The organism is Mycobacterium lehmannii (assembly GCF_002245535.1).
GTDB classification, from domain to species: domain Bacteria; phylum Actinomycetota; class Actinomycetes; order Mycobacteriales; family Mycobacteriaceae; genus Mycobacterium; species Mycobacterium lehmannii.
In genome coordinates this window covers 1-57,671 of sequence record NZ_NKCN01000027.1, presented here as the reverse complement: position 1 = coordinate 57,671, position 57,671 = coordinate 1, and the positions used below count along the sequence as shown (strand labels likewise).

The following is a 57,671-nucleotide window of genomic DNA, read 5'->3' as shown; positions in this document are numbered from 1 at the left end:
CACACCGAGTCCTGGCTCGGTGGCGAATACGAAGGGCCGCAGATACAGCGACTCTTCACCACCGGCGGGTGGGACCCATTGCTCGTCGACCGCGATGAGCTGGCGCAGCGACTCGATGAAGACGTCGTCGGGCAGTTCGGGAATGGCGAGCCGACGCGCCGACGTCCGCAGCCTGCGCGCGTTGGCCTCGGGCCGGAACGACACGACCGAGCCGTCCGCCCAGCGGTAGGCCTTGAGCCCCTCGAAGATCTCCTGCGCGTAGTGCAGCACGATCGCCGACGGGTCGAGTTCGATCGGGCCGTAGGGGATCACGCGTGCGTTGTGCCAGCCTTCCCCCTCGGTCCCGTCCTTTTTCCAGTCGATCGAGACCATGTGATCGGTGTGGTAGCGGCCGAATCCTGGATCGGCCAGGATCGACGCCCGTACCTCGTCGCTCGCCCGGTTCGCATTGCGCTCAACCGTGAACTCGAGGGGGCCGTCAGTCATGCGCCGATTGTATATCCGGGCGCTACCGGGTTTTTGCCGCGACGAACGGGGGCTTGACCACCTCGCACTCGACCGCGCGGCCGCGGACGTCGACCGCGACGCGGGCTCCGTCGGCGATATCGGCCGCGGTGTCGAGCAACGCCAGCCCGATGCCGACTTTCAATGTGGGAGAGAAGGTTCCCGATGTCGTCACTCCGACGGGCCGATCACCGTCGAGCACGGTGAGATCGGCACGCAACACTCCCCGCCCGACGGCCTTCACACCGCGCAGCAGCCGGGGCGGGCCGGCTTCCTTCTCGGCAAGCAGCGCGTCGCGCCCCCAGAACGCCTCCTTGCGCCAGCCGATGGCCCACCCGCAGCGGGCCTGCAGCGGCGAGAAGTCCGGCGACAGTTCGTGGCCGTGCAGCGGATAACCCATCTCGGTGCGCAGGGTGTCGCGCGCCCCCAGCCCCGCGAGCTCGCCACCGGCGGCGGTGACGGCCTCGAGCAGTGCGTCGAAGACCACGCCCGCGCTGTCCCACGGCGGCAGCAGCTCGTAACCGTGTTCGCCGGTGTAGCCGGTGCGGCAGACCCGCAGGGGTACGCCGGCGAACTCCGCGTCGGCGTAGCCCATGTAGTCCATGTCGGTGGGTAAGCCCAACGCGCCGACCGTCTCGGCCGATTTTGGTCCCTGAACCGCAAGCACCGCGTATGACCGGTGTTCGTCGGTGATAGTCAGGCCTGCAGGCGCCCGCTCCCGCAGCGCGTCGACGACCGCGGCGGTGTTGGCGGCGTTGGGCACCAGGAAGATTTCGTCGTCGGAGACGTAGTAGGCGATCAGGTCGTCGATCACCCCGCCGGAGTCGTTGCAGCACAACGTGTATTGCGCCTTGCCGGGGCCGATCCGGCGCAGGTCGTTCGTGAACGCGGAGTTGATGTAATCGGCGGCGCCCGGACCGCGCACCAGCGCCTTGCCCAGATGGCTGACGTCGAACAGCCCGACGGAGGTGCGCGTCGAGTTGTGCTCGCTGACCGTTCCCGCGTACGAAACGGGCATCAGCCAGCCGCCGAACTCGGCGAAGTTCGCTCCGAGTTCGCGGTGGCGGTCTTCCAGCGGGCCCTTGGACACCTCGTTCATCTCACCGTGCGTCACGCCGATCCACCCTAATGGGGCCGCGAAGTTGGCACACTTGTGCAGGTGGTCGACCTCGACGCGCTGCAAGCCGCCGGGATCGCCGACGCCCATGCGCGGGCCGGGCTGATCGCCTACCTCGACTCGCTGGGCTTTTCCGCCGAGGAGATGGTCGAGGCCGAACGCCGCGGCCGGCTCTTCGGTCTGGCCGGCGACGTCCTGCAGTGGTCGGGGCCTCCCACCTACACCCTGCGGGCGGCCGCCGAACAACTCGGCGTCGACCTCGCCGACCTCGCCCACGCCTGGCAGGCGCTCGGTCTGCGCGTCGCCGGCCCCGACGTGCCCGCGCTGAGCCGCGCCGACGTCGACGCGCTGGCGTCGTGGCGGACGATCAGCGCGGTGACCGGCTCCGACGCCGCGCTCAACTTCCTCCGGATCATCGGTGCGACGATGGCGCGCCTCGCCGAGGCCAGCGGAACGATGATCCGGCTCGCGCAGCCCGATCTGTTGATGACGCACACCCACGACGAGCTGACCACCGCGCGCGCCTACCGTTCGGTCGCCGCGCTGGTGCCCGGAATCTCGGCGCTGATGGATGCGGTGTGGCGCCACCACATCACCAGCGCCAGGGCCTACTTCGAGGACGTCATTCACGACGCGTCGGCGATGGTGACCTGCGGCGTCGGGTTCGCCGACCTGTCGGGGTTCACGGTGCTGACCCAGCGGCTGAGCCCGACGGAGCTGTCGGATCTGCTGGTCGAGTTCAGCGGCGCGGTCAGCGACGTGGTGCACGGCGACGGCGGCCGGGTGGTCAAGTTCATCGGCGACGAGGTGATGTGGGTGAACTCCAGCCCGGAGCAGCTGGTCAAGGCCGCGACCGACCTGGTCGAGTATTCCGGGGCGCGCGAGAGCGGCCTGGGGGTTCGTGCCGGCCTGGGGTATGGGCTGGTGCTCTCGATCGGAGGCGACTACTTCGGCACCCCCGTCAACCTGGCAGCCCGACTGGTCAGCGCGGCGGCGCCCGGCCAGATACTCGCCGGGCACGATGTGCGCGATGCGCTGCCCGATCACCCTGCGGTCCAGCTGGAACCCTTGACGCTCAAGGGGTTCGAGGGCCCGGTCACGGCCTACGACCTTCACACCGGCTCCTGAAGCTAGGGTTGGGTTTCGTGAGCCCTGCAACCCCCGGATATCAGACCCCGACCGTCACCGTCAGCACGTCGCTGCCCAAACGCAAAGCCGATGGCTCGGTGCTGGTCGTTCCCGTGGTGAACGGGGACGACGACTCAGAGGTGAAGGTGGTGCCCAACCCGTCCCTCCACGCCGCGGCGGTCGCCGAGATCGAGTCCGCGCTGGCGGCGCTGAACGCCAAGGGCGGCTGCGAGCAGGTCACGCGCGTCGTCGCACCGTCGCTTCCGGTGGGCAGCGTGCTGGCCGTCGGGCTCGGTAAGCGACGGGACGGGTATCCGGCCGATGTCATCCGCCGCGCGGCCGGGGTGGCGGCGCGCTCGCTCAACGGCACCGAGTCAGTGCTGACCACGCTGTCGGGCGTGGGCCTCGCGGCGGCGGTCGAGGGCCTGATTCTGGGGGCATACCGGTTCAGCGACTTCCGCAGCGACAAGACCGCACCCAAAGACGCCGGCCTCCGCGAGATCACCGCCCTGACCTCGGACACGAAGTCGACCACCAAAGCGGCCGCACAACGTGCAGCGGACATCGCCACCGCGGTGGCCACCGCCCGCGATTTCGTCAACACTCCCCCCAGCCACCTGTTTCCCGACGAGTTCGCCCGGCGCGCAAAGGCGTTGGGCGAGGCGGTGGGACTATCGGTCGAGGTCCTCGACGAGAAGGCGCTGGAGAAGGCCGGTTACGGCGGCATCATCGGCGTCGGCAAGGGTTCGTCGCGGCCACCGAGGCTGGTGCGGCTGTCCCACAAGGGCGCCAAGCGTAAAGGCAAACGTGTCGCGTTGGTCGGCAAGGGAATCACGTTCGATACCGGCGGCATCTCGATCAAGCCCGCGGCGAACATGCACCACATGACCTCCGACATGGGCGGTGCGGCGGCCGTCATCGCCACGGTGGTGCTGGCGGCCAAGCAGAAGCTGCCGATCGACGTGATCGCCACGGTGCCGATGGCCGAGAACATGCCGTCGGCAACCGCGCAGCGTCCCGGTGACGTGTTGACGCAGTACGGCGGCATCACGGTCGAGGTGCTCAACACCGACGCCGAAGGCAGGCTGATCCTGGCCGACGCGATCGTGCGCGCGGGTGAGGACAAGCCGGACTATCTGATCGAGACTTCGACGCTGACCGGCGCCCAGACCGTCGCCCTCGGCGCCCGGACGCCGGGCGTCATGGGCAGCGACGAGTTTCGCGACCGGGTGGCCACTATTTCGCAGTCGGTCGGCGAGAACGCCTGGGCGATGCCATTGCCCGAGGAACTCAAGGACGATCTGAAGTCCACGGTCGCCGACCTCGCCAACGTCAGCGGTTCGCGCTATGCCGGCATGCTCGTGGCGGGCACTTATCTGCGCGAGTTCGTGCCGGACGGTGTGCAGTGGGCCCACATCGACATCGCGGGCCCGGCGTACAACACCGGAGGGCCGTGGGGCTACACGGGTAAGGGCGGCACGGGTGTGCCGACGCGGACGATGTTCGCGGTCCTCGAGGACATAGCCGCGAGCGGCTGATCAACTCCCGTGAGGCCGACGAAATGGCGGCTTTTCGGCGCAAAAATCCGCCAGAACGTCGGTCTCGGCGCTCGTCGGTCTCGGGGCCGATCGGTCTCGGCGCTCGTCGGTCTCGGGACCGCTAGACGACCTTGCCGCGCGCGGCGCTGCGCATCACCTGCGGAAGCAGGTGTGCGACGCCGTAGACGATGTGGGCCTCCGGGGCGACGGGGCGGATGGGCTTGTTCTTCTTGACCGCCGACACGATCGCGTTGGCGACCTTGTCCGGACCGTACCGCCGCCGGGAGAACGCCTTCTCGAGCTGCGCGCGACGGGCTTCGGCCTGCTCCCGCTTGGCGGCGGGTATGTCGAACCGGGTGGTGTGCACGATGTTGGTGTCGATGACGCCGGGGCACACCGTGGTCAGCCCGACTCCCGCCTGGTCCAGTTCGGCGCGCAGGCAGTCGCCGAACATGAAGACCGCCGCCTTACTCGTGGCATAGGCGTTCATCGACTGTTGCGGTGAGTACGCGGCCATCGAGGAGATGTTGACGACGTGCCCGCCAAGTCCGCGGTCAACCATCCTGCGCCCAAAGGCCCTGCAGCAGTTGACGACTCCGCCGAAGTTGATGGCCAGCACGCGGTCGTACTCCTCGCGCGGGGTGTCGAAGAACATGCCCGCGTGCCCGACGCCTGCGTTGTTGACCACGACTCGTCGGGCACCCCGTGTTCTGCGCACACCTTTTCGGCGAACCGCTCGACGGACTCTGCGTCCGACACGTCCACGGTGTAGGCGTGCGCGACTCCGCCGCGCGCGGCGACGTGGGCCGCGGTCTCCTTCGCGGTGCCCTCGTCGATATCGCTGACCACGATTTCAGCGCCCTCGCGGGCGAATGCCAGCGCCGTCGCACGGCCGATGCCGCTACCAGCGCCTGTGACGGAAACCAGTGTGTGGCTGAAGTATTCGCGCGGGTTGCTGACCTGCGCGCGCAGGAGTTCACGCGCGGGTGGCTTGCCGCCGAGGAAGTCGACGAGCTGTTCGACGGACAGGGCGATGGCTCGCGGATGCGACATCGGCGACCAGTGCCCGGCGGCAAGGTCGCGCCGCCACAGCCGAGCCACCCATTTCTTCGTGTCGTCGTAGACGTGCGGCCGCACGAACGGGTCTTTGGTGTTGACGATGATCTGCACCGGGACGTCGACGTAGTGATCGCGGCGCCCGGGCTTCATCGACCGCAGATAGTTGGCGCCGTAAACCTTGACGCTCTTCGCGGCGTCGGCCTTGTAGGTCGCGGAATGGTGCAACTGCTCACGCGGGATGCCGTCGCGCACCAACAGGATCTGGCGCACCAGGTTCGCGACGAAGCCACGCACCGCCAGCGGTGCGAGCACCGGGATCGAGAAGAGGCCCATGTAGGCGAAGGACAGGAACTGGGTCAGGGCACGGACGAATCGGCGCGGACGCCACGGGCGCAACAGGCTGCTGGTGACGAAGGCGTTGAGATGGTCGATGCTGGGACCGGAGATCGAGGTGAACGACGCGACCCGGTCGCCGGCACCGGGGCGGGCCAGGTACTCCCACATGGCCGCCGAGCCCCAGTCGTGGGCAAGCACGTGCACCGGCTCGCCGGGGCTCACCGCGGCGACGACCGCGTCGAAGTCATCCGCGTACGCAGACATGCGGTAGGCCGAAACCCGTTTGGGCCCAATCGAGTTCCCGACACCGCGATTGTCATACCGCACGATGCGGAACCGGTCGGACAGCAAGGGCACAACGCCGTCCCACAGCACATGCGAGTCGGGCCACCCGTGCACGAGGACCAGGGGCGGCCCCTGCGGATCGCCTTCTTCGTAGACGGCGATTCGCACGTCGTCGGTGCTGTCGACGAACCGCGTAGCGATGTCCCCCATCGCACCTCCCGTGACTTGGCGGAACCGCCGGTACCGTATCAGTGCCTTCCGTTCTCCCCCTACCCTCCGGGTGGAGGCACCCCCACACGCAAGCGTTCGTCAGCGCTCGTCGAGTTCCCGTCGAGCAGCGCGCCGACGCTCGATGCGGCGCTTCTCGTCGTAGTCCCGCATCCGCTGCGGATAGCCGACTTTCTGCACGTCGTACACCGGGATCTTCAGTCGGTCGGACAGCCGCCGCGCGCCGGCGTCTCCCCCGGCGCGTCGCCGCGTCCATTCCCCGTCGGCGGCGACCAGTACCACGGTGACGTCGGTGACGGTGGTCTTCGGTTCGACGAACGCTTCGACGCCGGTGTGCGTGGCGACCCACTGCCGGAGATAGTTCAGATCGGCGGCGGGGTCGGCACCCGAACCCCTGCCTTTACGCTTTCCGCGCCGAAACCTGTCGAGGACTCCCACTCGCGTCCGCGCTCCCTCCGATCATCTCTTTTCGATAGTGCCAGAACAGTGGGTCGGACGGTCTGCGGCGAACTGCGCGTCCGGACGTGACAGGATGGGTATGCAGACAATCACCCAGCACGACTGACGACCGTTCAAGGGAGCGAGGTAGTCAATCACATGGCCATCACCGTTGAGATGCCCGCACTCGGTGAGAGCGTTACCGAGGGGACTGTCACCCGATGGCTCAAGCAAGAGGGTGACACGGTCGAACAAGATGAGCCATTGCTCGAAGTCTCCACCGACAAGGTCGACACCGAGATCCCCGCGCCCGCTTCCGGTGTGCTGAAGAAGATCATCGCCCAGGAGGACGACACGGTCGAGGTGGGCGGCGAGTTGGCGGTCATCGGTGATGCCGACGACGGCGACTCCGGAGGATCCGACGACTCCGAGGAAGCGTCGGACGACGAGGATCAAGGGTCCGACGGCGAGCAGCCCGCCGAGGAGGAGAAGCCCGCCGAGGAACCGGCCGCGCAGCCCGAGCCCGCAGCCGAAGAGACCGAAGACGAGCCCGAGCCCGACGACAAGGACGAGGAAAAGCCCGCCGCGAAGTCCTCGGGTGAGTCTTCGGGTAAGTCGACGCCGGTCCTGATGCCCGAACTCGGCGAGTCGGTGACCGAAGGCACCGTGACCCGCTGGCTGAAGAAGGTCGGCGACAGCGTCGAGGTCGACGAACCGCTGCTCGAGGTGTCGACCGACAAAGTTGATACCGAGATTCCGTCGCCCGTGGCGGGCACCTTGATCTCGATCACCGCCGAAGAGGACGACACCGTCGAGGTGGGCGGCGAGCTGGCCAAGATCGGTGATGCCGACGCAGAAGCCGAGCCCGAACCGGAGCCAGAGCCAGAGCCGGAGCCGGAGCCGGAGCAGGAACCGGAACCGGAACCTGAGCCCGAACCCAAGGAAGAGAAGAAGCCGGAACCGAAGGAAGACAAGAAGCCGGAACCGGCGCAGGAGTCCAAGCCGGAACCGAAGCCGGAACCGAAGCCCGAACCCAAATCCGAGTCCAAGTCCGAACCGCAGCCGGCAAGCGAGTCCGGGCCCTACGTCACCCCGTTGGTGCGAAAGTTGGCCGCGGAGAACAACGTTGACCTCGCCAGCGTGAAGGGCACCGGGGTCGGCGGCCGCATCCGCAAGCAGGACGTGCTCGCGGCCGCGGAGGCCGGCAAGAAACCGGCGGCGTCGACCGAACAGGCGGCCGAGACCCCGGGCAGGTCGCCCGCGGCGGCGAAAGCGCCCGCGGATGCCGACGCGTCGGCGGCGTCGCTCGCACACCTGCGCGGCACCACCCAGAAGGCCACCCGGATCCGGCAGCTGACTGCGAAGAAGACGCGCGAATCCCTGCAGGCGACAGCGCAATTGACGCAGACCCACGAGGTCGACATGACCAGGATCGTGTCGCTGCGGGCGCGGGCGAAGGCGGGGTTCGCCGAACGCGAGGGCGTCAACCTGACGTACCTGCCGTTCATCGCCGTCGCCGTCATCGACGCGCTCAAGGCGCATCCCAATGTCAACGCCAGCTACAACGAGGAAACCAAGGAGATCACCTACTACGACGCCGAGCATCTCGGTATTGCGGTCGACACGGAGCAGGGTCTGCTCTCGCCGGTGATCAAGAACGCCGGTGACCTGTCGCTGGCCGGGCTGGCCCGCGCGATCTCCGACATCGCCGCGCGCGCCAGGTCAAGTGACCTCAAGCCCGACGAGCTGTCCGGCGGCACGTTCACCATCACCAACATCGGCAGTCAGGGCGCGCTGTTCGACACGCCGATCCTGGTGCCGCCGCAGGCGGCGATGCTGGGAACCGGCGCGATCGTCAAGCGGCCGAGGGTGATCGCCGACGAGTTCGGCAACGAGTCGATCGGTGTGCGTTCGGTGTGCTACCTGCCGCTGACATACGACCACCGGCTGATCGACGGTGCCGATGCGGGGCGCTTCCTGACCACCATCAAGCGTCGCCTAGAAGAGGGCGCATTCGAGGCCGATCTGGGCCTCTAGAACGCCTCTAGAGAATCTCGTGTCCGAACCCGTCATCGCGATCGCGGGATCGTCCGGTCTGATCGGCACGGCTCTGGTCTACGCGTTGCGCGCCACCGACCACCGTGTGCTGCGCATCGTCCGGCGCGCACCGTCGAACGCCGACGAGGTGTTCTGGAACCCCGACACCGGCGAATTCGACCCGGCGATGCTGGCCGGGGTGGACGCCGTGGTCAACATGTGCGGGGTCAACGTCGGGGAGAAGCGATGGTCGGGCGCCTTCAAGCAGAGCCTGCGTGACAGCCGCATCGGCCCGACCGAGGTGTTGGCCACCGCAGTCGCCGAGGCCGGGGTTCCGGTGCTGGTCAACGCCAGCGCGGTCGGCTACTACGGCGACACCGGGTCCCAGATCGCCGACGAGACCGCCCCTGCAGGTGACGGGTTCCTCGCCCACTTGTGCGTGGACTGGGAAGCCGCCACCTGGCCCGCTCGCCAGGACGGCGCCCGGGTGGTGCTCGTGCGCTCGGGGCTGGTGCTGGCACAGGCCGGAGGCATGCTCGGCAGGCTCAAGCCGCTGTTCTCCCTGGGGCTTGGCGCTCGGCTGGGCAACGGGCGCCAGTACATGCCGTGGATCAGCCTCGAGGACGAGATCCGCGCGCTGCTGTTCGCGATATCGCACGACGAGCTGTCGGGTCCGGTGAACCTCACCGGCCCGGCGCCGGTCACCAACGCCGAGTTCACCACGGCGTTGGGCCGCGCGGTCAACCGCCCGACACCGCTGATGGTGCCCGGGTTCGCGTTGCGCGCGGCAATGGGCGAGTTCGCCGACGAGGGTTTGCTCGGCGGTCAACGCGCCATCCCCGCCGCGCTCGAGCGGGCCGGATTCGTTTTCCACCACAACACCATTGGTGAAGCGTTGGCGTTCGCCACCGCGCGCCCGGAGTAGCGTCGAGGTCATGACGCATTCGATCCGGTCGGCGACAGTGCCGGTCGAGGTGCGCCGACTCGGTTCGGTCGACTACGAGAACGCCTGGCAGCTGCAACGAGCGATCGCCGACCAGCGCGTGGCGGGCGGCCCGGACACCCTGCTGCTGCTCGAGCACCCGCCGGTGTACACCGCCGGGCGGCGCACGCTCGCCGAGGAGCGGCCGAACGCCGGGACCGGCGGCACTCCCGTCATCGACACCGACCGCGGCGGAAAGATCACCTGGCACGGCCCCGGCCAACTCGTCGGCTATCCGATCATCGGCCTTGCCGAACCGCTCGACGTCGTCAACTTCGTGCGACGGCTCGAGGAGTCGTTGATCAAGGTCTGCACCGACCTCGGTGTGCCGACCGGCCGGGTGGAGGGCCGCTCCGGAGTGTGGGTCGCTGCCGATGAGAACGGCCCGGCCCGCAAGATCGGCGCCATCGGCATCCGGGTGTCGCGGGCGACCACCCTGCACGGATTCGCGCTCAACTGCGACTGTGACCTGTTGGCGTTCAACGCGATCGTGCCGTGCGGCATCGCCGACGCCGGGGTGACTTCGCTGGCAGCCGAACTGGGGCGCCGCGTCGCGGTCTCCGACGTCATCGACCGGGTGGCCGACGCCGTGTGCGATGCGCTCGACGGTCGGCTAGAGGTAGCGTTGACGTAGTGACTGTCGTTCCTTCATCCAATGTCGCCGGCCATGCGGCTCCGGAAGGCCGGCGGCTGCTGCGTCTCGAGGTCCGCAACGCCGAGACGCCGATCGAGCGCAAGCCGCCGTGGATCAAGACCCGCGCCAAGATGGGCCCGGAGTACCAGGAACTCAAGGCGCTGGTGAAGCGCGAGGGTCTGCACACGGTCTGCGAAGAGGCCGGCTGCCCCAACATCTTCGAATGCTGGGAGGACCGCGAGGCCACGTTCCTGATCGGCGGTGAGCAGTGCACCCGTCGCTGCGATTTCTGCCAGATCGACACCGGCAAGCCGGCCGAACTCGACCGCGACGAGCCCCGCCGCGTCGCCGAGAGCGTGCAGGCGATGGGATTGCGCTACTCGACCGTGACCGGTGTGGCCCGCGACGACCTGCCCGACGGTGGGGCGTGGCTGTACGCCGAGACGGTGCGTGCGATCAAGGCGCTCAACCCGAACACCGGTGTCGAGTTGCTGATCCCCGACTTCAACGGTGAGCCGAACCTGCTGCAGCAGGTGTTCGAGTCCCGTCCAGAAGTGTTGGCGCACAACGTCGAAACGGTCCCGCGGATCTTCAAGCGCATCCGGCCCGCGTTTCGCTACGAACGCAGCCTCGACGTGCTGACCGCGGCGCGCGACTTCGGGCTGGTGACGAAGTCGAACCTGATCCTCGGGATGGGCGAGACGCCCGAGGAGGTGCGGGCCGCGCTGACCGATCTGTACGACGCGGGCTGCCACATCGTCACGATCACCCAGTACCTGCGGCCCTCGGTGCGCCACCACCCGGTGGAGCGTTGGGTGCACCCCGACGAGTTCGTCGAGCATGAGCAGTTCGCGCAGCGCCTCGGCTTCGCCGGTGTGCTGGCCGGACCGCTGGTGCGCTCGTCGTATCGTGCGGGTCGGTTGTACGCCCAGGCCAAATCGGCGTCCGTATCCTGAAGCAATGGCGAAAACCCGCGATCCAAAGGCACTGAAGGCTGCGAAGGCCGAAGCCAAGGCGGCTCGTAAGGCGGCGTCCAAACAGCGCCGCAGCCAGCTGTGGCAGGCGTTCCAGATTCAGCGCAAAGAGGACAAGCGTCTGCTGCCGTACATGATCGGCGCATTTGTGCTGATCGTCGCCGCTTCGGTGGCGCTCGGCATCTTCGCGGGCGGCTTCACCACCTACATGATGATCCCGCTGGGCATTGTGCTCGGGGCGCTGGTCGCATTCATCATCTTCGGCAGGCGCGCGCAGAAGTCGGTGTACAGCAAGGCCGAGGGCCAGACGGGCGCAGCGGCCTGGGCGCTGGACAACATGCGGGGCAAATGGCGAGTGACGCCCGGTGTCGCGGCGACGGGCCACTTCGACGCGGTGCACCGGGTGATCGGCAGGCCGGGAGTCATCTTCGTCGGTGAGGGGTCGCCGTCGCGCGTGCGGCCGCTGCTGGCGCAGGAGAAGAAGCGCACGGCTCGACTGGTCGGCGACACCCCGATCTACGATGTCATCATCGGCAACGGCGAGGGTGAAGTACCGCTGGCCAAACTGGAGCGCCACCTGAACAAGCTGCCCGCCAACATCACCGTCAAGCAGTTGGACGCGCTGGAGTCGCGGCTGGCGGCGTTGGGCACCAAGGTCGGGCCCGCCGCGATGCCCAAGGGCCCGCTGCCGGCGCAGGCCAAGATGCGGGGCGTGCAGCGCACGGTGAGGCGGCGGTAGGGCGGCTTCGGCCGGACGCGCGGTATGTGCACCGCCTGCGAATGGGCAGGCTATTTCGCGAATCGACGGACCGTGTTGCGCGCGGGCGCGGTGGTCGTCGCCGCGACCGCGGCCAGCGCCTGCTCTCGGAGCGACCCGTCCGGGAGCGGCTCCGACGCCTCGGCTACCGACGGCGCGGCCGACTACGTGTTCCGCAACGGCCCGATCTACACCGTCGCAGGCCCGGCGCACTGGGCGCAGGCGGTGGCGGTGCGGGGCAACACCATCACCCACGTCGGCGACGAGGCGGGCGCGATGGCGCTCGTCGGTCCCGACACCCGGGTGGTCGATCTGCAGGGTCGGCTGCTGATGCCCGGCTTCGTCGAGGGCCACACCCACCCCTTCCTCGGCGCCTTCCTCATCTCGGGTGTCGACCTGCAGGTGCCCACGGGCGCCGACGCGCTGGCCGCGATCGAGCAGTACGCGAAACAGCACCCGACGGGACCGGTGCGTGGATTCGGTTGGCGCGTGGACATGTTCGGTCCTGACGGACCTAGTCGCGCCGACCTCGACCGCGTGCTGCCCGACCGGCCGGGCTTCTTCTTCGCCATCGACGGGCACAGCCTGTGGGCCAACAGCAAGGCGCTCGAGATCGCAGGCGTCGGCCGCGACACCCCCGATCCGATTCCGGGTTTCAGCTACTACGTACGCGACGGCAACGGCGATCCGACCGGATATGTGCTCGAGGTCAACGCCGTTCTCGGTCTCGTCGATGCGATCGAGCCGATCTCACCGCAGACCATGGGGCGGCTGCTCGAAGAATGGCTGCCGAAGGCATCCGCGGCCGGCATCACGTCGGTGTTCGACGCCGGCGTGCCACCCATCGGCTCGGACCAGGGCGCGCTGATCGGCTTGTACACCGACGTCGAGAACCGCGGTCAGCTGCCGTTCCGCGTGGTTGCCTCGTACAGCGTGCGATCGGCGCCGGTGGACGACGTCGTACAGGCGATCACCGACATCAGGGATCGGTTCTCGACCGATTTGGTGCGCGCCGACGTCGTCAAGATCGTCGGCGACGGAACCCAGGGCGGATACACCGCATGGCTCATCGAGCCTTATGCGGACAAACCCGATTCCACGGGCGGATCCCCGTTCACCGAGCAGCAGTGGCACCAGCTCATCGGTCAGATCGACGCCGCGGGTTTCGACGTGCATGTACACGCCTGCGGGGAACGCACCGCCCGCGTCACCCTCGATGCGATCGAGCGCGCCGCGGCCGCCAATCCCCCGCGCGACCGCAGGCACGCGATCGCGCACCTGGTCTACGTCGAGGACCCCGACAGCCGGCGCTTCGGCGAACTCGGAGTCGTCGCCCAGTTCTCGGCCAACTGGATGTCCGCCGATCCGGACACGCTGCAGAACATGGCTGCCCGCTACGGGCCACCACGAAAGGACCTGATGTATCGCCCCCAAGACGTGTTGAAGTCGGGCGGGCGCATCTCGTTGGGCACCGACTGGCCGGCCGCGGGCTACTTCTCGACCTACAAACCACTCGATGCGATCCAGATCGGTGTCACCCGTCAGCTGATCGGCCAACCGGATGCGCCGGTGCTGGCGCCCGCGAACCAACGGCTGACCGTCGCGGAGGCGGTGCACGCCAACACGCTGGACGCGGCCTATCAGATCCGGATGGACGACAAGGTGGGTTCACTCGAGGTCGGCAAGCTCGCCGACATGATCGTCGTGAGCGAGAACATCTTCGCGATCGACCCGCACGACATCGCCGGAGCGAACGTCACGATGACGATGATGAACGGCCAGATCCGCCACGAGGCGTGACCTTCGGAGCGGTCAGCGCCGGACCACCGCCGTGTTGCTGAAGCGGTCCTGGTAACCGCGGAAGTCCCTATCGGTGAACAGCGCGGGTATGACGAAGAACACCAGCAGCCCGCGCACCGCGGCACGGCCAACACCGACGTGCTGGCGGTGGTCGATCGAGGCGACCCGCAGCCCGAGCGCCCACTGTCCGGGGGTGAAGCCGTACAACCGCACCGAGATGATGCCGAGCACCAGCCACACCACCGCGATGGACGTCGACCCCAGTGGCGAATACAGGAAAGCGTCCTTGCTGATGAATCCGAGGTTCACGGCGAGCCCCACCAGCCCGTATGCGATGAACCAGTCGAGCATCAGCGCGCCGATTCGCCTGCCGAACCGGGCGATGGACCCCGGGCCGGTCTCCGGTAGACCGAGGCGCTTGCCGGGATAGTCGTTGGGTCCCGCGTCGCTGGTCGGATCCGGTCCCGACAGCCAGGACCCGAGTGTGCGGGCCATACACTGAAGGATATGGGACTCGAAAGAAGTCCATTGGCCGCCGGCGACTGGCCCTGATGTGATTGCGTAACTTCAGCGCAACATTCGGTTGACGACCGTGCAACATCGTGTCCTTAGCGTCAACCCGCGAGTTACTGGATAAAGGAGACAACTCAGTGGCAGAAAAGACGGCCGACGACATTCTCAAGCTCATCAAGGACGGGGAAGTCGAGTACGTCGACATCCGATTCTGCGATCTGCCCGGCGTCGTCCAGCACTTCTCGATCCCGGCTTCGGCCTTCACCCAGGACGTCTTCGAGGACGGCCTGGCCTTCGACGGCTCGTCGGTTCGCGGGTTCCAGTCGATCCACGAATCCGACATGATGCTGCTTCCGGATCCCGAGACCGCACGCATCGACCCGTTCCGCGCCGCCAAGACGCTGAACATGAACTTCTTCGTGCACGATCCGTTCACCCGCGAGGCCTACTCGCGCGATCCCCGCAACGTCGCCCGCAAGGCGGAGAACTACCTGGCCAGCACTGGCATCGCCGACACCGCGTACTTCGGCGCCGAGGCCGAGTTCTACATCTTCGACTCGGTGACCTTCGACTCGCGGATCAACGGCACCTTCTACGAGGTGGACTCGGAGTCGGGCTGGTGGAACACCGGTGAGCCGCTGGAGGCCGACGGAAGCCCCAACCGCGGCTACAAGGTCCGGCCCAAGGGCGGCTACTTCCCCGTCGCGCCCTACGACCACTACGTCGACCTGCGCGACCAGATGGCGACCAACCTGCAGAACGCGGGCTTCGTGCTCGAGCGTGGCCACCACGAGGTCGGCACCGCGGGCCAGGCCGAGATCAACTACAAGTTCAACACCATGCTGCATGCGGCCGACGATGTGCTGCTGTTCAAGTACATCATCAAGAACACCGCCTGGCAGGCCGGCAAGACGGTCACGTTCATGCCCAAGCCGCTGTTCGGTGACAACGGCTCCGGTATGCATGCGCACCAGTCGCTGTGGAAGGACGGCCAGCCGCTGTTCCACGACGAGTCCGGCTACGCGGGACTGTCCGACCTCGCCCGCCACTACATCGGCGGCATCCTGCACCACGCGCCGTCGCTGCTGGCGTTCACCAACCCGACGGTGAACTCCTACAAGCGGCTGGTTCCGGGCTACGAGGCGCCGATCAACCTGGTGTACAGCCAGCGCAACCGGTCGGCGTGTGTGCGTATCCCGATCACCGGCAACAACCCGAAGGCCAAGCGCCTCGAGTTCCGCTGCCCGGACAGCTCGGGCAACCCGTACCTGGCGTTCGCGGCGATGCTGATGGCAGGTATCGACGGGATCAAGAAGAAGATCGAGCCGCTGACGCCGGTCGACAAGGACCTCTACGAGCTGCCGCCGGAAGAGGCCGCCAACATCCCGCAGGCGCCCACCTCGCTGTCGGCGGTCATCGACAAGCTCGAAGAGGACCACGACTACCTCACCGAGGGCGGCGTGTTCACCGAGGACCTGATCGAGACCTGGATCTCCTACAAGCGGGAGAACGAGATCATGCCGATCCAGATCCGGCCGCATCCGTACGAGGTTGCGCTGTACTTCGACGTGTAACGAGTGATTTCGGCGTAGTTGGTAACAGTCAGTGTGGCCAACTACGCCTCGATCGCTGATCGCCGCCCGGTGATCGTTTGACGATGACCCAGAACCTCGACGCGAGGCCAGCTGGTTTGTCTTCTCCCGACACAGTCGGATTCTTCACTGCGCATCGCAGCGTTGATCGCCTCCGGCCAGACGGCGGTTTCCCACGTCTGGGAGTTTGCGTTCTGCTGGTGGCCGCCCTGGGTTGCTCGATGTGGTCTCATGAATGATGCCGTCGGCCCTCAATCGCATCGCGTTCAGCCCTAGGAGTTTGCGGTGAGAGTCTTGGTGACGGGTGGAGCAGGATACATTGGAGCACACGTAGTCAGGGCGCTGCAGCAGGCGGGGCATAACGTCGCCGCCCTCGACGACCTCTCCACCGGAAGTCGTAGCCGCCTCGCTTCTGACATTGCGCTGTTCGTTGGTTCTGTGCTCGATGACGGCTTCGTCGAATCGTCATTGCGTGCACATTCCGCGGAGGCCGTCGTGCACATCGCAGCAAAGAAGGCCGTGGAAGAGTCCATTGCTGATCCACTGAAGTACTACAACGAAAACGTAATCGGCATGCATAGGGTGCTGTCCGCAATGGTCGCCGCCGGAACAACGCGCATTCTGTTCTCCTCTAGCGCAGCGGTTTACGGAGTCGTTTCGGACAGCCCGGTGATCGAGACCTCGCCGACCGTTCCATCGTCGCCGTACGGTTGGACGAAATTGATGGGCGAGCAGATGATTCGCGACGTCGCGGCGGCGCATCGGATCAGCTGGTCGGCGCTGCGATATTTCAATGTGGCCGGTACCGCCGAACCGAGGATGGCCGACCGAGGCGAGAACAATTTGATTCCAAGGGTATTCAGGGCGATCACCTCGGGTGTGCGTCCCAAGGTCTACGGCAATACCTATCCGACTCCAGACGGAACGTGCATCCGCGACTACGTCCATGTCGAGGACGTTGCGGATGCGCACGTAGCCGTCATCAACCATATGGTCACCACCGACTTAGCCGACACATATAACGTCGGTACCGGTACCGGCACTAGCGTCCTCGAGGTCATGACCGCGACACGACAGGTGACAGGCATCGAATTCTCGTGCGACATCACCGCGCCGAGGCCTGGTGACCCCGCCCAAGTAGTTGCCGACCCGGGGCTGATACGTGACGAACTAGGTTGGGAATCAAGACATGATTTAGCCAGCGCCGTCGAGAGCGCTTGGCGCGCATGGTCAGATGCGGACTAGCTGAGCTTCCAAGAGGCGCTCCGCTAGCTCGCCGGCGCGCCTCACGTGCGCTTCGTCCATACCCCTCCAAACGCGACGAACAGTGGTCAGGTCAGCGCGCCGGAGGTCAGCAACCGGAAGCGGGCGAACGACAGGTCGCTGCCAATGCCCAGCCTCGGCAGGGCTAGCGGATCGCTGTCGCGGTCGGCGAAGCCCTCGACGGTCGACAGCGCCCACCGCACGCCGCGGCGGCGCAGCGCCTGCTTGGCGCGGTCGTCGAAATCCTGTACGCGGCCGTTGGGATAGGCGAAAACTCTTGGCGCGCGGCCGGTCTCCTCCTGCAGCGCATCGCAGGAGTCGTCAATCTCGCGCTGTACCTTCTCGTCCGGGCACCGCGCGAGGATCGGGTGGGTCACGGTGTGCGGGTACAGGGTGATCCGCCCGTCGGCAGCAAGCGCGCGGGCCTGCGACCAGGAGAGCATCTCAAACGGCCCGGGATCGTTGTCGGCTTGCTGCCCGAGGGTGCCGATCAGCCACTCGGTCCGCTCGATCCGCTGGTTGTCGGGCAGCGCTTTGAGCCGATTTACCGCCGCGGCGTACACCTTTCCGCGGCGGGCGGCGCTGCCGAGAGGGTGTGCGCCCAAGCCGAGGGTGGTCAGATCAACCTCGGTGTGTTCCGTGCGGGCGAACGCCAGCCACAACCGGTCGGGCCACAGCGTCTCACAGGTGCCCATCGGCCCGGTGGCCAAGAAAACTGCTGCGGGTAGCCCAAGGCTGCGCAGGATGGGCGCGGCCTGTGTGGCGAGGTTGCGGGTTCCGTCGTCGAACGTCAGCGTTGCTGCCCGGTCCGGAAGAGTCCCCGTTTCAAGCTGCTCCAGCGCCTCCTCGAGCGGAAGGACCCGATAAACCTGTCGGACGTACTCGAGTTGCCGGCGAAAGGCGGTGGCATCGAGAACATGCCAGCATGGCGGTATCAACGTTGTGGGCTCGACACCGTGATACATCAGAATCGCCAGCTGACCTCGACGGTGCCGCCGCGCGATTGCCGGCACTCCAGTAGCGCACAGCAGCCGCGCCACCGCTTCTTTTGCCAACGTCATCCCCTTCGGCCAGAGATGTCGAAATCTGCAAAACATACCAAACGCCACCTGCGCACATACGCGTGCGATAGACAGGGATTGGCGTATCCGCCATCCGGGGAGATGCAACCAGATGACCCATGAACAGAGTTCGACGCCCGATTCGGACCTGCCGATCCGCGTGATGATGGTGCTCGACTCGTTCAGCTTCGGGGGCGCAGAGAACCTGGTCGCCGAACTGGGCCGGCACGCGTCTGCTTCACTGGACATCTCGGTCGCCAGCCTGCAACCCGCTGGCCAGGGCAGTAACCATCTGCTGGACCGCCTTACCGAGTCGGGCCTGAAACCGACGTTTCTGTGTATGCGCCGGCTGCTTGACCCGGTGGGCTTCATGCGGGTCGTTCGCGCGATTCGGCAGGCGCCCGTCGACGTCGTGCACGCGCATCTTGGCTACGCCGCGATCGTCGTTCCAATAGCCGCGCGCCTGGCCGGCAAGCCGGCCGTCGCCACCCTGCACGTCAATCCTCCGCACCGGCTGCGGGGTGGTGAGTGGCTCAAGGAGCGGCTGTCCATCCGGGTGCCCGCGCGTCTGGGGCGGCTTGTCCTGATCTCCCAGCACGCCCGCGAGGAGTTCGCCCAACGACACGGCCCGGCACGCGACACCTGGCGAGTGATCCCCAACGGCGTCGACACGGCGAGCTATGCGCCGCGGCCGAGGGCCCAATCGGTCGATGCCCCGGTGTGGGCGTGCGTCGCCGCGATGCGTCCGGACAAGAACCATGTCGGTCTGGTGCGGGCCTGGGCAGCCGTGGTGGCCGCACACCCGCGCGCGACCTTGCTCATCGTCGGGGACGGCCCGAGCCGGGACGCCACAGAAGCCGCGATCGAAGAGCTCGGCCTGATCGCCAACGTGCGCATGCTGGGACGCCGCGAGGACGTGGTCGACATCCTGCACGGCGTGGACGGGGTGGTATCGGCATCCATCGACGAGGCGCTGCCCACGGCATTGATCGAAGCTGCCGCGTGCGGACTGCCAGTAGTGGCGGCCGACGCCGGCGGCACCCGCGAGATCGTGATCGATGGGGTCACCGGGCGGCTGGTGCCGATCAGCGACGACGAGGCGCTGACCGCGGCGCTACTGGACGTGATCGACCACCCGGAGCGAGCCGAGGAGTTCGGCAGGGCGGGACGCGATCTCATCGAGAACCGGTATGCGTTGTCGACATGGGTCGACAACCTGACGGACCTGTATGCCGAAGTGATTGCCGAGCGGGGGAAGCGCCGATACCCGCGGCGACGGTGCGCGGGGGTGGCGGGGATGACAAAACGCGATGGTCCGGGATGATCCTGCGCTACTTAGAGGATGACTCCCTCCGGCACGGCTGCAGCGTCAAACCCATCCGCCCGGCGGTTTGACGACAGCCAACGGCCTGACTATTCGCGCCGATAAATCTGCGCGACCCCACTCGATGTTGACGTGGTAAACAACGGCCGGGTCATCCACATTGTGCTGGTAGATGCCCCAATGGGGATATGCGAGGGGGCCGTCGTCGTTGTAGTAGCCGATTGCGGTGTCAACATCAACGATCCGTTTGCCGTCCAGCCATACATCCAGGTGACCGTCTCTACCAAGCAGGCCCGCTACCACCACATTGTGCGCGACGCCATCGGTGGGGCGACTCTTCGAATAGTGGATCACATTGCGGCTGGGGTCGTCGTCGGATCGTGTCGACACGATGAAATCGCCGTCCCGCAACTCGATGGCGAATACTGGTGAGCGACCCGCTACGGTGTCCACGGAATGCCATTGGTGAATGATGTCGTGGTAGGGACTGGGAATTTCGCCGTCGGCGTCGAACGGTAGGTGGTCGGGCCCGACCACGAAGGAGAATGAGGACCATAGGGTTTCGCCGGAATTGTATTTCTCACCTTTCGAAACGAGTTCAGATCGACGATTATTATTCGCTTCATCACCACTCCAGCCGAAATCATTATTACGCACCTCAAACCGATAGACGTCGCGGGCTGGAATGGAAAAGGCATAGTCCTTTTCCACCGCCGATACACTCATCGGCTGCGAATCAATGACCAAATTTTCCGTAGCACTACGCGGAAGCCCTGTGCCAGAATTCACACTGACCTCCGCAGGGGTCCCCATGGGAGGGTTGCTAGGCATTACAGTCGCGACAAGGGCGAGTGCGAACACCCCTATCGTAGGGGCCAGCGCCCGACCAGCGAGGATTTTTCCCCTCACCCGCTTGATGGTAGTTCCAGTCTGAGAAATTGCCCAGGCGGATTCGCGCAAGAATGGCAACGGGCGGTCACGCAATAGCTTGGCTAGGCTAAGCGCTTGACGTCTACGGTTCGGACCGCTTTCAGCGAGTACTCAGCAGCGGTACCTTGGGTGTCGATCACCAAATCCCATTCACCACTCTCCGCGGCCGCTTGATCCACGAGAAGTTGCCGTATGAACGGTGAATTGGACAACACTCCTAGGTTCTGCCCCATGAGGTTCTCTGGCGCAACGTGTGGATCAAAAATCGACAACTGATATCCGGCCGTGATCAGCATGCGGGCCAGGTCGACATTCGGGCTTTCGCGTAAGTCGTCAGTATTGTCCTTAAAGGCGATCCCGACCATCAATACACGCGATCCATGGTTCAGGTCGCGGGTCGCGTACTCGAATATAAACGACTTGTGAGCTTCATTTGACGCGGTAAGAGAGTCGATGAGATGGGTGAATCCGCCAGACATCCGGGAGATGTGCTGCAACGCCCGAACATCTTTCGGCAGGCATGACCCACCGAAGGCGCCTCCTGGTCTGAGATAGAGCGTCGAGATATTCAGCTTGGTATCCGAGATGAAGATCTTATGAATCTCGGATGCACTGATGCCCAATTGGATACACAAGCGCCCGATCTCGTTGGCAAAGACCGTCTTGACCGCGTGGAATGTATTGTCGACGAACTTCGTGATCTCGCTCTCCCGGTACTTCACATAGAAGACAGGCGCATCGATGGTTTCATTGACCCTGTCGAGCACGACACAACGACCCCCAGTCGCTGTTCCAATCACGATCTTGGGAGGGTGGAAGAAATCCTCGACAGCGGACGACTCGCGCAGGAATTCTGGGTTGTATACGAGCTCGATGCGTGAAGTCTCCTCGTCGAGCACACTGGTGATAATCGGCCGTATCAGTTCCTCGATGGTCCCCGGACGGATTGTCGACCGATACGCAACGGTGAGCTTGCTGCCCGGGTGTGCCTTCACCAGTTCGGCTAGTTGGCGCGAGACTTCGGCGATGTGGGTCATGTTGTGCGATCCGTCCGCTGCGCTCGGCGTTCCCACGCAAACGATGACGAGTTCGCACTCGGCGACTTCCGGGACGAGAGTCGTAGAGGCCGTGATCAACCCATGAGTGCGCGCGCGCGAAACCAGGTCGTCCACCCCCGGCTCGGTAATCGGTGAGCGACCGTCGAGAATCGCCTTCACCTTCGTCTCATTCGGATCTATGCCGATCACGTCATGCCCCTGGCTTGCTAGGCACGCGGCAGCAGTGGTGCCGACGTACCCAAGGCCCAAGACGGCGATCTTCACGGCTCCCCCTCACCCAGGTCGCGTCGAGGATAGCGCCGGTCGTTTCCACCAAGGTGCCGTACGAGCAGAAAGGCGGTGTACGAGTCGGGTCTTGATCGTTTGACCACAATCGAATTCGAAGCAATCATGACCACACCGGCCAATCGGGCGGGGTGACCGAGACTGTCACCTGATCGTCCAGCGGACCCAGCCTGAGAGGAGGCATCGTGGGCGACGGCCAATTGCCGAAAGTGATGGACTGCGAATCCGCACCGCAATCCCTGCGAATCGCGTTGGTCTACAGCCGCATTCCGTTCCCCATGATGCGGGGCGATCAGATGACCGTGGCGCACCTCATCAGCTTTCTTGCTCAGCGCGGTCACGCCGTCGACCTGTATACCCTGGCCGTCGACGGTCAGTTGGACGAAAAGCAGGCGCAGTGGTTGAAGCAAGCATGCCGCAAGATTCACATCTATCCTCAGCCTTGGTACGCGAAGCTGGCCGGGCTCACGCTCGGATCATTCTCTCTGTTGCCTCTCCAGGTGAGCATGTTCCGCAATCACACCCTGAAGCGTGATCTTGCCCGGGCAATCGAATCCGGCAACTACGACATCGTGTACTGCTATTACCCTCGCACGGCGCCGGCGATTCCCACCGCCGTGAAGACGATGCCCGCCACCGCGTCGTTCCTTGCGCTCCAACTGTCGCAGACGCTCAACACGAAACGGATGGCCGATAATGAGCGCAGTCTGCTGATGCGGTGGGTCTATCGCCTTGAGACCGTCGTGATGGGGCGATACGAGGCCAGAGTTTGGCAGGATTTCAATAAGGTGGTCCTCATCGGACCTGCCGACGTAACGGCGATCAAGGAGCAATGTCGCAAACACGGTCAACCGGAAATCGACAACTGGATCTACGGAGCGCACGGTACCGACACCAGCAAGTTTGTCGCCGCTCGTCCGAACGAGGTCGTGCCGGGCCGCGTGATCTTTTCCGGGTCAATGCTTTACCCGCCAAACATCCAGGCAGTCCTCTGGTTCGTCCAGAACGTGTGGCCGACAGTACGCGCTGAAGTACCTGATGCGACCTTGGTGATCCAAGGCCGTGATCCAGCACCGGCGTTGCTGAAGTTGGACGGAAGAAAAGGCATTTGGGTGACCGGCACGGTACCTGACGTGGGTGTGCTCATTCGATCGGCACAGGTCTGCGTCAACCCGATGCGCGCCGCCGGTGGCATGCAGAACAAGTTGATCGAGTACATGGCATCTGGCAAAGCCGTAGTCGCCTCGTCCGTGGCGAACGAGGGTATCCGGGCGCCCCAAGAGACGGTGGTCATCGCCGATGATCCAGATCCGTTCGCTGATGCTGTGATTCGACTATTGAGAGATCCCGAGTCAGCTGCGAGGTTGGGCACTGCAGCCCGCCAGTATGTGCTTTCCGAATGGACCTGGGAGAAGCACTTCTTGGATCTGGAACTCGCGTTCTACGCAGCGTGCGCTGAACCGCCGGACCTGCTTGACACAAGAAGCAGCAATCTATGAGCACGACATCCTAGAAGCACGCTGCACACGGTCGGCGGCGGACAGACGGACCACGAAAGGCGTCGGCACAATGTCCAAGCGACCCATCCTACTGGTGGAATTCTCGCCGTCCGGTGGGCTATTCCAGTTCGCCATGCAACTTGGAGACGCGCTCGCGGCCACGGGCGAACAGGTTGAGTTACTAACCGGTCCCGAACCCGAGCTGTCCGCGACCCAACCCGGGTGCACAGTGCGTCCGGTATTGCCGACGTGGCACCCTAAGGACGGTGCGGATGGTGCACCGACATCACGGGTGCTTCGCATCGCTCGAAGGGGTTGGCGGGCTGCGAAGTTGATGCTCGCCTGGGTGGTCCTGGGCTGGTATCTGGTCCGGATTCGACCTCGCGCGGTGCTTTGGTCGCATTGGCGATTCAGCTTCGAGCCGCTGTTCGTCATCTTGATCGCTGCCGTTCTTCGCAACGTTACGCTTGGAATAGTCGCACACGAGCCACTCCCACGTTCGGACGCGAAGAACACCAGTCGACCGAAATCCGGGAGGTTCTTCTCGTTCGCCTTCGGTGCGGCGTGGCGTCGAATGGATGTCGCCTTCACGCTGGGGCCCCAAACCAGGAATCTGGTGCTGGAGCACTGGCGTCCTCGCGGGGAGGTGGTAGTGATCCCGCACGGCGACGAGAGAGTGCTGGGCGTAGGGCCAGCCGTTGCCCGAGTTGCCGATACCGCTCCTGTCGCGTTGTTCTTCGGTACGTGGTCCACCCGCAAAGGAATCCATGTGCTTCTTGACGCTTTTGCGCTGGTGCTCAAGAGCCTGCCCGAAGCTCGTCTGATCCTCGCTGGAGCGGTCGACGCCGCAGTTGACCTCGATGCTTTGCTGGCCCGCGCCGATGAGATCGGAAACATCGACGCTCGCCCTGGTTACGTTGCGGTCGATGAAGTCTCAAGCCTCTTTTCCAGCGTGCGCCTCGTCGCGACGCCCTATCTCCAGGCTGCCCAAAGTGGTGTCGCACATCTGGCGTACACCTTCGCCCGACCGGTGGTGGCGACTGCGATCGGGGACATTCCGCAGGTGGTCAAAGACGGCCAGACGGGTCTCTTGGTGCGCCCGAATAATCGTGAGGAACTGGCCGACGCGATGCTGGTGCTTCTGCGTGACGCGCAGCGCGCGGACGACATGGGCGCTGCCGGGCAGCGGAGCGTCGCCGGAGCTTGGGAAACGGCCGCGATGCGGGTGTCCGAGGCGCTCGGCCGCTGTCGCCCATGGTTTCCGGAATCGAAATAGTGGCATCCTAGAAGCGCTGGCATGATCGCGCAGGTGACGCGGATACGGCGATCTGGTCGCAAACCTGATGCCCCATCCATCAGGCTGCCGTGTCAAGGACTGGGGCGCGTGCCGACTCGCGGACCTGGGTTTGCGGATTCCGAAAAGGCTCGCTCGCACGAAATACCCGGGCCGAGTCGTTCGGCGCGGCCAACGATCTGGACGGGGACCGGGTGGGTGGTTCCGGTGCCCGATCGGTGGCTGCCAGACTTGCCGGGTGGAATCGACCGTAGATGCTTGGGTGATGGCATGCTTGCGGGCCCTGACCCTGATCGATGTGTTCAGGTTCGGTGGCGCTGAATCGCTGCTCGCGGTTGTTCGGGGGCGTCGGTGAGCGCCGCTCGGATCGATTACCTGGTCTCCCGGTTTCCCCAGCCCTCCGAGACGTTCATCGTTCGCGAACTCGACGCTTTGGCGTCGAGTATGCCTTACACGTTCGGGCTGCGATCGCTGTTCCCGGCGCACGCCTCGGCGGTACACGACATAGCGCGCAAGTGGGTCCCGCAACTACGTCGCCCATCAGCGGCTGAGGCGTTGCTAGGGCTCGGATGGGCGACGGCGCGCAACCCACGAGTCCTCGCGTCCGTGATTGCCACGGTCACAAGGGAATACGTCGCACATCCGAGCCGGCTCGCGCGAGCCCTGGTAACGGTTGCCCTTGCCTGTGCGCATGCCAGGGAACTGCAACGTTCGAAGGTTGCAGTGCACCTCCACGCTCACTACGCGACGTATCCGGCGCTTGCCGCGTGGGTTTGTCACCGACTTCTCGGGGTCGGCTACAGCTTCACCGCCCACGCCCACGATCTTTACATCGACCAGTCCATGCTGGCCATCAAGATTGCAGAGGCGGACTTCGCCGTCACGATCTCGGAGTACAACCGCCGATTCCTGGATCGTTTCGCCTCACCCGGTACGGCCGTGACCGTCGTGCACTGCGGCATCGACCTGGACAAGTATCCGTTCCGTGAGCGGGCGATGCCGGCAGAGGGGCCCATACGTGCGCTGTGCGTCGCGACTCTAGGAGAAAAGAAGGGACATCAGGTCCTGTTCCGTGCGCTTGCGATCGGAGGGCCCGGTGTCGACCGAATCCAGCTGGATCTCATTGGCTCGGGTCCGCTCCGTGACTGTCTTGGCAGGCTGGCGGATGAACTCGGGATCAACGATCGGATCACGTTCCACGGCAGCCGCACCGAAACCGAGGTCCGCGACGCTCTCGCTGTGGCGGACATGTTCATCCTGCCCAGCGTGATTGCAGCCGATGGGCAAATGGAAGGCTTGCCGGTTTCTCTCATGGAGGCATTGGCCTGCGGGCTACCGTCAGTTTCCACGGCGCTTTCCGGGATCCCAGAAATCGTCCTCGATCGCGAGACGGGATTGCTGGCTATTCCGGGAGATGCCCAAAGTCTCCGCGATGCAATGGAGTCGATCATCGGGAACCCCTCCGCCGCGAAGCAATATGCCCGGGCTGGAAGGAAGCTGGTGGAGCAACAGTTCGATATTCATACCGCGACAGCCGCTCTGTCGCAGCTTTTCGAACAGCACTCGACGTGGACCGCGGGATCAACGTGAAGTAGGTCCACTGGTTGAGAGATCGCGGATGCGCGCACAGACCCCATTGAAGGTTTGGCGCGCGGCTAGCGAAGAGGTCGCAGTTAATACCCGGATCGGGCGTGAGAGCCCACGAGCGTAGTCATGGAGGCCAGCCTTGCGATCCGCCTCGATTCGGCTTGCCGATCGGGTTCGGTGCCGGCACCCGCGCCGTCGACTATGATCAGCTCCCGCACGTGGTCACGGCCCCCCGGCATACTTCGGCCCAACCGGCTCGGCCTGTGACAACAACACCGGACGACGGCGAAAGAGACACCATGATCAAGCGGCGCTTCGTCATTCTTCTTTTCGCTCTGATCGGCGCTGTTCTCGGGGCAGCATTCGGAGCGCTTGCGGCGCCGACGTCGCAGCGCTACACGGCGTCGGTCAATGTTGCGCTGACTCCCGGGCCAGATTTGACGACCGCGGAATCATCCAGTTTCTGGGAAGTTCTGACCCGCGGCCAAATCAGTCGAACGGCAGCCATCGTATACGAAGACTCTCGCTGGCTAACATCAGCGGCCAAGGCCGCAAATGTCCAGCAGAGCGAACTTACCCTCAGCGCCAATGCGTTACCGGATACCTCGGTACTTTCCGTCAGTGTGACAGCGAACTCATCGGCTGCCGCCGAGGCGGCGCTCAGCGATGTGTTGACTACTGCGTCCGCGGAAGTAGCGTCGGTGACCGCACCATTCCTGGCGAAAACGCTGTCGCCGACGGAGGGCAGTGCGCGTCGGGTTCCCGTTCCCGGCAAAGCACAGTTCGCGGCGGCAGGTGCACTCGCAGGGCTTCTGGGCGGCGGTAGTGTCGGATGGTATTTCCTGCGACGACGCGGTGGTTCGCGGCTCGCCCACGATCAGCCTACTGACATCGCCGAGACCGACGCCGTCGACCAAGGCTATGCCGCCCACCAACATGATCCCCTCGGCCAGAATGATGCTGTCGTCGGGAATCGCGCTAAACATTCGGCATGACGAGTTTGAACCGGACCGCTGCGGCCGCGAACGAACTTGCCGGGTTCATCCTGGCGGCAGCGGTCGCGACTTTCGGTGCACTCGTCATTTTGGGATCGCGAAACCCGGTGCTTTTACTTGCGGCGCCGATCGGCGGGATCGGATTGATTTTCGCGGCTCGGCGTCCGCTTCTGGCGGTGACCATCATGGTTGTCGTCGAGGTCACCAATGTGTCCGGGGTGCTGGCCCCCCGCTTGGGAATCCCGTTTTTTCCGGCATCCTTGCTGATGGGCCTGATGGCAGTCGCCTTCGCACTACGCGATCCAAAAGCCAGGAGTCGACTCAACGGGTGGACGATGGCGTGCGCCGGCTTCCTGGTCGTGTTTCTGGCCACCCAGGCGGTAGCCACGATCGGCAGCGTGGATATGTCGGCATCACTGACCACCATGCGCAGGGGAATAATCGACTGTCTTTTCGTCATGTTGATATTGCTACTGGTTCAGCTGACCGCACGGCCATGGGTGCTAGCCGTAGCCTTCGTTGTGCCGCTGGCTTTGCTGAGTTCACTGACTGTCATCAATGAGCTGATCTTCGGCGGCACCATGCCGTTCGGCGGTTTCGCCGACGTGGCTGCTGTGACGGCAGCGGACCAGAGTTTCGCTACGCTGCGCTACGGTGGTCCGTTGCCGGACTCGAACTTCTGGGGTCGTTACCTGGTCATGGCATTACCCCTGGCGGCTGCTCTACTGACCAGGGCGCTGCGCTCCGGGCGGCGGTACGCAGTGGCGATGTGGATGCCGGTGCTCGCAGCCCTTTTCGCTGGAATCTATCTGACCCAGTCCCGCGGGACGTACGCGACCGCCGGCATCGCGATGGCCGTGTGGTTTCTCGCCTGCGAGCGATCGGTTCGACGGCGCGGCATGGCGGTGCTGCCGCTGGCCCTACTGGCTTTCGCGGTGCCGGGCATCGGAGATCGGCTGGTGCAGACAGTCGTTGACCTTTCGCAGGCCCAGGAAAATTACAGCATCGACTCTTCGACGCTGAACCGAGTCTCGGCCGTCGAGATGGCTTGGAAGATGTTCGAGGACCGTCCGTATTTCGGATTTGGTCCCGGCTCATTCGTCAGTGAGACGATCAATTACGCCGGGCGGGTGTCCACCGCTACCCGGGGTTCGGCCGGCGCCCCGCACAACTTGTACGCCGAATTTGCCGGCGAGTCCGGCGTTTTCGGGTTACTTGGCTTGGCGGTGCTCATCCTGGGATTTCTGACCGTGGTGGTACTGCGGATCATCGCACAGCCCGCCTCGAGCGACCGGGTGCTGGCCGCGGCGGTGTGCGCGGCGATCATCGCATATTCAGTAGCCAGCATCGCGTTGCACATGGCGTATTTCCGCGCCTTCGGAGTGGTGCTGGCCCTAGCGGCAGGACTTGCGCCGGCGTTGCCGTTGTCGGTTGATGTGATGCCCCGATTCCTGCGTGGTGTCGCTGTCTGGCTACTGGCGGGGATACTCGGATGCTTCGCATTCTGGCTGTGCCTATCGGTGAGCAGCTCTCCGAGCGTCACCGCGACCCAACGGGCGACGTTGGTCCCGGAAGGGCCTATCGACGGCTGGTACGCCTATGCGCTGGACATCCGCTCTCGGATCGAGCTTCTGCCCACATTCGCGACCATATTGCAGGACACAACCTCGCCGGTCAGCGTCACCGCCGACCCGGTGCGGGGAGTGCTGAAGCTCACCACTACCGCAGACACAGCGAGTGCCGCCCGCGACGAGATCCAACTCGCCGCCGCACATGCCGGATCAGCGTTGAATGCCTCAATCGGTTACCAGCAATACTCTTTGCGGACGGTCGGTGGCATGCAGATCGTCCCTTCCCAGAAGCGAGCGCCATTCGCTCCGGTAGTGGCCGGCGCCGTCGGCGCCAGCACCGTACTGGTGGCTGGGCTGGCACTGTCCCGCATGTTGGCAAGGCGGCCAAAGTACACCCCGTCCGGCCGATCGCCAACCGGGGATCTGGTAACGGTGTGACGCGCAAGTCCATCGTGCCGACCGTCGAATCCTGGTAGTCCGGTCCACCGGAGCGCCGAAATAACGAAATCACCTACGCACCGAGTGCTCAGCGCTTCACTGCCCGCGCGCACACTTCCACTGCGAAGCGTGGGTCGTGATGATTCAACTGTCGTCTTGTGAACTCGTGGGCCGCGAGGCCTCGAATCTCACCTGCAGCAGTCAGCGAGTTCCCGTAGGCCCGGGTAACGATGTTCTCGTCTTCGAAAGCGCCGGCAAGTGCGAACCGAAGTCCCTCCTGCGTGAAGCGAAATAGTTCGCCGTACTCCGGACAGCACATGCTCACCTGCGGCACTGCAATCAGCACGACCCCACCCGGTCGGAGAATGCGGTGCAGCTCTGCAATCGCCTTCTCGAAGCCAGGGATAACGTGCAGCACGTGAGTGCAGATTATGCAGTCGAATTGGTCGCTGGGGATGTCGTTTGCCGTTGTAAGATCGGCTTGTATCGTGGTATGTGGATTACCCGCCTCAAGGTTCAGTATGTCAATTTTCGTGATCCGAGAATCTTCGCCAAACCTAGACGTATAGTCATTTGCGGAAAACTCGAGACAATTGCCCCGGATATCTTCGGAGAACTCGGGAAGAAAAAGCTCCTCAAGGTAGTACCGGGCAATTTCCTGGCCACGATCTCGCCCCCACCAAAAACTTAATGGCTGCACACCAACTGACAGGCGTACTCTCGCATAGGGTGAGACAAGCCCACGAAATATCTTCTTGCCGGAGTCTTTAACAGCTCGCGGAGATTTATCGAGGAGACGCTTTGCGATCTGTTTCACTTGGTTGAATCCCATCTATCAAGCCGACTTGCCAAGGGGCCCATCTGTCAAGCTGTCAGATGCGGGCACGAGAACCAACTGAATTTGCCAATTAGCCTCGTCTTCTCCTCCCCATCATGGGCCGTCACCGAATTCAAATACTGATCCTCGCAATCGCGAAGCCACGTAGGCGCCGTGCCGTCCATCTATGCGCCAGCCTTCCGCTGCCCGGAAACCGCCTTTTTCACAATCGCGCCAAGTTCTCTGATTGTCTCGCGCGCGAAAAGCGACATCATGATGGATGCCCCGAGAACGCCCGCACAGGCGGTCAAGGCCAGACTCAATAAGCCGGGCGGCAGAAAAATGTTCGGCCAAACTCCCAGTGCAACGATTCCTAGCGCGGCGATGAACCCGGGCCGGAGCGCCCGAATCACCGGCCCGAGCGTCAGGCCGACCAAGCGTGCAGCGAGAATCGTCAGAAGCGTGCCGAAAAAGAATTCGCTAACGACGAGAACTCCCGCTATGTAGGTAAGGCCGCGGCTTGACACCGCAACCATTGCCGACAAAATCAAAGCTGTCTCGGGAACAAGCACGAACAGCAGTGTGCGCGGGCTGCCTAGTGCCGGAAATACATCCGACACACCATATCGCACCGAGCCCAAACCTAGGGCGATGCCTACGAGAACCATCGGTGCAGCCGCAGGTAGCCAATTCTCGCCGAAGACAACCACTATTATGTTTTCGGCAGACAGGGCAATCAAAGTTCCAATCGAAAATCCCCACAATGTGATCACCCGCAGCGAACGTACGACGGCCGACCGCAATGTTGCGGCGTCAACGGCTCGAGCGGCTGAATATGCTGGAAACACGACGGAGGAAAATACCCAATACACATTGTCGAGCAACAACTGTGGGACTTTGTAGGCGATTGTGTAAAAGCCGAGCGCGGTTGCGCCCAGCGCGCCCAGAACGACGAAGTAGTCACCGTAGCCTGCGAGCGCGTAGACGATAGCGACACCGAACATGTTGAGCGAATACGCCAGGATCGACTTCAGGATTGGAAGGTCGAATACGAATCTGGGCAGGAAGCGAAGCAGGCCCCACGCCACGGGTACGCGAACGATCTCACCTGCGACGTAGCCGACTGCGAGTGCCCAAACGTCGAAGCCAGCCACCGCGAGCGAAATGGAAACGGCGGCGCGCACCGCGGCTGGCACCAGCTCTATCCAGATGCGACGTCGGAAATCCAGGTTCCGCTCGAGCACCTTTGTCGGCACCAGGGCACACGCTGTGACTATCACCGATAGTGACAGCAGTCTGAATACGTTCGCTTGATCGGAGACTCCGAAAAAGTTTGCAAGAAACGGGGCAAAGATCACCCCGACGACACCGAAGACAACGGCAAGCACGACGTTCAACGTCCAGGCGACTTGGACGCGGCGTCCGATACCTTCGCCCTGCTCGTAGATTACCGAGGCGCCAACACCAAGATCCGCCAACACCTGCAGGTATGCGATGTAAGCCAATCCAGCCGCGATGACACCGAACGCCTCGGGCGTCAGCACCCTAGCCAGTACAAGCGTGCTACCAAAGGTGATCGCCTTGCCGCTGCCGAAGCTGAGCAGGGCCCAAAGGAAACCACGCACGCTGCGCCCAGTCAGGCTCGGCGCAGCGGCGGATTCGTCGTCGCCGTCCGAATCCTTAGCGTCGGACAGGCGCATCACGAATAACCAGCACTCAACGACCGGTCCGGCGACCGGCGCGTCAGGCTCGCTGAGTTGAGCATGCTGTCAACGTGGCCTCGATTACCGTGCCATAGGGTTTCCTCGTCAGGACTGCACGTCATCATCGCCCGCCGGCTGGCCGCTGCCCGACCGCGACCTTCGACCGCCCATCCAGAATGCAACGATGCCGACCGCGACCGCTCCGCCGACCCCGACCAAAGCCCACCACGGCGAGATGCCATCGGAACTGCCAGAGGACTCCTGCGCCGTCGGCGACATCGATGGCCCGTAGACACTGAAAGCTCCGCTATCTGGAACTATCTCCGGCTCTCGGCCGGCAACAGCGACCAGCGCATTTCCACGCAGGCTCGACCACCGCGTGGGGTCGCTGGCCAGCCACCTCAGCAACTCGTCGAGTTGCGCGGCCGCGCCATTGGACGTCGCTATCAGCAGGGAGCGTTGGCCGTCGAACACTGTTTGCAGGGATCCGAACTGAATCCCTGGGTCAAGGCTGAAAGTCGTGTCCGCCGTATTCTCGCCACCATCAATCGCACCCATCAGTTTCAGGCGCCCGTCCTCGGCGCTCACCGGCAGCGAAATCGACGACTCTGTCCAGCCGTCCGCACTGATGAGGACAGCCGGATCGTCGCTGTTCATCGCCTGCTCAAGAGATGACACGTCAAACGAGAGCGGCACCGCGCTGAGCCGCTGGAGTCCCACCGCAATCTGCGTCGCGCGGGCAGTGTCGGCGAACCTGTTCGCACCGATGCCGACCAGCATTCGTGGCATCAAAGCCTGTGGCAGGGATTGAAAACCGGGCGGGATCGGCGGCTGGGCTGGAGCGCTCTCCACCACGGTGTTGCCACTGATCTCCAGCCTAATCGCTCTGAAATCGCCACAGTATCCGGTTTCGCCACTGGTCTCGACTCTCACGTCCAGGTTGGTGAAACGCTGCACGAGGCGGTCGGGAACCTCCACCCACTGATCGATTACACCGTTTGATTCAGTCGGCCAGGATCCGACGATTTCTCCTCCGACGGAGGCCGTCATCTGTGAACCCAAGGCGGCTGGAACCGGCGTGTACGTCCCCAACAAATGCACCCGGATCCCCTGCGTGGGATGACCGAACCGGGTCTGGTCCAATCCGATGCTCACCTTCGGAGCCACACCCACTGCAGAAAGTTTCGACGCGCCCAACTCGGTCAGCGTCGCGAGGTTGCCTGGCAGTGGGGGAATAACGGACGGTAGATCGCCCGGAATCACCTTCGTACTCAGCGCCATTTTCACAGAGCCGCGGGTAAGCAGCCGGGCGTTATTGGTGAGCTTGTCCGCCGGCCCGGAGATGAGTAGGTCAGGCGGTCCCGCACCTACTAAGGCAACACCTTCGTCCGGACCTTCTTTGATGATGATTCGGCGTTCAAATGGTAGCGAGGGGCTGCCGGGAATGGTCGCGTCGTCGGCCAGCGGCACGAGGACTACCTGCGGGTTCTGGCTCCGATAGCGTGCCGACAGGGTGGCTGCGAGCTGCACCGCCGCTTCAGATTCGTCTTCTGATGGCGTAGCAGGCACCCCGATTGTCAGGGTGCGCAACAGGGGCGGAAGAAAGTCGGCGACCGTGGTCGGGGCGAATGCCTCTCCGGCGTAACTGACCGAACCATTGACGAATCTGACCGGGTTCTCTGTATCTAGACAGTATCCGTCTTCGGCGAGCGCGGTCAGTGTCAGGTTCACAGATGCAGACTCGTCGACAATCTGGACACCATTAAGGGGAATGACGAGCGGGGCAAGGTCTGTCGGTGGCAACCCGATCTGTCCGATGAGACGGTCATCCTGCGTAACGGTCAAGGTTCCGGACCTCATATTGAACGGAAGATCGACGGTGACATTCAGCGATGTCGGGTATAAGCCCGCTGGCACGGGGATGTACAAGGGGAGGGTGGCCGTGGTCCCGTAGAACACCAGCGTGCCATCCTCACCCAAATCGTTCAGCGGCAGAGTGAGGGCAGCGCCGGGATCAGGGGCCGGTGGTGGCTGGGCGTTGACCACTGGCGCCGAACAGATGGGAATTGCAATGACCGCGGTGAGCGCTGCGAGCCGTCCGAGCAATCGGGCACCCAGGGCCGGAATCGTGGGCAGTTGAGTTCTCCTCGTCATCGCATGACGCCAGAAACGTCGCCGGAGGCACTTTACAAGAATTTTCAAGAATTGCCGTGCGATCGTGATTCGCCGCAATGCCAATCGTCACTATTGGAACTATTGGACAACGCTAGCGCCCCTCCAACGAGCTATGACCCTTATCTGCTACCACCGGGTCTCGTTTCACACGTAGTAATCTCACGCGAATCCGAAGTCGGCCCGGACGGCAGGACTTTGGCCGATGTCGGGTCGTCGACCATCTCAAGAAAAGCGCCGCGCGCCGCCTTGTCGGCTGATGATGCCGACCCTGGACTTCCGCCTCGACATTCACTCATCCCCTGGGTTCGGGACCCATCCCCGACGGCCCCCTGGCCGAACTGGTATGCGGGCGTCATCGAACTGGTGGTCCGTCTACTGGTGCTAGTAGGGTTGTTCACGCGAATCGGGCGTCACTCGGTTCCGGGGCAATGGCCATCGTCGTCTACTTCACCGGGCATCAGCCAGTCATAGGAGACCGCGCACTATTACGACGTGTGAAGAGCTCTGACCAAAGAGCCGGTGGCGATTGCGCCGCCGGCCCTTTGGGCATTCAGCTGTGAAAATCCTGTCCGCCGCGCGTAGGGTTGAATCACATGACGACCAATCTGGACGCACGCCTCGCCGGTTACTCCGCACCGTTCCTGATCATCCCGCATCATCTTCGGTCTGCTGTTCACGCTGCACGGCTCGCAGAAGCTGTTCGACTGGCCGATCGCCGCGCCGATGCCGATCGAAGTCGGGGCGTGGCCGGCATGGTGGGCTGGACTCCTCGAGTTCGTACTCGTCGTACTTCGACGTGTAACCGAGCCGGGTAAACATCAGTCGACACTTCGGGCCGGGCGAGTCAAATCGCCCGGCCCGAAGTGCGTCTGCGCGTAGGGTAAACGCGCATGACGACCTTCGACGCACGCCTTTCCAGCTACTCGTCGCCGCTTCTCAGCCTCTTCCGGATTATCGCCGGGCTGATGTTCTTTCTGCATGGCACTATGAAGATCTTCGGTTGGCCGATCGGTGAAGCCATCCCCGTCGGCACCTGGCCACTGTGGTGGGCTGGGATGATCGAACTCGTGGCGGGGCTGTTGATCACCGTCGGACTGTTCACGCGCATAGCGGCTTTCATCGCGTCCGGTGAGATGGCGGTGGCGTACTTCTGGATGCACTGGCCGCCGCTCGAGGGTCCTCCTGCCAGCTTCTGGCCGTTCGAGAACGGCGGCGAGGCCGTGCTCCTGTACTGCTTCGGGTTTCTCGCCATCGCAGGCTTGGGTCCAGGTGTCTGGTCGGCCGACGCCCGCCGCCGCACCCGAGTCGGTGGCGCGGCGCCCGGACGCGTGGTCACCGGCACCGCCGCACCGGCCGCCACTGCTGCGCCGGCCGCCACTGCTGCGCCGGTTCGGCGTCGCGGCCTGCTGAGCCGTTTTCGGCGGTGACGCGCGGATGCGCAGAGGACTTCTGGCGGCCGCGGTAGCGGTCGCGACGGTGACAAGCGCGCTCGGCCCGGCGGCCTCGCCCGCCGGTGCCCAGAACGCCCGCCTGGTCGTGATCACCACCGGCGGCACGATCTCGACGAGCACCGATCCCAGCGGTGTGCGGCGTCCGACCGTCGGCGGTGAGGAACTCGCCGCCGGGCTGGACGTCGAGATCGTCGACCTGATGCAGAAGGACAGCTCGCAGCTGACCCCCGCGGATTGGGACGCGATCGGCGGTGCCGCCAAGGACGCGGTGGCCAACGGCGCCGACGGCGTGGTCATCACGCACGGCACCGACACCATGGAGGACACCGCGATGTGGCTCGACGTCACGTACCGCGGTGGCCCGCCGATCGTGCTGACCGGTGCACAGCGGTCCTCCGACGCCCCCGACGCCGACGGGCCCAAGAACCTGCGGGACGCACTGACCGTCGCGGCCAGCCCGGCCGCTAGCGAGCAAGGTGTGTTGATCGCGTTCGACGGCACCGTGTTTCAGGCACTGGGCACCCGCAAGATGGACACCGCGATTCTGTCGGCGTTCGCAGGCGCACCGATCGGCACGGTCGGCGGCGACACGTTCACCCTGACCCAGCCGGCGCGACGCCCGTTCATCGCCGAGGTTTCGGCGGCCAACGCGCCGCGTGTCGACATCGTCGCGGCCTATCCGGGCGATGGGCCAGGACCGATAGACGCAGCCGTCGCATCCGGTGCGCGCGGAATCGTGGTGGAGGCGTTGGGTTCCGGGAACGCCAGCGAGGCCGTGGTGGACGCGGTGCGTCGGCATGCGCCTGCCGGCGTCGCATTCGCGATCTCGACCCGCGTTCCGACCGGTCCCGTCGAAGCCGCGTACGGACCCGGCGACGACATGGTCAAGGCGGGAGCGGTGATGGTGCCGACCCTTCGGCCCAGTCAGGCCAGGGTGCTGGTGATGGCGGCGCTGGCCGCGGGCCAACCGGTGGGCGACGTGATCGCTCGCTGGGGCTAGCTGTCGAGCCGAAGGTCCTTGCGGAACCGCTTCATCCCGTCGATCTTCTCGGCCAACGAGGCTGCCGGGCCGGCGTAGAACATCCACGGCATGGTGATGATGCCGGTGATGCCACCTGCTTCCGCGCGGTCGAAATGATCGGGGGTGAACGCGTCGGTCAGCGGGGTCAGCACCTCGAAACCATCCATGGTCAAACCGTTTTCGGCGCGTAGGTCGCGCAGCGTGGCGACGCGTTCGAGGGCACGGTCGGTGGTGATCAGGTCGCCGATCCAGCCGTCGTGGCGCGCCGCGCGGCGAAGCGCGATATCGGAGAGCCCGCCGACGTACACCGGGATCGGCGGCGGTGTCGGCTCCATCTCCAACTTCGGCGTCGTGTAGAACTCGCCGTCGAACTCCGTCCAGCCCGGTTTCCAGAGTTCCTTCATCAGGTCGAGCATCTCGTCGGTGCGTTTACCGCGCCGCGCGAACTGCTGACCCATCAGCGTGAACTCCTCCTCACACCAGCCAACGCCGATGCCGAGTTCGAGTCGGCCGCCGGCCAGGACGGCCGCGGTGCCGATCGCCTTCGCCGCCGAGTACGGGTCGCGCATCGCGGGCAGATACACGGTGGTGACGAACCGCGACCGTGACGTGACGAGAGCCAGCCCGCCGATCAGCACCCACGGATCGGGCCAGTCGGTGAACGCCTTCCAGCGCCTGCTGCCGTCCTTGGTGTAGGGGTACGGGGTCTCCAACGTCTCGAGGTTGACGACGTGATCCGGGATACCGAGGCCTTCGTAGCCGAGATCGTCTGCGGCCTTGGCGATCTCGACGACCTCTGCGGTGTCGAGGAACGCCAGGCTGACATAGAACTTCATCCGGCGTCCCTCGCCCACGCCGGCTGGATGAACACACCCTCAGCTTCCACCGTGGGCCCCTGTGCGTCGAGCAGATATCCGCGGGCGAACGTCTTGACCCCCTCGGACCGTTCCACGAACGCCTCCGCACGCAGCGGTCCCAGCGGTGTGCCGCGCAGATAACGCAGCGAGATGGTGCCGGTGAACTTCGGCTGGGTGAGGCCGTCACTGGCGGCCTCGCCCAGTAGATGGTCGAGCACCAACGCGCAGATGCCGCCGTGCACCCACCCCGGCGGCCCCTCGTAGGCACCGCTCAGCGTGAACTCACTCCAGCAGCGGGCGTCCTGTTCGTGGTGGATCACCATCGGCGGTGCGATCGCATTACGCAGTCCCACAGCGGGATTCGCCCACGCCAGCGGACGGCCGGTGGCCTCGTGCCGCAGGGTCGAGGACACCGGGCGCTGTGTGCTCTCGAGAATCCGTGTGACGGCCTCGATCTTGGCCTGCGCGTCCGCGACGGCGGTCTCGTCGATCTCGGTGTGCAGGCTCGCACAGATCAGTCGGCGCACCGCCTCGGTCAGCGGACCGTACAGCGCGCGCTGGCGCTCGTACTCCTCGTCGGTGATCACGTCGAACCCGAAATCCATGCTCATCGGCTGTGCCTATCCACTATGCCTCGCCACCGAAGACCTTGCGCACGACGGCTTTTGCCCGCCTTGTCACCCGCAGGTAATTGTCGAGGAACTCGCCCCCGTCGTCACTGTCCCAGCCGGCGGCCACCGCAACGGCGTTGAGCTGACGTCCCGGCCCGGGTAATTGGTCGGTCGGCTTGCCGCGCACCAGAACCAACGCGTTACGTGCCGCCGTCGCGGTCAGCCAGGCCTGACGCAGCAGTTCGACATCGCCCTCGGCGATCAGCTCGGCGGCGCCGATCGCGTTCAGCGACTGCAGCGTCGACGTATTGTGCAGCGCGGACACCTTGTGCGCGTATCGCAACTGCAGCAGCTGCACCGTCCACTCGATGTCGGTGAGGCCTCCGCGCCCGAGTTTGGTGTGCGTATTCGGATCGGCTCCCCGCGGCAGCCGTTCGGCGTCCACCCGAGCCTTGATCCGCCGGATCTCCTGTACCGCTTCGGCCGACACCCCGCCGGGTGGGTACCGGATCTTGTCGATCATCAACAGGAACCGCTCCCCCAGGTCCAGATCGCCAGCGACGCGGTGGGCCCGCAGCAGCGCCTGCACCTCCCACGTCTGGGCGTAGCGCTCGTAGTAGGCCTGATACGAAGACAGGGTGCGCACCAGCGGACCGTTGCGACCCTCCGGCCGCAGGTTCGCGTCGACCTCCAGCGGCGGATCCGAACTCGGTGTCCCGAGCAGAGACCTCACCTGTTCGGCGACCGTCACCGCCCACTTCACCGCGGCCGATTCGTCAACTCCGGCTTCGGGTTCGCACACGAAGAGCACGTCGGCGTCCGAACCGTAGCCCAGTTCGCCCCCGCCGAGGCGGCCCATGCCGATCACCGCGAGCTTGGCCAGCGGCCCCCGGTCCGACGTTTGGGCGCGGATCACGGTTTCCAGCGCCGCCTGCAGCACCGCGACCCACACCGACGACAGCGCCCGACACACCTCGGTGACTTCGAGCATGCCCAGCAGGTCGGCGGAGGCGATCCGCGCCAGCTCGCGTCGACGCAACGTGCGCGCCGCCGCGATCGCCCGCTGCGGCTCGGAATACCTTGCGGCCGAGGCGACAAGCGCCCGCGCCACCGCGTCGGGTTCGGCGTCGAGCAGTTTGGGCCCGTTGGGGCCGTCGGCGTAGGACTGGATGACTTCCGGGGCCCGCATGAGCAATTCCGGAACGTAGGCCGACGTGCCGAGCACCTGCATGAGGCGTTTGGCGACGGCGCCCTCGTCGCGCAGCGTCGCCAGGAACCACCGCTGTTCGGACAGCGCATCGCTGATGCGGCGGTAGGACAGCAGCCCCGCATCGGGGTCGGGGGTGTCCGACAGCCAATTGAGCAGCGTCGGCAACAAGACCTGCTGCACGCGGCCACGCCGGGCGCTGCTCCCGGTGAGGGCGGCCAGGTGCGTCAATGCGCTCTGCGGGCCTTCGTACCCCAGTGCGGCCAGCTGCCGTTCGGCGGCCGCCTGCGTCATACCGTCCGAGATGCTCACTGCCGGTTGCCCGACGGACTCCAGAAGTGGTTGATAGAACAGCTTTTCATGCAACCGCGACACCCGCAGGCTCTGGCGCTTGAGCTCTTCGCGCAACACGCCAAGCGCATCGCGCGTGCCGTCGGGCCGCACGTGCGCGGCCCTGGCCAGCCAGCGCAGCGACTCGTCGTCGTCCTCGTCGGGAAGCAGGTGGGTGCGCACCATCCGCTGCAGCTGTAGCCGGTGCTCGAGTGTGCGCAGGAATTCATACGACGCGGTCAGGTTGGCGGCGTCGTCGCGCCCGACGTATCCGCGTTCACCGAGTGCGGCCAGCGCGGCCACCGTCGACGCGACGTGCAGCCGATCGTCGTTGCGGCCGTGCACCAATTGCAGGAGCTGCACGGCGAATTCGACGTCGCGCAGCCCGCCGGTGCCCAATTTGATCTCCCGCGAGCGTTGCCCGGCGGGCACGAGCTCCTCGACCCGCCTGCGCATCGCCTGCACTTCGGGCACGAAGTCCTCGCGCTCGCTGGCCGTCCACACCATCGGCATCAGGGCGTCGACGTAGGCCTGACCGAGTTCGGGGTCGCCCGCGGCCGGCCGCGCCTTCAGCAAGGCCTGGAACTCCCACGTCTTGGCCCAGCGCTCGTAGTAGGCGACGTGCGAGTCCAGCGTGCGCACCAGCTGGCCGTGTTTGCCTTCGGGCCGCAGCGCCGCGTCGACTTCGAAGAACGCGTCGGCCGCGAACCGCATCAGCTCGCCGGCCACCCGGGTCGCCAACGCGTCGGCGGGCTCGGCGACGAAGATGACGTCGACGTCGCTGACGTAGTTCAGTTCGCGCGCACCGCATTTGCCCATCGCGATGACCGCGATCCGGGGCGGTGACTCGCCCCCGGTCGTCTTGATCGCGAGGTGCAGCGCGGCGGCCAGTGCCGCGTCGGCGAGGTCCGACAGGTGCTCGCCGACGGTCGGGAAGGGCAGGACCGGTTCGTTCTCCACCGTCGGTGCCAGGTCCAGGCTGGCCAGCACCAGCACCCGGTCGCGGTAGAGCTTGCGCAGCGGCTGCAGCGCGGTAGACGTGTCGGACGCCTCGTCGGCCAGCGCGACGAACATCTCGCGCAGCGCGTCACGGGTCGGCAGGGCGACGTCACCGGCGAGCAACCGCCAATTCTCCGGAGTCGCGATGAGGTGGTCACCGAGGGCCAACGAGGAACCCAGCAGGCTGAACAGCCGGCCCCGCAGGCTTTTGTCGGTGAGCAGAGCGCGGTTGAGTTCGTCCCAGCCATCGCCCAACGCCTCGGCCAACCGGACCATCGTGCGCAGCGCGGTGTCGGCGTCGGGGGCGCGCGACAACGACCACAGAAGCTCGACGTGCGCGTCGGTGTTCCAACCCAACAGGTCGAGTTCCGCGGGCGCGGTGGGTTCGACGAGTCCCAACCGGCCTGCGCTCGGCAGCTTCGGACGCTGCGTCGCTGGTTTGGCCACGCCTAAAAGGTAGCGCAGCACCTATGTCGGCTAATCACCTACAGAGATAGGTAGGCCTTCAGCTCGAACGGTGTGACGTGGCTGCGGTAGTTCTCCCACTCCGCGCGCTTGTTGCGCAGGAAGTAGTCGAAGACGTGCTCGCCCAAGGCCTCCGCGACAAGTTCGGAGTTCTCCATCTGCTCGAGCGCGGCGCCGAGGCTGCCGGGAAGCTCCTTGTATCCCATCGCGCTGCGCTCTTCGGGGGTCAGCGTCCACACGTTGTCCTCGGCCTCGGCAGGCAGCACGTAGTTCTTCTCGATACCGCGCAGGCCCGCGGCCAGAAGCACCGCGAACGTCAGGTACGGGTTGCACGCCGAGTCGGGGCTGCGCACCTCCACGCGCCGCGACGACGCCTTGCGCGGGGTGTACATCGGCACCCGCACCAGCGCCGATCGGTTTGCCGCACCCCAGGACGCCGCCGTCGGCGCCTCACCGCCGTGCACCAGGCGCTTGTAGGAGTTCACCCACTGGTTCGTGACGGCACTGATCTCCTTGGCGTGCTCGAGGATCCCGGCGATGAACGACTTGGCGACGTCGGAGAGCTGCAGCGGGTCATCGGGGCTGTGGAACGCGTTGGTGTCGCCCTCGAACAGGCTCATGTGCGTGTGCATGGCCGAACCGGGATGTTCGGCGAACGGCTTGGGCATGAACGACGCCCGGACCCCGTCCCCGAGCGCAACCTCCTTGACGACGTAGCGGAACGTCATCACGTTGTCTGCCATCGACAGGGCGTCGGCGTAGCGCAGGTCGATCTCCTGCTGGCCGGGCGCGCCTTCGTGGTGGCTGAACTCGACCGAGATGCCCATCTGCTCGAGCGCGTCGATGGCGTGCCTGCGGAAGTTGGGCGCCGAATCGTGCACGGCCTGGTCGAAGTAACCGCCGTTGTCGGCGGGCACGGGCGGGGTGCCGTCGTCCTCGCCGGGCTTGAGCAGGAAGAACTCGATCTCCGGGTGGACGTAGCAGGAGAACCCGAGATCGCTGGCCTTGGCCAACTGCCTGCGCAGCACGTGGCGCGAGTCCGCCCATGACGGGGAGCCGTCGGGCATGGTGATGTCGCAGAACATCCGCGCCGAATGATGACGGCCCGAACCGTCGGCCCACGGCAGCACCTGAAAGGTGGACGGATCGGGGCGGGCCACCATATCGGCTTCCGAGACCCGGGCGAAGCCCTCGATCGACGAGCCGTCGAATCCGATCCCCTCTTCAAAGGCGCCCTCGAGTTCGGCCGGGGCGATCGCGACCGACTTGAGGTATCCGAGCACGTCGGTGAACCACAGCCGGACGAAGCGGATGTCGCGTTCCTCCAGCGTGCGCAGCACGAATTCCTTCTGCCGATCCATGATCGCAGCGTAGGCACCGGCTGTTAAATCGGTGTTACACGGCGGCTGCAATCGATGGGCTGATCACCAGATCCGGCGCATCTGCGCACCCGTTCGACGGTGCCGCAGCTGGGTTCGGCGCTCATCTGGGGTGAGCACCTGTGTGCCCTCCGGGAGATGGTCGAGCACGTCGGCGACCGGCACCTTCGTGACCGTGACGTCGGGGAACTCCTCGGCCTTGTAGAACCGTGCCTGCAGGATCCCCCACGGCCAGTCGGCCTTGTCGAGCCAGTTGTACACGCCGGGATCGCGCTTGGACACCACGCCGCGAAACCAGCCGTCGGGGTCGATCCGCGCCTGAATATCGTTGAGGCTGGATTGCCGGTTCACCCAGTCCACCGTCGAGAACCGGTCGTCGGCCACCAGGATCTGCCAGTAGTAGCAGTTCGCCGGCACGGGGAACTCGACGATCAACGCCTCGTCGTCGGCAATCTGATGGATGCCGTCGTAGTAGGCCTGCTTGGTGGCCAGGCCACCACCCTGCTGGATCCACTGCGACCGCAAAAGCACGTTGAAACCGTGGTGCTCCCGGTAGTACCGGACCAGCTCCATGTCGAAGTCGATCATGCCCTTGATCCAGTCGCCCAGCTCCGAGAACCGCCGCGCGATCTCGGCAGGCGACATGTCCTCACCTGCGTCGTCGAGGCGGTTGATCGCGACCTGGGCGTCGATCTCAGCGTTCCAGTCGCAGGCGCATTTGCGCATGAGCAGCTTGCCGACCTCGGGGTTGAGCGGCCACCAGTCGCCGTCGTAGGAGTCGGGACGTTCGGCGGACATGATCACGCGGAAGGAACCGTCCTCGGCGATCGTCAGGTCATCCAGGTCGTGGGTGATGGCCCGGAACTTCATCTGCCGCTCGACGCCCTTGAGACTCTTCATCATTCCGGGTGCCTGCTGGGTGATCTCGACGAACCGCACTGTGCCGCGACGACCGACGAGTTCGTAGACGCCCGACCCGTCGACCTCGGCGCTCAGGTACACGTAGTCCGGGTTGGGCCCGCCCTGATTGCACGCGTAGTTCCACAGCGGCATGAACACCGGCCGCCGCGAGTCGGTGTAGACGTGGCAGAGGTAGCCGCACGCGAGAATCGACAGGGCGAGCTTGTTCATGTCCTGCACTTCGGCTTCGGAGGCGCCTTCGGGCCGCCACGTCGCCAGCAGGTGGTCGGCGACGCCTTTCAGCGCCTCCATCTGGGTGTCCCAGCGGGGTAATGCGGTCATCGTGTCAGCCCTCCACCGTGACCTCGAAATACCGGATGTAGAAGTCGTAGTCGGATCGGATCTCGTCGGCCGAGAGGCCGAACTGCTCGGCGGTGTACCTATGCGTTCCCTTGGCGCCCACGGCGTTGGCGTCCTGCCAGACGAAAATCGCCTGTGCAACATCGGGTTTCAACTCCAGACCCAGCCAGTCGTAGACACGGCGCACGGTGCCCCTTGGATCGGCGACCAGCTCACGATGATGTACGTCGAGGAAGCGGTCCTCACCGATGCGTGCGCGTTCGACGATGGCGCGCTCCATGCCCTCACGCAGGTGATCGCACACCTCGCGGCCGAGTGCACAAAGGTCCCGTTCGCCCGCCGCGGGCGGGAAGATCGTGGACACCAGGCTGGTGTAGGACGGCACGACCTTGGCCGGGTCGCGGTGTGTCATCACGAAACACATGTCCGGGTAGGCCTCGGCGAGCGCCTCCAGGTGGAACTTGTGGTGGGGCGCCTTGAACAGCCACAGCTGCGGTGGGCACGTCGACCCCAGCAGCTTCACGACCCTGCGGTGGTAGGCGTAGGTCTCGCTCAGATCCGCGCGCCGCCACCACGATCGGTAACCCGCCACCGGCAAGGTCATCTGCTGGCCGTGGAACGCCATCCCGAGGATCTCGGTGTCCTCCATGGTGGCGTCGACCTCGAAGATGTGCATGGCGGCCTGCGCGGCGGGTCGGTCCTCGTGCATCCGGATGAAGGCCTGCCTGCGCGGGTCGTCGGCCTCGCCGCCGGCGACCGGCGGCGGAACGGGTTGGTACTGCTCCCAGCCACGCAGACACCGGAACTGTGGATCGAGCGACAGCATGTCGGCAAGGGCGGTGGTGCCCGTGCGCGGCAACCCGTTGATGTCGATGGGCCCCTCGATGACGACGTCCTCGACCTCGGGGTGTGCCCGGTAATAAGCCTCGACCTCGAGGCGGTTGATCAGCCTGCGGCGCAGATCGCCGATGACCGCGGCGTCGGTGCCCGGGTCCAGATCGCCGTCCCGTTCCAGGCTTTCCAGCAGGATGGCCAGCCCTTCGCGGAAGTCTCCGGGTCCGAAGTCCGCGCGCCCGCATTCGGCGACCGCTTCGTCGAGCAACTGTTGCGGATCGGGATAGCGCATGTGCGTCACGCCTCGATGCGGTCCGGGTAGTGGTGAGCGGCCATGGCGCGGAAGCCCTCTCGCCAGTCCACGGTGCAGGGTCCGGTGATCGATGTGCGCTTGGTGTGGTCGCCGACCGAACCGACCGAGGCACCGGGCACAGGCTGTATGTCCACCTGCGGCGACACGCCGAGAAGTTCACCGAAGTACGCGCACCACTGCTGGACGCTCACCGGAGTGTCGCCCGCGAAGTTGACGATGGTGGCGGGAACGCTCGCCGCGTCCAGCAGCGCTGGGATCTGGGCGTTGATGTCGTCGTAGTGGATCGGGCTGTACGGCAACGGGTCCCATCTAGCCACGACGGGTCGACCCTCCGCGATAGCCTGCAGGTGCCACAGCGGCAGACCGCCCCGCTCGCCGTACGCGCTGCCCATCCGGGCGATGACTGTGGGTATGCCGAACTCGCGTGCACAGTATCTGGCGACGGCCTCTTCGGCGATCTTGACGATCGAATACGGTTGTGGACTGGGCAATCCGGCATCGCCGATCGGATCGTCCTCCCGGAATGGGTGCCACGGGTCGGGGTGGGGTTTGTAAACGGTGACCGTCGACATCACCAGCGCCGCCTTGACACCGCGGCAGTGGGACAGCAACAGCCCGGTTCCCTCGGCGTTGACGCGTAACCCTCGCTCGTAGTCTTCGCCGAAATCGGCGGCGATGTGCAGCAGGTAGGTGAAATCGGTTGGCAGCTGGGAAAAATCCCCGTCGCCGAGATCGACGCGGCGGGTGCTCACACCGAGGGCTTCGACCTCCTCGCGCGCTGCCGGGTCGGAGAACCGGGCGATCCCCCACACCTCGTTGTCCCTAGCCAGCGTCTTTGTGATGCCGTAGGCGATGCGACCGGCCGGTCCCGTGACGAGGACGCGTTCCCCGCTCAGCATTGCGCGGTCATGCCATGATCGTGCGCATGGATCTGTTCGAACAGCCTTGGCCCGAAGGGGATTTTCGGTTCTTTCAGCTCGGGCACGTCGTCGACGACGTCCTCGAGGCCGCCGCCAGTTGGGCGCGCGTGTTCGGGGTCGGACCGTTCCACGTGCTGCCCATCGCCGATCAGGTGGCCGACTACGGGGGTGAGATCCGCACGGTCCGGATTCAGGTCGCGGTGGCTCAAGCCGGCCCCGTACAGATCGAATTGATCCAGCAGCATTGCGACACACCCAGCATCTACTCCGAGTGGAGTCGGGACGGAACGAGCTCCTTTCATCAAATCGCCACGATCACAAGAGATTACGATGCCAAGACGGCGCACTTCGCGTCGCTGGGCTATCGGATTGCCGCGCAGAGCACCGGTGGCGGTTTCCGCATCGCCTACATCGACACCGTGGCCGCCTTCGGGTTCTACACCGAGGTCGTCGAGGCCCCAACCGCCTTCCTCGACCAGGTGCGCGCCATCTCTGAGACATGCGCCGACTGGGACGGCAGCGATCCGGTCCGCATCATGACCCGCGACGGCTACCGGGTGCCGGCGGATTCCAGGGGCCACCCCCGGACTCTAAAGTCTTAGAGACAACGGTGGCAAGCATCTGGCAGGATCCACCCGTGATGGCCACCGATGAGATCGACCCGTTGACCGACCTGTCCGGCCCGCTGCAGGGAACCGCGCTGGAGAAGGCCGTGCTCGAGTCCCTCGACACGCTCGAGCGGGCGTTGGAAATGACATCGTTGGGCGACAACCGCTTTCGGGCGACCAACGAACGAGATCGCTTCGGCCGGATCTTCGGCGGCCAGCTGCTCGCACAAGCCCTGTACGCCGCGTCACACACCGTCGACGAGCACGCGCCGCATTCCCTGCACGCCTACTTCGTCCAGACCGGCGCCTCGGACACGCCGGTCGACATCGCCGTCGAGGCCGTGCGTGACGGACGATCGATGGCGACCCGCCGGGTCACCATCGCCCAAGGCGACCGCACCCTGCTCACCGCCCTTGCGTCGTTCCACACCAATGCCGCCGAACCCGAACTCGAGCGCCCGCAGCCCGACACCCCGGGTCCGGAGGAGATGCCGCTGCTGCAGCACTGGGTGCACCAGGTCCCCGCGCGGCTGAGGAAGAACGCGCAGAACTGGGTCGACGTTCCACCGGCAGTGGAGATGCGCATCGCGGAGCCGACGAACTTCCTGGGTGGCAGGCAGACGCCCGAGCCCCGGTCGCATTGGATGCGGTTGCCCCGCCCCGTCGGTGACGAACCCGCGCTGCACAGCGCGATGCTGGCGTACGCGAGCGACTACCTGCTGCTGGACATGGCGTTGCGCAATCACCCGCACCCCGCCGACTACGCGTCGATCGCGGCGGTCAGCCTCGATCACGCACTGTGGCTGCACCGGCCCGTCCGCTTCGACGAGTGGCATCTGTACACCCAGGACACCGTGGCCGTCACCGGACATCGCGCGCTGATCCGCGGGACCATCCGTGACGCGGTGGGCCGCACCGTGGCCAGCACCTCGCAAGAAGTGCTGATCCGCCCGATTGCGAAGTAGAGATGGCCGCGCGTCGGGCGCCAGACAGCCGTCAACGGCGCCGCGAATTGTGTGACGCCGGCATCGAGTTGCTCGCCGAGCTGGGCGCCAAGGGCCTCAGTCATCCGCGAGTCGACCGCCGGGCGGGGGTGCCCGATGGGAGCGCGTCGTACTACTTCCGCACCCGCACCGCGCTGATCCACGCCGTCGCCGAGCGGGTGGCCGAACTCGACCTTGCGGACCTGCGTTCGGTCACCGAAGCCCACGTCGACACATCCCGGCAGGCCGCCGTCGCGAGGCTGGCCGAAGTGGTGATGAAGTCGCTGACCGGCACCGGGCTCACCCGGACACGCGCGCGAATCGAGTTGCTCCTGCAGACCAGCCGCGATTCGGCGATATCCGCTGTCTTTCATACCAATTCGCAGACCTATCTCAGATTGCACCGAGAGCTCGCGGAGCGATCACAACCGGACGCGGCCGACCCCTCCGCTGTCGACGACCGGGCCCTGCTCACGGTGATGTTCATCAGCGGGCTCATGCTCAGCGCCGCGGCGGGCAGTCAGCCGGCCATCGAGCGCGATCGGCTGGAGTATTTGCTCGCCCAGATCGCTGCGAGCCGATCCTGAGGCGTCGCATGGGTTTCGACGGCACACCCCCCGGGTAGTCGACGTTCGTTCGGGGGGTCGCGCCGCTGAGCCGATGCGAGGAGCGACCATGAATCTCAAGAAAACCGCAATATCGATGAGCCTGGTCGGGGCGGTGGGGGGCTTCGCCGCACTCGGGTTGGGTGTGGGCACCGTGCAGGCCGACCCGAAGTTCCCGTCCCCGCCGGTGCCTCCCATTCCAGGCCCACCGCCGGTTCCCAAGGTCGACGTGCCAGGGGTCGAGGTACCGCGAGTCGAGGTACCGAGGGCACCCGAGGTGAATGTGCCACGGGTCGAGGCTCCGCGGGTCCCGGACGTCGACGTGAACGTGCCGCCGGTCGAGGTGCCGCCGCTGCCCAAGGTGGACGTGCCGCCTGTTCCGGCTCCCGTCGTCGATGTCGACGTGCCCAAGCTGGAGCCGAACCTGCCCGACGTCGACGCCTACTTCGGCCTGCCGGGCGGTCGCATTCCGCCTGGGCAGCTGATGAACTCGGCAACCATAAACGGGGTGCCGAATCCGTTCTTCAACATCCCACCCGGACAGCTCAAGAAGATGCGCACGGTCCAGGGGTATGAAAACCCGTTCTTCGATGAGGCACCGGGCCACTGGGAGATCCCTGCGTCGGTCGTGCCCGACGCCTGGCCGGGCGTTCCGGGGATCGACGACTACTTCGGCCTGCCGGGCGAGCAGATCGGCGCGGTACAACTGAGGGCATCGGCCACCATCAACGGGGTGCGCAACCCCTTCTACGGAATCCCGCCGGATGAGCTGAGGAAGCTTCCGACGGTGCAGGGTTTCGAGAACCCGTTCTTCGACGGCGCCCCCGGCCACTGGGAGATTCCGTAGCGGTCACAGCCCAGCCGAAGACGCCCCGCCGGTGATCAGTCCGAGGAGCAGGTGGTGTCGGTCGGCGGCAGCGTCAGGTCGACGAGGTAGTTGGCCGCGATGTCGTCGACGCAGTTGTTGCCCTGGAACACCACAGTGTGCTGGGTGCCCTGGAACGTCACCAGAGTCCCACCGAGTTGCTTGGCCAGCTCCACACCAGCCTGGTACGGCGTCGCGGGATCGTTGGTCGTCGACACCACGAGCGTCGGTGGCAGCCCCTCCACCTGGAGTTCATGCGGTTCGCTCGTCGGCGGCACGGGCCAGAACGCGCACGTGCCCAACGGTGCGTGCCCGGTGAACTCGCCATAGCTCATGAACGGCGCCGCCTCGCGCACCCGCCGGTCCTCCTCGACGACCTTCGCGCGGTCGGTGACGGCGGGCTTGTCCACGCAGTTGACCGCGACCCGTACGTCGGTCGAGTTGTTGTAATGACCCTGCGCGTCGCGGCCCATGTACAGATCGGCCAGCGCAAGCATGGTGTCACCGGCGCCCCGCTCCATCTCGCTGAGCGCCTGCGTCAGGTGCCGCCACAGGTCCGGCGAGTACAGCGGCAGGATGGTCCCGACGATGGCGTCGGAGTAGCTCAGCCCCCGCGGATCCCGCGTCCGCAGCGGCTTTTCCACCAGCGGATCGACCAGGCTGTGGTAGACGTCGTTGGCTTTCGAAGGGTCGGTGCCCAGCGGGCAGGCGGGGTTCTGCGCACAATCGGCGGCGTAGTCGTTGAACGCGGTCTGGAAGGCTGCGGCTTGGCGGACGTTGGCCTCGGTGGGATCGGCGTTGGGATCGACCGCCCCGTCGAGGACCATCGCGCGCACCTTGTCCGGGTAGTTCTCGGCATAGGTGGCGCCGATGCGGGTGCCGTAGGAGTAGCCGAGGTAGGTCAGTTTCTCGTCACCGAGCGCTTGGCGCATCGCCTCGAGATCCTTGGCCACATTCACGGTCCCGACGTTGGCGAGGAACTCCTTGCCCATCTTGTCCTCGCAGCGCTGGACGAACTCCTTGGTCTCCTTCTCGATCTCGGCAACCCCCTCCGGCGAGTAGTCGACCTGGGGTTCGGCGCGCAGCCGGTCGTTGTCGGCGTCGGAGTTGCACCACAGCGCGGGGGTGGAGTTCGCGACGCCACGAGGATCGAAGCCGACGAGGTCGAAGCGTTGGCGCACCGACTCGGGCAGCGAGCCGACGATGCTCGCGGCGGCCTCCACACCGGACTCCCCCGGCCCTCCGGGGTTGATGATCAGCGAGCCGATCTTGTCGCCGGTGGCCTTGAACCGGACCATCGCGATGCGGGCGACGTCTCCGTCGGGCTCGTCGTAGTCCACCGGGACCGACAGCATGCCGCACTCGGCGTCGGCGGGAATCCGCGACTCGTCGGACTGTTCGGTCTGGCATTTGGCCCATTCGATCGGGGTGCCTGGTGGCGGCACCGCGACGACGGCGCGGCCGTCGACCAGTTGGCTGCATCCGGTGGCCGCGAGCAGCACAGTGGTCGCGAAGACCCCGATCTTGGCGTTCATGGCTCAACATGCTGCCATGAACCCTCATCGCCGCTGGCTAGGGCGCTATCGCGTGGCGGCCAACAGCTCGTCGAGGGCCGCGGAGAAGTCGTCGGCCATATCCCACAGGTCGGGCAGCAGTTCCGGGCAGGACACGATGCCGACGTTCAGCGACCCGGACAGCGACATCACGGTGATGTTGAGACCCGACCCGTGGAAGATCGGCCCGAGCGGATACATCGCCTTGGCCTCGCAGCCCAGGTAGTACAGCGGCACCTGCGGGCCCGGAACATTGGAGATGACGAGGTTGTGCACCGGCCGCGCACCGCTGAGCCGGCTCGAGGCGTAGACGCGCATCGCGACACCGAATACCGCCGGGGCGGCGAACTGTGTCCAGTCCTGCAACAGGGTCGCACCGATCGCCGAACTGTGTTGTTTGGCAACCGAATTCGCCTCGGCGATCGATTTCAGCCGGGCCGCTGGATCCTCGATGTGGGTCTCCAGCCGCGAGAACATCCCCGACACCTGGTTACGCCCGGGCCGGTCGGACTTGTCGTGCACGGAGACCGGCACCATCGCGACGAGCGAGTTCTCCGGCAGCTGGCCGCGGTCGGCGAGGTATTTGCGCAGCACGCCGGACACCAGCGCCATCACCACGTCGTTGACCTTGACCCCGAAGTGGTTCTTGACGGTCTTGATGTCCTCGAGATCCAGTTGCGCGAACGCGACGTTGCGGTGCCCGGTGACGTTCATGTTGAACACCGTCCTCGGGGCGGCGAACGGCGGCGCCATCGAGAGGCCCGAGCGGGCGCGACGGACCGTGTCGACCACCGAGGAGACGGTCATGGGCACCGCGCTGGCCAGCTTCAGCGGTCGGGTGGCGAACTTGACCGCACCGGAGATCGCGATCTCCAGTGAGCTCGCGTCACCGGAACCGTCGACGGGATCCGGTGGCGGGGCGTCGGGTTCGGTGCTGCACAGCTGCGACATCATGCTCGCGCCGGTGACTCCGTCGACGCCTGCATGGTGCACCTTCGTCATCACCACGAGACGCCCGCCGTCCTGCGGGTTGGTCCCGTCGATGTTCTCGATCACCCACTTCTCCCACAGCGGGCGGGTGCGGTCGAGCGGCAGCGACGCGATATGTCCGCAGATCTCCGCGAGCTCGCGGGGGCCCCCGGGCGCGGGCAGGCCGATGCGATGCAGATGGCGGTCGACGTCGAAGTCCTTGTCCTCCACCCACACCGGATGGTCGAGGTTGAACCGGGTGTCGGCCAGCTTGTCGCGGAACTCCGGCATCGCCTTGATCCGCATGTTCAACTCGTCCCGGAACCGGTCGAACGTGTAGCCGCCGGGCATCGTCGAGGTGTCGAGTTCGAGGATCGAACACACATGCAGCGGCTGCTGCGCGGTCTCGAGGTACAAGAAGCTGGCGTCGAGCCCGCTGAGCCGTTGCATGTCGGAATGTTATGCCCGGTGACGCCGGGTGTGAGCAAATCCACTCAACAGGCCTTTTAACATCTCGCGCACAGAGTGGCAGACTGAGGGGCGTCAGCGAACCCGGGGACCGATTTCGGCCTCGAGGATTCGACCCGACCCACCCAATTGGGGGACAACGATGTCTGAGCAGACCGTGTACGGGGCTGCCGAGGCCAAACCACGCACTTCTGCCGAACCGCCCGCTCCGCGGACGAAGGTCCGCACCCTGCATCTGCAGAAGTGGAAGGCCGAAGGCCACAAATGGGCCATGCTCACGGCCTACGACTACTCCACCGCCCGCATCTTCGACGAGGCAGGCATCCCGGTGCTGTTGGTCGGCGATTCGGCCGCCAACGTCGTCTACGGCTACGACACCACCGTGCCCGTGTCGATCGACGAGCTGATCCCGCTGGTACGCGGCGTCGTGCGCGGTGCACCGCATGCGCTGGTCGTGGCCGACCTACCCTTCGGCAGCTACGAGGGCGGGCCCCAGCAGGCGCTGGCCACCGCGACCCGCTTCCTGAAGGAGACCGGTGCGCACGCGGTCAAGCTCGAGGGCGGCGAGCGTGTGACCGAGCAGATCGCAACGCTGAGCGCGGCAGGCATCCCGGTGATGGCCCACATCGGGTTCACCCCGCAGAGCGTCAACGGTCTGGGCGGATTCCGGGTCCAGGGCCGCGGTGACGCCGCCGAGCAGACCATTCACGACGCGATCGCCGTGCAGGAAGCAGGCGCGTTCACCGTCGTCATGGAGATGGTGCCCGCCGAACTGGCCACTCAGATCACCGGCAAGCTGACCATCCCCACGATCGGCATCGGCGCCGGCGCGAACTGCGACGCGCAGGTGCTGGTGTGGCAGGACATGGCCGGTATGACCAACGGCAAAACCGCGAAGTTCGTGAAGCGCTTCGGCGACGTCGGTGCCGAATTGCGCCGCGCCGCAGAGCAGTACGCCGACGAGGTGGCCAGCGGGGTGTTCCCCGCCGACGAGCACTCCTTCTAGGCGAACTCGGCTTTTCGCTTGGCCAGGAAGGCGTCGACGCCTTCTCGGCCGTCGTTGGAGACAGCGCGGGCGGCGATCAGCCGTCCCTCGAGTTCCATCTGTTCCTCGAGCCCGTTGCCGAACGTTGTAAGCAGCAGCTGCTTGACCCCACCGTTCGAACCGGCCGAGGTGGCCGCCATCTGATCGGCCAGCTTCGAGGCCCGGTCGGCCAGTTCGGCGTCGGGGACCACCTCGGTCACCAGGCCCCACTGCGAGGCCTCCTGCGCGGTGAGGGTGCGGTTGGTGAGCATGAGTTCCTTGGTCTTGGTGATCCCGATGAGCCGCGGAAGGTAGTAGGAGGCGCTGCCGTCGGGGCTGAGGCCGACGCGGGTGTAGGCCATCGTGAACGATGCCGACTCGGCGGCCAGCACCAGGTCGCCGGTCACCGCGAGCGAGAATCCCGCGCCGGCCGCGGTGCCGTTGACGGCGGTGATCACGACCGCGTTCATCCGAGCGAACGTCGAGATCGCCCGGTGCAGATCGTCGGCGACGCCCTTGATCTGCGCGCCGCGGTCCGGCGCCGATGCGAAGTCCTTCAAATCACCACCGGCGCAGAAGAACCGGCCCGACCCGGTGAGCACCACGACCTTGGTCGCGGCGGTGTCGCACTGCTTGGCCGCCGCGGCCAGCTCGCGAGTCATGGTGCCGTTCATGCCGTTTGCGGCATCCGGCCGATTCAGCGTGATGCGGGCGATGGCACCGGTCTGCTCGAAGGTCAGCGTTTCGTATTCGGTCACACAGGGACACTATCTTCTCCGTCCTCGGCATCCGTTCCCCCGTGTTCACCTGCATGTGGCAATCTGTCTCGCACCATGGGCAAATCCAGCGACAAGTCGACGCGGCATCTGGAGGTCGAGCGCAAGTTCGACGTCGGCGAATCGACCGTGGCACCGTCGTTCGAAGGGTTGTCGGCGGTGGCCCGGGTCGAGGGATCGCCCGCGCACCACCTGGAGGCCGTGTACTTCGATACCCCCGATCACGACCTCGCGGCGCGGCGTATCACGCTGCGCAGGCGCACCGGCGGTCCGGACGAAGGATGGCATCTCAAACTCCCCGCGGGCCCCGACGCCCGCACGGAGGTCAGGGAGCCTCTCGGCGATGAGAACGAGGTGCCCGAGGCGCTGCGCGACATCGTGCTGGCCATCGTGCGCGACCATCCGCTGCGCCCCGTCGCGCGCATCTCGACCCGGCGCACCGTCAACATGCTCTACGGTCCCGACGGGACGCCGGTCGCGGAGTTCTGTGACGACCACGTGACGGCGTCGGCCGAGCCGGGCGGCCCTGAGCAGGCGTGGCGCGAATGGGAACTCGAACTTACCGATGGTGCCGACCGGGAACTGCTCGACCGGCTGTCGAACCGGCTGATCGACGCCGGCGCCGAAGCCGCGGCCAGCGGTTCGAAGTTGGCGCGGGTGTTGGCGGAGTCGTCGGCACCGGAGACTGCCTCCGCATCGAGCGACGTCGTGCACCGTGCGGTGGCCGAACAGGTCGAGCAGCTGATCGAGTGGGACCGCGCGGTGCGCGCCGACGTGCCGGACTCGGTGCACCAGATGCGGGTGACGACGCGCAAGATCCGCAGCCTGTTGCAGACCTCTCGGGATGTGTTCGGCATCTCCGACGACGCCTGGATTCTCGACGAGCTCAAGCAACTGGCCGCAATTCTGGGAGTGGCGCGCGACGCCGAAGTGCTGGCCGAACGTTACGAGGAGGCCCTCGGCGAGTTGCCGGCGGCGTTGGTCCGCGGGCCGGTGCGGGAGCGGCTGGTCGACGGGGCCAACCGTCGCTATGCGGCCGGGCTGCGCCGGTCGCTGATCGCCATGCGGTCCCAGCGTTACTTCCGGCTGCTCGACGCGCTCGAAGGGTTGGTCGCCGCGGAGCCGGCGCTGTCACAGGACGAAGATGAGCGCACCCAGGCGACGATCGACGCGGCCTACAAGCGGGTGCGCAAAGCGGCGAAGGCGGCCGCCGCGGCTGAAGCCGACGACGACAAAGACGAGGCGTTGCATCGAATTCGCAAGGGCGCTAAACGTCTTCGATACACGGCAGCGGCGACCGGCGAGTCCAAGGTCTCGGATCGGGCCAAGAGCATTCAGTCGCTGCTGGGTGACCACCAGGACAGCGTCGTCAGCCGGACCCACCTCAGCCAGCAGGCCGATGCCGCGCACGCCGCGGGCGAGGACACGTTCACCTACGGTCTGCTCTTCCGGATGGAGGAGGAACTGGCGCACCGCTCGCGGGAGCAGTTGGAAGGCGCGCTCAAGAAGCTCGCCAAGGCGGTGCGCAAGGCACGGTAGCGCGGCCCGGCCCACCCGGCCAGGGGCGGATGAGTTGGCCTGTAAGCCGGATTCTGTCCCGCACCACCGCGGCTGACCGCGGCGGCGAGGTGGCGACCATCCATCTGGACACACCGTCGCCGGGTGCCTCGAGCGGCCTACCCGCAGGCTCGGGCGAGCAACCCTCGGGCGCCTGCGCGGCCGCAACCAGGTTGCGGCCTTCTTGGCCTTGCTTCGGGTGGGGTTTGCCTAGCCACTCCGGTCACCCGGAATGCTGGTGCGCTCTTACCGCACCGTTTCACCCTTACCTCCCCGAGTCCGAAGACCCGGTGGTGGCGGTCTGTTTTCTGTGGCACTTTCCCGCGAGTCACCTCGGATTGCCGTTAGCAATCACCCTGCTCTGTGAAGTCCGGACTTTCCTCGAAATCCAGGTGAACCTGGATCCCGCGGCCGCCCAGCCAACTCATCCGCGGGTTCAACGTACTGGGTGTCGCCGCTGTTCCGCGAGTTCGACATACTTGGCGCATGGCCCGGGTGCCTCCGGCGCGCTATCTGCTGCGCGCCAAGGATCTGGTCGACGCGCGCTATGCCGAGGCGATCACCGTCGACGACCTCGCCGCGGCCGCCGGGCTGTCGCGCGCGCACTTCAGCAGGATGTTCACCCGCACCTTCGGCGAAACACCGCGCGCCTACCTGCAGACCCGTCGCCTGGAACGTGCGGCCGCGCTGCTGCGCTACACCGACCGCTCGGTCGCCGATGTCTGCGTGATGGTGGGCCTGCAGAGCGTCGGGTCGTTCACCACCAGCTTCGCCCGGGTGTACGGGCTGCCGCCGGCCGCGTACCGCGCGAGTCTTCCGCCCGCGGCCGTCCATGCCCGGATTCCGAGTTGCATCCTCAAGCGCGACACCCGACCTCCCGCCGACAGTCGGGTGCCCAAGACAGCACACGGGGAGAAGACGAGGAAAGTCGGGCGGTCGTAGCGTTCAGCCATGATCAAAATCGCAAGCGCCCACCTGTGGGTACATGACCAAGAAGCCGCACTGAGATTCTGGACCGAGAAGGTCGGTATGGAAGTGCGGCAGGATGTTTCACTGCCTGATGTCGACGGCATCTTCCGATGGTTGACTGTCGGACCGCCGGGCCAGGACGACGTGTCGATCGTGCTGATGGCCGTACCCGGCCAACCGGTCATGGACGAGCCGACCCGCAAGCAGGTACTGGACCTGACCGCCAAGGGCTTCGCGGGCACCGTGTTTCTCACGACGGAGAACTGCCAGGCCTCCTACGAGGAAATGTGTTCGCGCGGAGTCGAGTTCACGGAGGAACCCCACGAAATTCCCTACGGCATCGACTGTGGATTCCGCGATCCGTCGGGCAACAGCGTGCGCCTGACCCAACTCGCGGACATCTCGGCCATCACGGGGTAGCGCACGTGCGGACCAGCACCGCTGCGGTCGCCTCGGCTGCCTTCTTCGTGGTGGCGCCCGGCACAGTCGTCGGGGTCGGCCCGTGGTTGATCACGGGCTGGGAGCTTTCCGACGCTCCGGCGTGGCGCGTGGTGTTGGGCGGGATCATGATCGTCGCCGGCCTGTTCCCGCCCATCCACGCGTTCATCGAATTCGTCAGGGCAGGCGGCACTCCCATGCCCGTCGCGCCAACCCAGCGGCTGGTCGTGACCGGGTTCAACCGGTTCGTCCGCAACCCGATGTACGTCGGTCTGATCATCGCGATCCTCGGCCAGGCAGTGCTTTTCGCCAACCTGTGGCTGGTGTTGTACGCCGCGATCGCATGGGCGGTCACCGCGTCGTTCGTGCGGTGGTACGAAGAGCCCACCCTGGTCCGGACCTATCGTTTGCAGTACGAGACGTACCGTGCAAACGTGCGCGCGTGGATTCCTCGGTTGACCCCGTGGACGGCGCCGTCCTGATGCTTTAGGCGGACGTCAGCCGCGAGGCCAAGTCGAGCGTGGCGCCGGGCCCGCGGGCGGGGCGGGACTGAGGTTCGCGCCGGGGACCTGCGAGTTCTGCCAGGCCGCAATGCACAGTCCGATCCTCCCCGGTTTGCACCAGCCGCCGGTGCCCGAGACCCCCAGTGAGGTCTGCGACTGGTCCCAGCACACCCCGGTGCGCTGGTCCCACACCTCGCCGGCCGTGCACTGCGCAACCGCCGCAGGCGCGGCCACGAGGGACCACGAGATCACTACGGCGCTGCACACCGAAGCCAACAGGGCGGCTGGAGCCGATGTCCGGATTCTCATATCGATGCGTCTCCGTCGGTAAGCGGGGTCCATGGGTCACGGATGCCGGTGATCACGACGGCGGCCTGATGGTCGTCTGTTCATCGATCACCTTGATGGCATCGAGCACCACGTTCTGCTCGCTCTCGGGACTGTCCGCATTCAGCTGAAGGACGAATAGGCCGTCGGCGGCCGGCACCACGACCGTCTTTTGAGCGACGAATCGCGGCTTGCCGTTGTCCATGAAATTGCCGGCGAACGAAATCGAGTCGAAGCCGCCGAAGGAGCCCCTCGTGGGTTCTCCCAATGGTTTGAACTCGGCCATTTCCTCCAGTTGCTCCGGCGCGTACTCGAAGATCTTCGCCGCGTTGAATCGCCCTGGAAATGTTGGAGGCTCCTGACCTTGGAAACGAGGATGCAGGTATGCCGAAGGAACAGTCTGCCGGGAAGCCCACGACGCGCCGTTACAGCCCTGAGGAGAAGGCCGCCGCGGTCC

Annotated in this window: 49 protein-coding genes, 1 other RNA gene and 2 pseudogenes (1 of these 52 running past the window's edge); 27 read left to right on the top strand and 25 right to left on the bottom strand. The window is 65.5% G+C overall.

The features are described from left to right. Both CEX87_RS22995 and gcvT read right to left on the bottom strand, forming a co-directional pair. A protein-coding gene (locus tag CEX87_RS22995; protein ID WP_094289239.1) for a branched-chain amino acid aminotransferase crosses the window boundary here: on the bottom strand, positions 1–486 show its 5' portion. 633 nt of this gene lie to the left of the window's left edge; only the first 486 of its 1,119 coding nucleotides appear in the window; its start codon is at positions 484–486; its stop codon lies off the left edge, out of view. 22 nt (positions 487–508) lie between these two features. Beyond that, positions 509–1,603, bottom strand: coding sequence for a glycine cleavage system aminomethyltransferase GcvT (gcvT, locus tag CEX87_RS22990; protein ID WP_094289257.1), 1,095 nt, complete (start codon positions 1,601–1,603; stop codon positions 509–511). Between the two features lie 60 nt (positions 1,604–1,663). On the opposite strand from gcvT, the gene CEX87_RS22985 reads away from it, so the two are divergent. Together CEX87_RS22985 and CEX87_RS22980 are read left to right on the top strand one after the other, a co-directional pair. Beyond that, positions 1,664–2,749 (top strand): adenylate/guanylate cyclase domain-containing protein, encoded by a 1,086-nt coding sequence (locus tag CEX87_RS22985; protein WP_064425741.1) that lies wholly within the window; start codon positions 1,664–1,666, stop codon positions 2,747–2,749. Between the two features lie 17 nt (positions 2,750–2,766). Then, positions 2,767–4,287 carry a leucyl aminopeptidase gene (locus CEX87_RS22980; protein ID WP_094289255.1) on the top strand — a complete coding sequence of 507 codons (1,521 nt, stop codon included), beginning with the start codon at positions 2,767–2,769 and terminating at the stop codon, positions 4,285–4,287. Positions 4,288–4,408: 121 nt separating this feature from the next. Here the strand turns inward: CEX87_RS22980 and CEX87_RS22975 are convergent. Both CEX87_RS22975 and CEX87_RS22970 read right to left on the bottom strand, forming a co-directional pair. Next, positions 4,409–6,177 (bottom strand): annotated as a pseudogene (locus tag CEX87_RS22975) (SDR family oxidoreductase). A 99-nt stretch (positions 6,178–6,276) separates the two neighbouring features. Further along, positions 6,277–6,633 carry a hypothetical protein gene (locus tag CEX87_RS22970; RefSeq protein WP_064394033.1) on the bottom strand — a complete coding sequence of 119 codons (357 nt, stop codon included), beginning with the start codon at positions 6,631–6,633 and terminating at the stop codon, positions 6,277–6,279. Between the two features lie 159 nt (positions 6,634–6,792). Between CEX87_RS22970 and sucB the strand changes: the two genes are divergently transcribed. The 6 genes from sucB to CEX87_RS22940 are packed head-to-tail and all read left to right on the top strand — an operon-like array spanning position 6,793 to position 13,817. Further along, on the top strand, positions 6,793–8,670 hold the full coding sequence (gene sucB, locus CEX87_RS22965) for a 2-oxoglutarate dehydrogenase, E2 component, dihydrolipoamide succinyltransferase (protein WP_094289237.1): 1,878 nt from the start codon (positions 6,793–6,795) through the stop codon (positions 8,668–8,670). Positions 8,671–8,689: 19 nt separating this feature from the next. Beyond that, positions 8,690–9,595 carry a TIGR01777 family oxidoreductase gene (locus CEX87_RS22960; protein ID WP_064394035.1) on the top strand — a complete coding sequence of 302 codons (906 nt, stop codon included), beginning with the start codon at positions 8,690–8,692 and terminating at the stop codon, positions 9,593–9,595. Between the two features lie 10 nt (positions 9,596–9,605). Beyond that, entirely contained in the window at positions 9,606–10,286 is a 681-nt protein-coding gene (gene lipB / locus CEX87_RS22955) for a lipoyl(octanoyl) transferase LipB (protein WP_094289235.1), read from the top strand. Beyond that, positions 10,286–11,242, top strand: coding sequence for a lipoyl synthase (lipA, locus tag CEX87_RS22950; protein ID WP_064418333.1), 957 nt, complete (start codon positions 10,286–10,288; stop codon positions 11,240–11,242). The genes lipB and lipA overlap by 1 nt, the downstream gene beginning before the upstream one ends. 4 nt (positions 11,243–11,246) lie before the next feature. Further along, entirely contained in the window at positions 11,247–11,999 is a 753-nt protein-coding gene (locus tag CEX87_RS22945) for a DUF4191 domain-containing protein (protein ID WP_064394038.1), read from the top strand. Between the two features lie 24 nt (positions 12,000–12,023). Beyond that, the gene (locus CEX87_RS22940; protein ID WP_198957287.1) at positions 12,024–13,817 is read left to right on the top strand and encodes an amidohydrolase; all 1,794 of its coding nucleotides are present in this window, start codon (positions 12,024–12,026) and stop codon (positions 13,815–13,817) included. 12 nt (positions 13,818–13,829) lie between these two features. On the opposite strand, the gene CEX87_RS22935 is transcribed toward CEX87_RS22940, so the two are convergent. After that, a complete protein-coding gene (locus CEX87_RS22935) occupies positions 13,830–14,312 on the bottom strand; it encodes an RDD family protein (RefSeq protein WP_064394039.1) in 483 nt (160 codons plus the stop codon). 155 nt (positions 14,313–14,467) lie between these two features. On the opposite strand from CEX87_RS22935, the gene glnA (CEX87_RS22930) reads away from it, so the two are divergent. Beyond that, the gene (gene glnA / locus CEX87_RS22930) at positions 14,468–15,904 is read left to right on the top strand and encodes a type I glutamate--ammonia ligase (RefSeq protein ID WP_064394040.1); all 1,437 of its coding nucleotides are present in this window, start codon (positions 14,468–14,470) and stop codon (positions 15,902–15,904) included. 303 nt (positions 15,905–16,207) lie between these two features. Next, a complete protein-coding gene (gene galE / locus CEX87_RS22925) occupies positions 16,208–17,167 on the top strand; it encodes a UDP-glucose 4-epimerase GalE (RefSeq protein WP_064394041.1) in 960 nt (319 codons plus the stop codon). A gap of 86 nt (positions 17,168–17,253) precedes the next feature. On the opposite strand, the gene CEX87_RS22920 is transcribed toward galE, so the two are convergent. Beyond that, positions 17,254–18,240 carry a polysaccharide deacetylase family protein gene (locus tag CEX87_RS22920; protein ID WP_233151488.1) on the bottom strand — a complete coding sequence of 329 codons (987 nt, stop codon included), beginning with the start codon at positions 18,238–18,240 and terminating at the stop codon, positions 17,254–17,256. A 118-nt stretch (positions 18,241–18,358) separates the two neighbouring features. Here CEX87_RS22920 and CEX87_RS22915 point away from each other — a divergent pair, with 118 nt between their 5' ends. Then, on the top strand, positions 18,359–19,570 hold the full coding sequence (locus CEX87_RS22915; RefSeq protein WP_233151487.1) for a glycosyltransferase: 1,212 nt from the start codon (positions 18,359–18,361) through the stop codon (positions 19,568–19,570). A 45-nt stretch (positions 19,571–19,615) separates the two neighbouring features. Here CEX87_RS22915 and CEX87_RS22910 read toward each other — a convergent pair whose 3' ends face one another. Continuing rightward, positions 19,616–20,359 carry a heparin lyase I family protein gene (locus tag CEX87_RS22910; protein WP_158220788.1) on the bottom strand — a complete coding sequence of 248 codons (744 nt, stop codon included), beginning with the start codon at positions 20,357–20,359 and terminating at the stop codon, positions 19,616–19,618. A gap of 203 nt (positions 20,360–20,562) precedes the next feature. After that, positions 20,563–21,822, bottom strand: coding sequence for a nucleotide sugar dehydrogenase (locus CEX87_RS22905; RefSeq protein ID WP_094289231.1), 1,260 nt, complete (start codon positions 21,820–21,822; stop codon positions 20,563–20,565). Positions 21,823–22,028: 206 nt separating this feature from the next. On the opposite strand from CEX87_RS22905, the gene CEX87_RS22900 reads away from it, so the two are divergent. From CEX87_RS22900 to CEX87_RS22880, 5 genes are all read left to right on the top strand, one after another. Continuing rightward, positions 22,029–23,342, top strand: a complete 1,314-nt coding sequence (locus CEX87_RS22900) for a glycosyltransferase family 4 protein (protein ID WP_233151486.1) — start codon at positions 22,029–22,031, stop codon at positions 23,340–23,342. Next, positions 23,230–24,618: a glycosyltransferase family 4 protein gene (locus CEX87_RS22895; protein ID WP_332888973.1), complete on the top strand. Its 1,389-nt coding sequence runs from the start codon at positions 23,230–23,232 to the stop codon at positions 24,616–24,618. The genes CEX87_RS22900 and CEX87_RS22895 overlap by 113 nt, the downstream gene beginning before the upstream one ends. A 369-nt stretch (positions 24,619–24,987) precedes the next feature. Beyond that, complete coding sequence (locus CEX87_RS22890; RefSeq protein ID WP_064394047.1) at positions 24,988–26,226, top strand: glycosyltransferase; 1,239 nt, start codon at positions 24,988–24,990, stop codon at positions 26,224–26,226. A 296-nt stretch (positions 26,227–26,522) separates the two neighbouring features. Then, positions 26,523–27,218 carry a hypothetical protein gene (locus tag CEX87_RS27160; RefSeq protein ID WP_142301119.1) on the top strand — a complete coding sequence of 232 codons (696 nt, stop codon included), beginning with the start codon at positions 26,523–26,525 and terminating at the stop codon, positions 27,216–27,218. Further along, positions 27,215–29,227: an O-antigen ligase family protein gene (locus CEX87_RS22880; protein ID WP_064394049.1), complete on the top strand. Its 2,013-nt coding sequence runs from the start codon at positions 27,215–27,217 to the stop codon at positions 29,225–29,227. The genes CEX87_RS27160 and CEX87_RS22880 overlap by 4 nt, the downstream gene beginning before the upstream one ends. An 88-nt stretch (positions 29,228–29,315) precedes the next feature. Here the strand turns inward: CEX87_RS22880 and CEX87_RS22875 are convergent, their stop codons facing one another. From CEX87_RS22875 to CEX87_RS27270, 4 genes are all read right to left on the bottom strand, one after another. Then, positions 29,316–30,059, bottom strand: coding sequence for a class I SAM-dependent methyltransferase (locus tag CEX87_RS22875; RefSeq protein WP_082694876.1), 744 nt, complete (start codon positions 30,057–30,059; stop codon positions 29,316–29,318). A 170-nt stretch (positions 30,060–30,229) separates the two neighbouring features. Next, the gene (locus tag CEX87_RS22870; RefSeq protein ID WP_094289225.1) at positions 30,230–31,744 is read right to left on the bottom strand and encodes an oligosaccharide flippase family protein; all 1,515 of its coding nucleotides are present in this window, start codon (positions 31,742–31,744) and stop codon (positions 30,230–30,232) included. 108 nt (positions 31,745–31,852) lie between these two features. Further along, positions 31,853–33,901, bottom strand: coding sequence for a hypothetical protein (locus CEX87_RS22865; RefSeq protein ID WP_094289223.1), 2,049 nt, complete (start codon positions 33,899–33,901; stop codon positions 31,853–31,855). Between the two features lie 666 nt (positions 33,902–34,567). Beyond that, a complete protein-coding gene (locus tag CEX87_RS27270) occupies positions 34,568–34,741 on the bottom strand; it encodes a hypothetical protein (protein ID WP_158220787.1) in 174 nt (57 codons plus the stop codon). Positions 34,742–34,812: 71 nt separating this feature from the next. On the opposite strand from CEX87_RS27270, the pseudogene CEX87_RS22850 reads away from it, so the two are divergent. After that, positions 34,813–35,226 (top strand): annotated as a pseudogene (locus tag CEX87_RS22850) (DoxX family protein); the annotation flags it as partial. Positions 35,227–35,356: 130 nt separating this feature from the next. Continuing rightward, the gene (locus CEX87_RS22845; RefSeq protein WP_094289219.1) at positions 35,357–36,373 is read left to right on the top strand and encodes an asparaginase; all 1,017 of its coding nucleotides are present in this window, start codon (positions 35,357–35,359) and stop codon (positions 36,371–36,373) included. On the opposite strand, the gene CEX87_RS22840 is transcribed toward CEX87_RS22845, so the two are convergent. From CEX87_RS22840 to CEX87_RS22810, 7 genes are all read right to left on the bottom strand, one after another. After that, on the bottom strand, positions 36,370–37,230 hold the full coding sequence (locus CEX87_RS22840) for a TIGR03619 family F420-dependent LLM class oxidoreductase (protein ID WP_064425744.1): 861 nt from the start codon (positions 37,228–37,230) through the stop codon (positions 36,370–36,372). The genes CEX87_RS22845 and CEX87_RS22840 overlap by 4 nt on opposite strands. Beyond that, positions 37,227–37,862 (bottom strand): PaaI family thioesterase, encoded by a 636-nt coding sequence (locus CEX87_RS22835; protein WP_094289217.1) that lies wholly within the window; start codon positions 37,860–37,862, stop codon positions 37,227–37,229. The genes CEX87_RS22840 and CEX87_RS22835 overlap by 4 nt, the downstream gene beginning before the upstream one ends. Positions 37,863–37,878: 16 nt before the next feature. After that, entirely contained in the window at positions 37,879–40,845 is a 2,967-nt protein-coding gene (locus CEX87_RS22830; RefSeq protein WP_064427922.1) for a bifunctional [glutamine synthetase] adenylyltransferase/[glutamine synthetase]-adenylyl-L-tyrosine phosphorylase, read from the bottom strand. Between the two features lie 38 nt (positions 40,846–40,883). Next, entirely contained in the window at positions 40,884–42,224 is a 1,341-nt protein-coding gene (glnA, locus tag CEX87_RS22825) for a type I glutamate--ammonia ligase (RefSeq protein WP_064394056.1), read from the bottom strand. Between the two features lie 63 nt (positions 42,225–42,287). Further along, the gene (locus CEX87_RS22820) at positions 42,288–43,484 is read right to left on the bottom strand and encodes a hypothetical protein (protein WP_094289215.1); all 1,197 of its coding nucleotides are present in this window, start codon (positions 43,482–43,484) and stop codon (positions 42,288–42,290) included. A 4-nt stretch (positions 43,485–43,488) separates the two neighbouring features. After that, on the bottom strand, positions 43,489–44,628 hold the full coding sequence (locus tag CEX87_RS22815; RefSeq protein WP_094289247.1) for a sulfotransferase family protein: 1,140 nt from the start codon (positions 44,626–44,628) through the stop codon (positions 43,489–43,491). 5 nt (positions 44,629–44,633) lie between these two features. Then, positions 44,634–45,548: an NAD-dependent epimerase/dehydratase family protein gene (locus CEX87_RS22810; RefSeq protein WP_094289213.1), complete on the bottom strand. Its 915-nt coding sequence runs from the start codon at positions 45,546–45,548 to the stop codon at positions 44,634–44,636. A gap of 26 nt (positions 45,549–45,574) precedes the next feature. Between CEX87_RS22810 and CEX87_RS22805 the strand changes: the two genes are divergently transcribed. The 4 genes from CEX87_RS22805 to CEX87_RS22790 all read left to right on the top strand — a co-directional run bounded on the left by CEX87_RS22805 (position 45,575) and on the right by CEX87_RS22790 (position 48,612). Continuing rightward, positions 45,575–46,171 (top strand): VOC family protein, encoded by a 597-nt coding sequence (locus tag CEX87_RS22805; RefSeq protein WP_233151484.1) that lies wholly within the window; start codon positions 45,575–45,577, stop codon positions 46,169–46,171. Between the two features lie 38 nt (positions 46,172–46,209). Next, the gene (locus CEX87_RS22800; RefSeq protein WP_094289209.1) at positions 46,210–47,142 is read left to right on the top strand and encodes an acyl-CoA thioesterase; all 933 of its coding nucleotides are present in this window, start codon (positions 46,210–46,212) and stop codon (positions 47,140–47,142) included. Positions 47,143–47,144: 2 nt separating this feature from the next. Next, positions 47,145–47,747: a TetR/AcrR family transcriptional regulator gene (locus CEX87_RS22795; RefSeq protein WP_064394062.1), complete on the top strand. Its 603-nt coding sequence runs from the start codon at positions 47,145–47,147 to the stop codon at positions 47,745–47,747. Between the two features lie 88 nt (positions 47,748–47,835). Continuing rightward, positions 47,836–48,612 (top strand): hypothetical protein, encoded by a 777-nt coding sequence (locus CEX87_RS22790; RefSeq protein ID WP_233151483.1) that lies wholly within the window; start codon positions 47,836–47,838, stop codon positions 48,610–48,612. A gap of 35 nt (positions 48,613–48,647) precedes the next feature. On the opposite strand, the gene CEX87_RS22785 is transcribed toward CEX87_RS22790, so the two are convergent. Continuing rightward, positions 48,648–50,165, bottom strand: a complete 1,518-nt coding sequence (locus CEX87_RS22785) for an alpha/beta hydrolase (protein ID WP_064394063.1) — start codon at positions 50,163–50,165, stop codon at positions 48,648–48,650. A gap of 45 nt (positions 50,166–50,210) precedes the next feature. Further along, positions 50,211–51,602 carry a WS/DGAT/MGAT family O-acyltransferase gene (locus CEX87_RS22780; RefSeq protein ID WP_064394064.1) on the bottom strand — a complete coding sequence of 464 codons (1,392 nt, stop codon included), beginning with the start codon at positions 51,600–51,602 and terminating at the stop codon, positions 50,211–50,213. A 160-nt stretch (positions 51,603–51,762) separates the two neighbouring features. Here CEX87_RS22780 and panB point away from each other — a divergent pair, with 160 nt between their 5' ends. After that, entirely contained in the window at positions 51,763–52,626 is an 864-nt protein-coding gene (panB, locus tag CEX87_RS22775) for a 3-methyl-2-oxobutanoate hydroxymethyltransferase (RefSeq protein WP_064425679.1), read from the top strand. Here panB and CEX87_RS22770 read toward each other — a convergent pair. Next, the gene (locus CEX87_RS22770; RefSeq protein WP_064394066.1) at positions 52,623–53,402 is read right to left on the bottom strand and encodes an enoyl-CoA hydratase/isomerase family protein; all 780 of its coding nucleotides are present in this window, start codon (positions 53,400–53,402) and stop codon (positions 52,623–52,625) included. The genes panB and CEX87_RS22770 overlap by 4 nt on opposite strands. 75 nt (positions 53,403–53,477) lie before the next feature. Here CEX87_RS22770 and CEX87_RS22765 point away from each other — a divergent pair, with 75 nt between their 5' ends. Then, positions 53,478–54,959, top strand: a complete 1,482-nt coding sequence (locus tag CEX87_RS22765) for a CYTH and CHAD domain-containing protein (RefSeq protein WP_094289207.1) — start codon at positions 53,478–53,480, stop codon at positions 54,957–54,959. A gap of 26 nt (positions 54,960–54,985) precedes the next feature. Here CEX87_RS22765 and rnpB read toward each other — a convergent pair. Then, an RNA gene (rnpB, locus tag CEX87_RS22760) (RNase P RNA component class A) lies at positions 54,986–55,404 on the bottom strand. Positions 55,405–55,463: 59 nt separating this feature from the next. Between rnpB and CEX87_RS22755 the strand changes: the two genes are divergently transcribed. The 3 genes from CEX87_RS22755 to CEX87_RS22745 are packed head-to-tail and all read left to right on the top strand — an operon-like array spanning position 55,464 to position 56,866. Continuing rightward, positions 55,464–55,919, top strand: coding sequence for a helix-turn-helix domain-containing protein (locus CEX87_RS22755; protein ID WP_094289205.1), 456 nt, complete (start codon positions 55,464–55,466; stop codon positions 55,917–55,919). A gap of 9 nt (positions 55,920–55,928) precedes the next feature. Then, positions 55,929–56,366 carry a VOC family protein gene (locus tag CEX87_RS22750; RefSeq protein ID WP_094289203.1) on the top strand — a complete coding sequence of 146 codons (438 nt, stop codon included), beginning with the start codon at positions 55,929–55,931 and terminating at the stop codon, positions 56,364–56,366. A 5-nt stretch (positions 56,367–56,371) separates the two neighbouring features. Next, complete coding sequence (locus CEX87_RS22745; RefSeq protein WP_094289202.1) at positions 56,372–56,866, top strand: methyltransferase family protein; 495 nt, start codon at positions 56,372–56,374, stop codon at positions 56,864–56,866. Between the two features lie 15 nt (positions 56,867–56,881). On the opposite strand, the gene CEX87_RS27155 is transcribed toward CEX87_RS22745, so the two are convergent. Both CEX87_RS27155 and CEX87_RS22735 read right to left on the bottom strand, forming a co-directional pair. Then, positions 56,882–57,196 carry a hypothetical protein gene (locus tag CEX87_RS27155; protein WP_133148006.1) on the bottom strand — a complete coding sequence of 105 codons (315 nt, stop codon included), beginning with the start codon at positions 57,194–57,196 and terminating at the stop codon, positions 56,882–56,884. Between the two features lie 52 nt (positions 57,197–57,248). Continuing rightward, positions 57,249–57,596 carry an LpqN/LpqT family lipoprotein gene (locus CEX87_RS22735; RefSeq protein WP_094289200.1) on the bottom strand — a complete coding sequence of 116 codons (348 nt, stop codon included), beginning with the start codon at positions 57,594–57,596 and terminating at the stop codon, positions 57,249–57,251. Positions 57,597–57,671: the final 75 nt, after the last annotated feature.

Coding starts and splice junctions, on each gene's coding strand:
- gcvT (WP_094289257.1), bottom strand. CDS start 1,603: ATGAACGAGGTGTCCAAGGGCCCGCTGGAAGACCGCCACCGCGAACTC.
- sucB (WP_094289237.1), top strand. CDS start 6,793: ATGGCCATCACCGTTGAGATGCCCGCACTCGGTGAGAGCGTTACCGAG.
- lipB (WP_094289235.1), top strand. CDS start 9,606: ATGACGCATTCGATCCGGTCGGCGACAGTGCCGGTCGAGGTGCGCCGA.
- CEX87_RS22945 (WP_064394038.1), top strand. CDS start 11,247: ATGGCGAAAACCCGCGATCCAAAGGCACTGAAGGCTGCGAAGGCCGAA.
- CEX87_RS22940 (WP_198957287.1), top strand. CDS start 12,024: ATGTGCACCGCCTGCGAATGGGCAGGCTATTTCGCGAATCGACGGACC.
- CEX87_RS22935 (WP_064394039.1), bottom strand. CDS start 14,312: ATGGCCCGCACACTCGGGTCCTGGCTGTCGGGACCGGATCCGACCAGC.
- CEX87_RS22915 (WP_233151487.1), top strand. CDS start 18,359: ATGACCCATGAACAGAGTTCGACGCCCGATTCGGACCTGCCGATCCGC.
- CEX87_RS22895 (WP_332888973.1), top strand. CDS start 23,230: ATGTGCTTTCCGAATGGACCTGGGAGAAGCACTTCTTGGATCTGGAAC.
- CEX87_RS27160 (WP_142301119.1), top strand. CDS start 26,523: ATGATCAAGCGGCGCTTCGTCATTCTTCTTTTCGCTCTGATCGGCGCT.
- CEX87_RS22880 (WP_064394049.1), top strand. CDS start 27,215: ATGACGAGTTTGAACCGGACCGCTGCGGCCGCGAACGAACTTGCCGGG.
- CEX87_RS22875 (WP_082694876.1), bottom strand. CDS start 30,059: ATGGGATTCAACCAAGTGAAACAGATCGCAAAGCGTCTCCTCGATAAA.
- CEX87_RS22870 (WP_094289225.1), bottom strand. CDS start 31,744: ATGCGCCTGTCCGACGCTAAGGATTCGGACGGCGACGACGAATCCGCC.
- CEX87_RS22865 (WP_094289223.1), bottom strand. CDS start 33,901: ATGACGAGGAGAACTCAACTGCCCACGATTCCGGCCCTGGGTGCCCGA.
- CEX87_RS27270 (WP_158220787.1), bottom strand. CDS start 34,741: ATGTTTACCCGGCTCGGTTACACGTCGAAGTACGACGAGTACGAACTC.
- CEX87_RS22845 (WP_094289219.1), top strand. CDS start 35,357: ATGCGCAGAGGACTTCTGGCGGCCGCGGTAGCGGTCGCGACGGTGACA.
- CEX87_RS22840 (WP_064425744.1), bottom strand. CDS start 37,230: ATGAAGTTCTATGTCAGCCTGGCGTTCCTCGACACCGCAGAGGTCGTC.
- CEX87_RS22835 (WP_094289217.1), bottom strand. CDS start 37,862: ATGAGCATGGATTTCGGGTTCGACGTGATCACCGACGAGGAGTACGAG.
- glnA (WP_064394056.1), bottom strand. CDS start 42,224: ATGGATCGGCAGAAGGAATTCGTGCTGCGCACGCTGGAGGAACGCGAC.
- CEX87_RS22820 (WP_094289215.1), bottom strand. CDS start 43,484: ATGACCGCATTACCCCGCTGGGACACCCAGATGGAGGCGCTGAAAGGC.
- CEX87_RS22815 (WP_094289247.1), bottom strand. CDS start 44,628: ATGCGCTATCCCGATCCGCAACAGTTGCTCGACGAAGCGGTCGCCGAA.
- CEX87_RS22810 (WP_094289213.1), bottom strand. CDS start 45,548: ATGCTGAGCGGGGAACGCGTCCTCGTCACGGGACCGGCCGGTCGCATC.
- CEX87_RS22805 (WP_233151484.1), top strand. CDS start 45,575: ATGGATCTGTTCGAACAGCCTTGGCCCGAAGGGGATTTTCGGTTCTTT.
- CEX87_RS22800 (WP_094289209.1), top strand. CDS start 46,210: ATGGCCACCGATGAGATCGACCCGTTGACCGACCTGTCCGGCCCGCTG.
- CEX87_RS22795 (WP_064394062.1), top strand. CDS start 47,145: ATGGCCGCGCGTCGGGCGCCAGACAGCCGTCAACGGCGCCGCGAATTG.
- CEX87_RS22790 (WP_233151483.1), top strand. CDS start 47,836: ATGAATCTCAAGAAAACCGCAATATCGATGAGCCTGGTCGGGGCGGTG.
- CEX87_RS22785 (WP_064394063.1), bottom strand. CDS start 50,165: ATGAACGCCAAGATCGGGGTCTTCGCGACCACTGTGCTGCTCGCGGCC.
- CEX87_RS22780 (WP_064394064.1), bottom strand. CDS start 51,602: ATGCAACGGCTCAGCGGGCTCGACGCCAGCTTCTTGTACCTCGAGACC.
- panB (WP_064425679.1), top strand. CDS start 51,763: ATGTCTGAGCAGACCGTGTACGGGGCTGCCGAGGCCAAACCACGCACT.
- CEX87_RS22765 (WP_094289207.1), top strand. CDS start 53,478: ATGGGCAAATCCAGCGACAAGTCGACGCGGCATCTGGAGGTCGAGCGC.
- CEX87_RS22755 (WP_094289205.1), top strand. CDS start 55,464: ATGGCCCGGGTGCCTCCGGCGCGCTATCTGCTGCGCGCCAAGGATCTG.
- CEX87_RS22750 (WP_094289203.1), top strand. CDS start 55,929: ATGATCAAAATCGCAAGCGCCCACCTGTGGGTACATGACCAAGAAGCC.
- CEX87_RS27155 (WP_133148006.1), bottom strand. CDS start 57,196: ATGAGAATCCGGACATCGGCTCCAGCCGCCCTGTTGGCTTCGGTGTGC.